We start from the raw sequence: 57,671 nt of genomic DNA on the forward strand, positions 1-57,671 counted from the left end.
CAACATTTGCAAAGTTATTTAATGCAAAGACGGTTTTTGGAGTAGAAGGTGATGGGTCTAAAGATGTTATTAATATAGGAAGTGTAATTATTGATGATGCACATGCAGCATTAAACAAAGCAAGGGAAGTATTCTCTCTATCTTTTGATAACCAAAGTGATATTTATCAGAAGCTTGTACCGATGTTTAAAGATTCTTTAGTAGCCCAGTCAAGAGGGACAGCTTTAGATGTGCTAGAAGGGCGTGACTCCTATGGTGTTTTGATGGTGCCATACTGGGCATGGATAGATAGAATAAATGAAATAACAACATTACTATCGGAGCACTCTGATGATGAATCATTAAAATTCAAGTGGCCCTTAGTAAGAGACTTCTTAGAGCATTATTTTGTATATATATCATCTCATAGAATTGAACTTTCACCTAAGTGTCTACCTATACAAAAACTCCCCTCTTTTCATAGGGCTCAAAGAAGAATTTTTATGTCAGCAACTTTGAACGATGATTCTTCTTTAATTAAGGATTTCCAGGTCAACAAAGAAACAGTGGAGGATCCTATAGAATCAGATACTTATTCAGACATCGGTGAACGAATGATTATCGCACCACAAAATATCGATAAAAATTTGAAGCCATTTGATATTGCCGGGGCTTTTTCTAAACTGAAAAATTACAATGTAGTTACACTTGTGTCTTCAGATAATAGAGCAAGTCTTTGGCAAGATAATTTCTTTAATAAGCCTGCTCCTAGTGAGATTTCTCAAATAATAAACAACTTAAAAGAATCCATAGGACATAAAGTAGTTCTTTCCAATAGATATGACGGAGTAGATCTACCTGGAGATTCATGCAGGATTTTAATTATTGATGATCTGCCATCTGCAACTACATTACATGAACAATACTCTTTATACGCAAGGCCTGACTCTAGGTTAATGAGAATGAATCAAGCTCAAAAAATAGAACAAGGGTTTGGAAGGTCAGTAAGATCTGTTAATGATTACTCAGTTGTCATTATTTTGGGTAAAGACCTAGTTTCTATAATTTCGACTAATGAATTTCAAAGACACCTTTCTCCACAGACAGTAACTCAAATAAATTTAGGTACACAAGTCGCAGCTCTTGCTAGTAGAGAAAGTGGATCCTCTATGAAGCAGTTAGGCGAAACTATTAAACAAGTATTGGATAGAGATCCTGAGTGGATTAAGTTGCACAGACAAAGAATCACCTCTTCCGGGTCACCAGAAAAAGACATTAGTTTAATTGATGTCGCTATTAAAGAAAGAGAAGCTTTTGACTTAGCTTGTTCAAATCAGTCCATTCGTGCTGCAGACACAATAAGGCAGTTTATTAATACGAAAGAAAGTTTTGTAAAAGACGATCAAGCATGGTTCTTACAATTGTCCGCGTCATACCTTTACAACGGTGATAAAAGTCGTTCTATGGAAGTCCAGCTTGCAGCACACACAAAAAACACATTCTTGTTAAAGCCTCCAAGCGGAATTAATTATAAGAAATTAACATCTAAGCAGACAAGGCAAGCATTAAAGATAAAACAGTTTATTAGTTCATTTACAGAGGCGAATTCGATTGTGCTTCACGTTACAAAACTATTGGATGATATAGCTTTCAAACCAGATTCATCTACACTATTCGAGCGCTCCTTCACTCGATTAGGAGAATGTCTAGGGTTTGATACACAACAACCAGAAGCAGAGTTTAACAATGGATGCGACATTTTATGGAATATTTATGATGATGAGTTCCTTGTGATAGAAGCTAAAAACGAGGTTAAGACAGAAAGAGACTTAATTTATAAAAGTGAGAGCGAACAGATTTCCTCCAGTGATAACTGGTTCAAGAAACATTACCCAGATAAAAATGGAACACCAGTATTAATTCATCCATCAAATAAATTACATCACGAAGCATTTACTCCTTCTAACACGGGGATTATTAATGAGAAAGGTTTAGGAGAATTGAAAGAGAATGTAAATGGATTCTTTACAACTCTCGCCCAAAGAGAACCACACTTGTGGACGCCTGAAGAAATATTGGGAATCTTGAAAACTTATATGTTGGAGAGAAGACAATTATCAACTTATTTAACGCCAGTTGAGGAGAAATGATAATAATCTACTTTCAACAATATTTTTTTGATATGTTGAATCTTTGATCCCAGATGGAAGATGGCACATGAGTTGCCATCTATCCTGGGTCCTATTTAATTTACATAGTTTTTGTTTCCTTTAATTAAAATAATTAGTTTTGTATGTGTACAAACTAATTACCTTAACAAACTTGGAGATAAACTAGAAACCTAAGGTATTCTAAGTAACCATAGAACTCAATCCTTTTTCATATGTAACCCATCCCCCTAGGGGTTTCCATAAAATCTTAATTTATGTAATATTATGAAGGGTTGTCTTTGTTTCTTATAGAAATAGAAATAGAAATAATAATATCTAGTAATTTACACTGGTCCTTTGGACGTGCTTTTTTCAAGAAAAATAATCATCAAGTTAAAGGAGTAGTTTATGAGTTATTTTATGACAACGCCTGCATACATAAGGGATAATCACCTTTTAAGGGAACCACAAATTGAAGCATATACAACAATTTATGAACATTTTAATGTAAGAAATAGTACAGAGCATGCTCTGGTAGTGCTACCAACAGGAACTGGTAAAACCGGTTTAATGGCTATTTCCCCCTACGAAATTTCAAATGGAAGAGTTCTGATCATCACTCCACAGACGGTGATAAGGGATTCAGTGCTGGGATCATTAGACTCAGCTGATGCTAAAAACTTCTGGTTATCCACGAGGGTTCTTAATAGTTATGATGAACTGCCTTCAGTAATTGAATACGACAAAAAACTTACTAATGGAATATTAGATCAATCCGATATAGTCGTATTAAATTATCATAAATTACAAGAAAGATTAGATTCCTCATTGGTTAAAAGGGTTCCATCAGATTACTTTGATTTTATAATTATTGATGAAGCACATCACGCGGAAGCAAGAACTTGGAAAAAGGCAATTGAATACTTTAATTCTGCAAAAGTTCTTAAAGTAACTGGTACACCTTTTAGAAGTGATGGGAAAAAATTAATGGTGAAGAGATATACTCATATAGCCTTGCGAGAGCAATGGAGAACGGATATGTTAAGAGTTTAGAAAAATTCGAACATATACCTGAAAGTATGTATTTTACTATAGATGAGGATGACAGTACCTATTATTCTCTGGATCAAATTAGAGATATGAATCTAAGAGAAGAAGATTGGATTAGGAGAACTGTTGCTCTTTCCAGAGCAAGTAATGAAAGGATAGTTGATTTATCAATAAAACACTTGAATCAGAAAAAAGGATTAACAGATAACCCGCATAAGATAATCGCTGTCGCTTGTAGTATAAAACATGCTTCTCAAGTCCAAGAAATTTATAAAGAAAAAGGATACGAATCAGCAATTGTTCACAGTGCCTTAGATTCTACTGAGAAAGAAAAACAATTTTCCAAAATCGATAACCATGAAGTAGATGTAGTTATTAACGTCTCGATGTTAGGAGAAGGATATGATCATAAGTACCTTTCCATAGCTGCTATTTTTAGACCTTTTAAGACTCTTCTTCCATACGCCCAATTTGTAGGAAGAGTACTAAGATCTATTCAAAATGAGGACGGTTCTTATAACGAAGAAGATAATATTGCATCTGTAATACACCATTCAGAATTAGGGTTAGAGGAGTTGTGGGATTATTACAAAAAAGAAAAGAAAAAAAGAGATGCAATACGAAAAATAAAGCTTGATCGTGAACCCATACAACCTGGAAAAAATCGCGATGTTTCTTTCGGAGATGCAAATGAATCAGAACAATCATCAACGGAGAAAGATGCATTCATAGAAACTGAATTAATGAGACAGAGAAAGAAAAAAATTGAGGAAGAAAACCAAAAAATCAAGAAGCTACAAGAAGAATTAGAAATAGATGAAGAAGTAGCAAGAAATATTTATAAACAGACCTTAAAAAGTAAAAATAAAGAAAAGTATTTACGCCCGGATAAACATTACCACAGGACTAGGCAGGACTTTGATAAACTAGTTAGAGAAGATATTGTTCCTTCAATTGCAGCTGACTTCAATTTAGAAATAGATGGTGTTGAACTGGTTAACAGGAAATTTTTACTACCTCGTAAATATGCGTTCCTATACAGATCTTCAAAAAATAATGGTGCTTTACTTGGAAACTATTTTAATTTATCATTAAAAAATCAAATAGGAGATAAACGGGACAACTGGGAGCTCGAGGATTATGATAAAGCTATAGAATTAGCCCGTGAACTTGAAGCGCATATTCGAGATATGCTAAAAAAAGAGCTTTAGGAGGAATAAGATGAATGAACTTTTGGAACAACTTTATGATGAAATGTATTCTCCAAAAATAACACCTGAGGAGTTAGTTAAAAATATTCAATTAGAGAATTATTTTGGCCTGAACATTACTAAATCTAATGGCGAAATTATTGCTGAAACTAAATGTTATTTACCTGACGAGAGAATAGCAATATACACTTACACCTTTGACGAAAAGAAGAACTTAAACTCTCTCACTTCATTGGTAGACGAATATACCGAAACCTTATATGATCGTAAAAATGCGATTAATGAAAAATATTTAGAACTTAAAAACCTTTTAAAAGAGAATACAAAAGCTGCTGTTTAGCCCCTGAAATTTTCAGGGGTATTTTTTTACTGAAACAAGAACATTAGTTCGTATAATGCTTTTTAGGAAGGTTATAGTATGAATTTACCACTATACACAACAACAGCACTAGAAGATCGGAGATTAAATTGGTACAAATCTCATAATTATACGTTTTGATACAGTCCTTTATATGATACTATAATCAATGTATTACATAAATTTACAAGGAGGGTATTCATGAAAAAGTTCGTTAGGTTAATAACTATTTTCCTACTCTCACTGTCACTAGTGTACCAAGCCCCGAACACTGCCAGTGCAGCTAGTGGTTCTGAACGAGTCAAAGGAGACACTCGATATCAAACAGCAATCGCTATCTCGAAGAAAGGATGGCCTACAGGCTTAGAAACTAGCGAAAAAGCTGTAGTCTTAGCAAGAGCCGACAACCCTGCTGATGCGCTGGCTTCCGCAAGTCTTGCAGGCGTAAAAGATGCACCCATCCTACTCTCCAGCACGAAAACTCTTCCGAGTACCGTACATAATGAGCTGAAGAGACTTGGTGCTAAGAAAATCTATGTCCTTGGTGGGACAAACGCAATCAGTAATAATGTCATTTCTGATCTAAAAAGCAAAGGATATTCCGTAGAACGAGTAAGTGGGAAAAACCGTTTTGAAACGGCTGCTGCCATTAATAAAGAAGCAGGAACAGCCAGTAAAACAGAAGCTATATTAGTAAACGGCCTTACCGTCGCAGATGCTCTTTCAGCATCCAGCTACTCCGCTATAAATGAGGTCCCTATTTATCTTTCAACAGATGATAAAATACCGGCAAGCTTACCGAGCAATATCAAAGAAGTTACAATCTACGGTGGTACTGGTGTTGTAAGTCCAAGTATCGAATCTTCTCTAAAGCAAAAAGGAATTAAAGTTAAACGTATCTCCGGAAAGAACCGTTACATTACTAACATCAACGCTGCTAAAGAACTGAGCACCTCAAATAAAGACTTCTTGCTTGTAAGGGGTACTTCTACAAGTAAGACAACAGAAGATTATCCGGACGCCGTTGCAGCTTCTGGTTTAGCTAACAAACTAGACATGCAAATTGTTCTTTCTCACCCTACTTCTACAATTTTAGAAACACGCGAATACCTTTCTACTATCGATGGTAAAGCTCTTATTCTAGGTGGCACCAACGCAATTTCTAACAAAGTAGCTTCAAACTTGTTGACCGTTGGTGATATGAAGGTTCACTTTATTTATGTCGGACAGGGAGACAGTACTTTGATACAAACTCCTAATGGCAAGAACATTCTCATCGATGCAGGTAAACGCGGCGCCGGTGATGATGTGGTTTGTTACTTAAAAGATAATGGAGTTAAGACTTTGGATCTTGTAGTAGCTACACACCCAGACGCTGATCACATTGGCGGTCTAATTGATGTACTGAACGAGTTTCCTGTTAAACAAGTTGTAGACAGTGGTAAAGCACACACGTCTCAAACTTATCTAGATTACCTTAACCTTGTTGATAAGAAGGACATTCCTTTTAAGGTTCCTAAGGTTGGTTCCTATTTGAATGTAGATCCACTTATTGATATTCAAGTTCTTAATAACGGAGAAGGTTATTCTGATAACAACAATGCTTCTGTTGCACTCAAAGTAACCTATGGCGATATGGATTATCTTTTGACTGGTGATGCGGAAGCAGAAGCTGAATCAAATATGGTAGAACGCTTCAACGTTTCATCGGAAATTTATAAAGTAGGTCATCACGGATCAAGTTCAAGCTCTACACCTAAGTTCTTGAGTGAAGTGGCCCCTGAATTTGCAGTTATCTCTGCAGGTATTGATAATCCTTATGGACACCCTGACAGTGAAGTAATTAACAGACTTAGAGGACTTGGATTAGATTATTCAACTATTTGGGAACTGAATGGTGAAGATGTAGTTGTTTCAACAAACGGTAACAATATGTCAGCAAGCTCCTCTCCATCAGCTTGCGGGTCAGAGGAGCCAGCTCCTGAACCAGACCCTGATCCAATTCCAGATCCGGAACCAACCACAGGAAAGCTTGATATTACTAACTTAGATCTAGATGCTGAAACGGTTAAGATTAAGAACATTGATAGCCGCGACATTTCTATGGATGGCTGGAAGTTAGTCAGTGTAGATGGCAACCAAACCTACTACTTCCCAAGTAACTACACGCTTAAGAAAGGCGCTACAGTTACAGTAACATCAGGAAGGAATTCATATGAAAGTCGTCCAAGTGTTTTACAGTGGTCTAAAGCATACCTCTGGGATAATAACGGGGATACAGCAAGACTCTATGACCCTCAAGGGGGATTAATTGATGAGCTCAGACGGTAAATATACGGTTGACCAATTTGAAGGCGATTATGCTGTTCTCCTCTTTCGTCCCGACGAAAGCATTGTCGTGAATGTGAAGAAACAAGAATTACCACCTACTGTTAAAGAGGGTGACATTCTTCATGTCTCTTTCAATAGTCAAAACGCAGTTACATCCGCAGTAATACTAGAAGATGAAACTAAATCAGCCAGGAAAACTGCAGAAGATCTTATAAAAAAACTTCGCAATAAATAAGCATCACCTTGGTACCTGAGAATATATCAGGTACTTTTTTATTTGCAAAATAAGAACGTTTGTTCGTATAATGTCACCAAGGATGGTGACTAGTATGAATTTCCCAAACTTTACGACAACAGACTTAGAAGACTGGGTATCCAACTGGTACATAAAATACCGAATTACCCAACCAAATGAAATCGATATCAAAAACTAGCTATGAGGTATGAGATTTTTATTCATTACAAAGACATGGATAGTAAATATGTCCGGTTTGGCCGGTATCGTGAAATTGTGCTCGATACAAAGCTAGATCCCACAACACAAAGAGAACAGTTTTTTCATGAGCTCTGTCATGCCATTCGGCATGTTGGTAAGCAAACAATGATGCCAGAGGCTTTCAGAGAGCTTCAAGAGCGTGACGCGAGACACTTCACCCTCTACGCTGCTCTTCCCTATCACATGGTCAAGAATTACGATCTGGAGGACCCTGATCTACTTGACCGGTGGGCGTATGACTTTAAAGTGTCTTATGAGTTGTGTGAAGAACGTTTGGAGCAGATTAAAAGGCGTGCATGTTGTACCAACCATTTTTAGGTCAGTAAGTAAACTGGAAGGAAGAGGTGATTCTATGGGAAACATTGAGAAGCGAGGTAAGAATTCATTTAGACTTTCTGTAATAACCGGCTATGACGCCAAAGGAAAACCTATCCGTGAAAGGAAAAACGTAAAAGTAAGGACCAAAACGTTGGCACGTCAAGAATTAGCTAAATTTGAATCAGAAGTATTGAGTGGAGATTACTCCAAACCTAATTACACAAGGTTGGAAGACTTTTATCAGGAGTGGATTAAGAAGTACGCGGAAAACAGACTTTCCCCAAGAACTCTCAGAGAATACATGAGCATTATCGAGAAGAGAATACTCCCTGATTATGGTCATCTAAAGTTGTCGGATATAAAAGCTATGCATGTCGTTAACTTTCTGGATGATTTAAAGGACACGACCAAGAGATTAGATGGTAAGGAAGAGCCTTTATCCTCTTCCACCATTAGAAACTGCTACAAGGCATTTAAGAGCCTTCTCACCGCTGCAGATGAATTTGAGCTAATAAAGGATAATCCCGCTCGAAATATTAAGCCACCAACCGTTAAGCAAAACAAGCCCCTCTCTTATTCCAGAGAGAAAATTGATCACCTCATTAGTTGTATAGGCCAGGAACCTTTCGAAAAACAGGTTATGTTTTGGATTGCATTTGTAACTGGCTGTCGTGAAGGTGAACTTGTTGCATTAGAAGAAAAACACATACTTAGTGAAAAGAGTGCTATTCGCTTTGAGCAGTCACTCTCTCAGCAACCTGGCGGAGAGTTACTTATAAAGGGTATTAAGAATGGTATGGAGGGTACTGCTTCCATTCCCCAAGAACTGCTGGATATGGTTAACCAAATAAAGAACCGGAGAAAAAAAGAGTTCATTCGAACCAGAGATATACAGTACGATCCAAATCGAGTTTTCCTTTTTGCTGACGAATTAGGTAAACCTATGAGGCCGGATAGTGTCAGTCAATGGTGGGGTAGATTTAGAAAACGTCACAATATCGACGGCTTAAGGTTTCATGATTTAAGGCACTACTCTGTCACTTATTTAATTCAGCAGAATGTTCCTACTAAGTCCATTAGCCAGCGTGTGCGTCACAGAAAGATTGGAACTACGATGGACATTTACGGCCACCACATTGAGGAAGTCGATCAAATGGCTGCTGAGCATTTTAATGTATTTTTCAAAAATGATTTTACGAAATAATTTTAGGTGCATTAATTAGAGATCCTAATTCAATTATGATCCTCTAAAAATCCTGCCCCATTTCTGCCCCAAATGGGGCTTTTTAATGAAAACAACCCCAATCAGCACACATAAAGAAAAACGCTGAATCCCTCGTCTAGCAAAGGTTCCAGCGTTTTTTCGTTAGCGTCCCAGGAGAGATTCGAACTCCCGACCCACAGCTTAGAAGGCTGTTGCTCTATCCAGCTGAGCTACTGGGACACAAGATTAAAATATGTATGGAGCGGGTGAAGGGAATCGAACCCTCATCATCAGCTTGGAAGGCTGAGGTTTTACCACTAAACTACACCCGCAGGTTATGTATTTTTTCGCCTCCATCAGAAGCGGACAAGAATTATTATATAAGGAATTTGGCTGAAAGTCAACAGGTTACAGCAAAGAAATTAATTCTTTGCTGTAAGGTCTGTTGAAAGAACCAATCCGTCCATTTTCTCCCCGTTCACATGATAGAACTGAAGGGTAGCTTCGGCCGGGTCATCCCATTCAAGGAGAGCATATGTCGGCTCTTCCCGATCTCTTGGAAGCCTTGCGCTTCCCGGGTTGATCAGGAGGACACCATCGACGACTTCCGCTCCCGCTATATGGGAGTGCCCGAAACAGGCGACCTGTGCTTCGTTTTCCTGCGCCTTGTACTTAAGAGGCATCAACGTCGTTTTTACCTGATGCAGATGGCCGTGCGTCACATAAAAAGTAACGTCTCCGACTGTTAACACTTGTTCATTTTCCATTTCCGGTTCAAAATCACAGTTTCCTTTAGCATAATAGAAGCCGTTCAACGTTTCTGATCCATAAGCGAGCTCTGAGTCGCCGCAATGGATCATCGCATCTGCGTCTTTATGCCTTGCTTTGATGACCTGAACTTCCTGTTCCAGTCCGTGGCTGTCGCTCATGATTAACACTTTAGGCACGCTGATCTCTCCCTTTTATGCCTCTTTCTCAAGCCATGCTTCCAACTGTTTGATAGCATGGTGTCTGTGGCTGATTGCGTTTTTTTCATCCGCGGTATGCTGTGCCATCGTTCGATCGGCGTTTTCCGGAATGAAAACCGGATCGTATCCGAATCCATTGGTCCCTTGTGGCGATTCCGCTATTCTACCTTCACAAGTACCGCGCTTCGTAAACGTATCTTGTCCCGGACGGGCGACTGCTACGGCACAGACGAAACGGGCTGTACGCTGATGAGATGGCGTATCGCCGAGCTCCCGGAGCAGCTTCTCCATGTTTTTTTTATCATCTTTCTCTAATCCAGCATATCTCGCTGAGTAAACCCCAGGCTCTCCGTCGAGTGCATCGACCTCAAGACCGGAGTCATCGGAGACGACGGGAATATTCCACTCTTTCATCATAGCTTCTGCCTTGATTATTGCGTTCTCTTCGAATGTCGTACCGGTCTCTTCAATATCAGGAGCATAATCAAAGTCAAGCAGAGACTTTACTGAAATGCCGTATTTCGAAAACATCTGCCTGAACTCCTGGGCTTTCCCTTCGTTCTTTGTCGCTATCAACAATTCTTTCATTATTTTGCCGCTCCGGATTTGTTACTGATAGTTTCCGCCCATTCTCCAATCGCTTCTTCCTGAAGGACGATTAAGTCAGAAACGCCTTTTTCGGCAAGAGAAAGCATCTTCTGCAGCTGCTGCATGGAGAAAGTAGCTTCTTCTCCCGTACCTTGAAGCTCCACAAATTCGCCTTTGCCTGTCATGATGACGTTCATATCGACTTGGGCTTTACTATCCTCTTCATAGCACAAATCAAGGATTTCCTTCCCGTCAGGCAGGACACCTACAGAAATCGCGGTCAGAAAGTCCGTAATCGGAAGCTCTTTCAGCGTCCCCTTCTTCACAAGTTTGCCTAAAGCAAGGACAACCGCTACAAAGGCTCCTGTGATGGAAGCTGTCCTAGTCCCGCCGTCCGCCTGGATGACATCACAGTCCACCCAAATGGTCCGCTCCCCAATCTTTTCCAAGTCGACAACGGCACGCAGGGAACGACCGATCAAACGCTGAATCTCCATCGTACGGCCGGAGACTTTACCTTTAGAAGATTCGCGGATGTTACGCTGCTCGGTAGCTCTTGGCAGCATGGCATATTCCGCTGTAATCCAGCCCTTTCCTTGACCACGTAAAAAAGGAGGTACACGATCCTCAACGCTGGCATTACAAATGACTTTCGTATCTCCAAAACTGATCAGCACCGAACCCTCCGGATGCTTCACATAGTCTGTCTCAATTGTTACGGTTCTCAATTCATTCACTTCTCGATGATCACTTCTCATCGATATCGACCTCCTTTTTCTTCACCATTATCCTTGCCCATCTTAACACATATTACCGCCGCCCGATAGTTCTAGCTAAATATAAAAAGCGCACCAAAAGTTCGAACTTTCGGAACGCTTCTTATCTTGTCGGCTTTCTACAATTCCTCTGCCCCGCTGATATCAGAACGGGAGACCGGCTCGGCAAGTGGCTGCCCGGATTCGGTCATCACCTGCTCTGCTCCATCCACGTGAACCTCAACCGATTCTACATCCTTAAGCTCTGTCAGACTCATGACGAGACTTGCCAAAGCTTCGTCGGATAAAGATGGGTTATCCTCGCCGCTCAGCAGTTTTTCATTAAAGGACACGGCGAGCACCCCGTTACTTAATTTCGAACTGACCATCTCCGCACCGTCATTAAACGGGTTCATGAGGGAAGTTCCCAGCTCAGGACCGTTCAGAAGCGCTTGTACCATTGCGGCATAATCATCATCGTTCTTCTCGATGCGCGTCGTGACCGGAACGTGGTAGACCTGATCTCCGTTTTGTGCCGGGAAGTAAACGGTGACTGCTTCGGAATTCATGATATCTGTGTTGACACCGATATGATTATTGATCCCGTCGGAACGGGAGACTCCTTCCGAAATTGGAGTCCCGTTGACAGGCATTTCTGTAAGCTCATGGCCGTTAACCCACAGCTTGATCCGATCGACACCTTCGAACTGAGTCAACGTGTACGTCATGGCTTGAAGGATCTTCTCTTCATCCTGTGCTTCATAATTCTTAAAGTCCTCGGATACGTCAACGACCAAGGTACCATCCTCCTGAGCATTTACTCCAAGTATCTCCGTCCCTGCAGGCAGGACAGCTTGGAATCCATTCGGAAGCAGGTTTGTAACCGGTCCGTCTTTAACCATATATTCCAAAGCCTGAGTCGCCACTTCCTTCGAGGCAGGAAGCTCTAACGTCTGTGGGGCGACCATGCCATTGGCATCCATCAAGTACAATTCCCTTTCTACCGTAGAAGCTGATTCCTCCTCTGTACTTTCCCCTTCTTCGGCTCCTTCTTCTTCGCCTTCTGCTGCCGGTTCTTCACTCTCAGCAGACGGCGTTGTCGTAACCGCCTCTTCCGGAGCATCCATCTTCTCCATTGATTGTTCCCCTTCAAAAAGGCAGCCGGAGAGCAGCCCTGTACACATTAATAATAGAAGCGCGATCCATAATGGTTTGTATCTGTATTTCTTCATAGCTTTCCCTCCCGAGATAGTTTGTACTACCATATATACGAGCACCTGGAGGGTTTAGACCAGATAAATTTTCATCCGAATATAAAAAAACCCCGCCCTCAATAGGCAGAGTTTTGAACATGTTCCAATTCTACAGTTTTCAGCACCTGTACCGGCTCATCAAACCAACTGTTCGCCACTACACGGAATTTCTCGATGTCACCGGTAGAGTAGAATTCGTGGACCGGCTGATGGTCCTCCGTCTCCAGCGCTTTTTGATAAGACAGGATCAGGCTTGCCTCCCGGGCGGTTTCCTCCCCAGAACTGATTACCTGGATATGGTTGCCCATCTCCCGTTGAACCAGATCCTTGATCAAAGGATAATGGGTGCAGCCGAGAATGAGCGTATCTATATGATTCATCTCCTTCAACGGCTTGAGGGTGTTGGAAACGATCCCTTCCGCTTCAGGTCCGGACAAGATACCATCTTCCACCATGGGTACAAACGGAGGGCAGGCGAGGTCATTCACGCGGATCGAGCGATCAATCGCCTTAAGAGCGTTCGGGTATGCACGGCTTTGAATGGTTCCTTCTGTCCCGATGACGCCGATCCGTTTATTCTGACTGACTTTGATAGCTGCCCGGGCGCCCGGCTCAATGACACCAAGCACAGGTATAGACAATTCTTCTTGCAGCTCCTTGAGCGTATACGCAGTCGCCGTGTTACAGGCGATCACAAGCATTTTAATGTTTTTGCTCAAAAGATAGTTGACCATCTGCCATGTGAACGCACGCACCTCTTCTTCTGAACGCGGTCCGTACGGGCAGCGCTTCGTATCCCCTAGATAGACAAACGTTTCTCTGGGCAGCTGTCTCATCAATTCCCGCGCCACCGTCAACCCGCCTACGCCGGAATCGATCACCCCTATCGGTCGTTTCATTGTTTCATCCCTCTTTTTCTCATTGTTGTCCCTCGTGCTCTGTCTCTTTCATTTCGGCATGCAGAACATGCAGCAGCCGATTCAGCGTCTCTACATCTTCTACCGGTACGTCTTTCAGTACATCTTCCAGATAGTTTTGACGTTTGGCAATTACTTCATGAATGATTTCCTCACCTTTGGACTGCACGTGAATGCGGACTACCCTGCGGTCCTTCGTGTCCCGCACCCGCTCGACAAGCCCGTTCTTCTCCATCCTGTCCACTAAATCCGTCGTCGTACTACACGCCAGATGAATATAGTTGGAGAGCTCACCGATCGTCATATCCCCCTTCTCCAACAGCCACTGCAGTGCAACAAACTGCGGGGCTGTGATCGGGTAATGATTCAGGATTTCCCGTCCTCTTTGCTTGATGATTCCGGATATGTATCTTAACTCTTTCTCTATATCTGCCACTATAGACGTCTGTTGTCTGTTAGACACAATCAGCACTCCTAACGAAAATACTTAATAAACTCCATTTTCACTCGTATTGGAGAAAAATTCAACATAAATGTTCCTTTTAAACAAAAAACCCTTTCAGGTATCAGTATAGTGACTATACCTGAAAGGACTCCGTACACCTCAAATAATCCCGCCACAACTTTCTATTATGGAGATTATAATTCCAGTTCACCCATCCGCAACAGCTCTACGACTGCCTGCGAGCGACCTTTGACCCCCAATTTCTGCATGGCATTTGAAATGTGATTCCGCACAGTCTTCTCTGAAATGAAGAGCTCTTTTGCGATCTCCCTAGTCGTTTTATCCTGCACCAGAAGCTCGAAAACTTCTCGCTCCCGCTTGGTAAGAATTTGTGTTGGCCGATAGCCGTCCTCCTTCACAAGCGTACCCCTCCTTGTTGTCTCTGAGCTGAACGAGGGGAATTATTTAGTCAATGTTATCGTATGAGGCATAAGGTTGCCCTGTGCTTCGCTTTCAAGATTTAGTCACAAGCCCGAGTTCCTGTGCTTTGAAGAGGGCTTCTGTACGGGATCTTACATTCAGTTTATTGAAAATCCCGGTAAGCGTGTATTCCACACTCCGCTGTGACATATGCAGCAGCTGGGCAATCTCACGGTTCGTTAAACCGGATGCCACTTCCTTAAGAATCGACTGTTCTTTCTCATTTAAGGAGAGGCCGTTATTCTTCTCTTTCTCCTCCGCATTTCCACTGACGCTTGCTTCTGAGCGGCGCAGCTGTTTAAAGAGATGAAGGGGAATAACGACTTCATCTCTTGCGGCGCATCGAATAGCGGTCAACAGCTGCTCACTTGTCGCGGTTTTGCTTACAAAACCGTTAATGTCTGCTTCGACCAGCATATTGAAGTGTGTGCTCAAGTCGAACCCTGTATAGATGAGAAGCTTGATGTCCGGATAGTTATTGCGTATTTTTTTCGCGAGTTCAATACCATTTATGCCGGGCATGTATAAATCCAGCAAAGCGATATCATAATCGTTTTCTTCCATAATGGAAAGAACCATTTCATTATCGTGGGTGACATCCACGACAAGATCTCCTTCTTGTTCCAGCATTGCTTTCGTCCCGGCTCCAACAGCCGGGTGGTCATCTACAATTAATACTTGCTTCATACATGGACCTCCTTGCTCGCCGTACAAGGAAAAGTAACAATTGTTTTAAATCCTTCCCCAGGCGATGTTTCTATCGATAAGTTTCCGTTTAAACCATTTACCCGCTGTTCAATTCCCGATAGGCCGATATGGGAAAATAAATCCCGTTGAACCGAGTAGTCCATCCCTCTACCGTTATCAGAATATAAAAGCATTACATGATCCTCGTTACTGGACAGCGACAGTTTTACGATCTTCGCATCGGAATGTTTCATCGCATTTGTCAACAGTTCCTGTACAATTCGGAAGATTGCCAGAATCCGCTCCTGATCCAATTCAGCGTCGAAACGCTCATGCGCAAAATACACCGTGAAATTAGAGCGGAGCTGATATTGCTGAATCAGATTTTTCAAGGATTGTACAAGTCCAAGCTCTTCTATGAAAGCAGGACGGAGCTCGTTGCATGTTTCTCTAATTAAATGAATGCTGTCAAGGAGTGACTCCTTATACATCAGCAGTTCTGAATGAAGACTCTTTGGAAGGTCTTTTCGCTGACTGATCAAATCGTCCATGCGCCGATATAAGTACAGCTGCTCCTGAAGAACCGTATCGTGCAGGTCAATGGAAAGCTGCTTCCTCTGATTTTCTGCGATCGTGAAAAGAAGTCGGGAAAGCCACGTTGGATACTTCTGTGTCTGATCGCTTCTCAGTTTGCGTAACTCCTTTACAAGATCCTCAATCAGGCTCATGTTCTGAATAGCGATGTTCGCATTATAGGAAATCGTCTGAAGGTACGTCTTCTCATCTCTGTTCAAGGATGTGTAGTCCTTCTTCCCTTTACACCACATCATCGTGACCTTATCCATGGTGTAACCTACGACGAACCCGAAGCCCTTATCCGTCTCGATAATGGAACCGATATCGTAAGAATAGTCTTGGTAATGGTTATCAAAATGATCAATGATATCCTGCGGAATGGGGTCATACACACAATAGACTTTTCTTCTATTATGTTTGGAATAGAAGTACATTTCCCGGACGTTCAGGACATTCTTTACCTCTTCGCGCATCACCCTCATCAGATCGACCGCGTTGGACTGTTCCTTCATATCCTGCGCCATCCGGTGCATACTTTCCTGGTAACTGTATCGTGCTGAGAACATATAGGGCTGCAGCCGGAAATCCAGAACTTCTTTGATGGATAAGAAAATGATAAGCACGATGTGATAAGAAAGATAAATTTGAACGTTCGTTACAATGGACATTTCCGCCTGTACAAAGAAGTTTGTTGCTGTTGTCAACAGAAGACTGGGAAGGGCCGATAACAGGGAATAGTACCGCACCCTGCTTATGACGAAATTGATATCAATCAGCCGCTCCCTCGTCACTAAGTATAGAAACGTTACAGGAAGTGCAAGCAGAAACATCGCCGCCAATTCCAACGAAATAACTTTGACGCCGAATACCAGCGCTGGAAGGAGATAAAGAGCTATATATGGACCGAAAGCGATGGTGATACCGATGGCCATGTACTTGAATATTGGTGCTTCCGGGAAGTCTCTGTGAATATAGAGCCCCCTGAAAACGATCAAGAACAGAACAATATATAGACCAAGCAGAAGATACGGCGGGACAGGATCAAACCATCCCGGGTAATCACGACGCATTAAAAAGAAACTTTCCGCAAGAGATACTGCTAAGACAAGCACGTATAAGCAGTAAACTACCTTCTTGGAAAACCAGGTTATTTTTAATTCTTTAAAGTAGTTATAAATAAATTGCATCAACATAACGGGAGCCGCCAGAAACAGGCTCGTGTTGAGAAAAAGACTGTACAAGTCATCCCGGACTGCCCCGCTGTTGCTGATGTATCCAGTGGCGATGGCCAAAAAGAACAAAATCAACTGCTTGGCTGAAAAGCGTTCCGGCACCCGTTTATGAACTAAATAAGAGATTCCTAATATAAATACAAAGAAAACAGCGGGAAGAATAATATATAAAGCCCAGTGCCACGGACTCGAGTGATCAATATGGTCGTATTGAATCTCCTCGCCTTGATATTGAACGGTGAAAGAAGAGGCCATCTCCACTTCATGGAACATGTTGACCGACCGGTGCTCTCCCGGATCCTTACCGTCAACAGAAAGCAGCTCTGCCCCTTCAGGAACCTGATGCTTGTCCCCCCAGCTGCCGCTCTGCACATCTGTCGTCACCCAGGTCCCGTCTTTAAATTCAACATCGATCCCGAGAAACGGCTGCGTGATGGATAATAAGATTAAGTAACAGGCAGATATAAGGAAGAACGCTAAGATTATCCACTGCTGCCATTTGAATTTCTGCAAGAAGACTCACCCTTTAACTAAAGTCAATCATTCCTATTATACTATCGATCTATCGACCATCAACCCCACGAACCCTCTTAGAGTCAAAAACCCCCTCCAGCCTGAGAAGACCGAAGGGGGTTTTTCCGCTTATATGCGTTTGTCACTTCCAAAGAAGCTCTTAAAGGATTCGATTGCTGTATCGCGGTTAAGTGCTGCGATGGATGTCGTCAAAGGGATCCCTTTCGGACAAGCCTGCACACAGTTCTGCGCATTACCGCAGCCCATTAAGCCTTCTTCATCCATGATCGTCTGCAGTCGCTCGCTCTTATTCAACTCTCCAGTTGGGTGGGAGTTAAATAGACGCACCTGCGATAGAGGAGCAGGACCAATGAAATCTGATTTGCTGTTAACGTTCGGACAAGCCTCCAAGCAGACACCACATGTCATACATTTGGATAGTTCGTAAGCCCATTGGCGTTTGCTTTCCGGCATCCTCGGTCCCGGACCAAGGTCGTACGTTCCATCAATAGGGATCCAGGCTTTCACTTTTTTCAGTGAGTCGAACATACGGGATCGATCGACAGCAAGGTCTCTATTGATCGGGAACGTGGACATCGGCTGCAGGCGGATCGGCTGTTCCAGCTGATCGACAAGCGCCGTACACGATTGACGCGGCGTGCCGTTGATGACCATGGAGCAGGCGCCGCAGACTTCTTCCAGGCAGCCCATATCCCAATAGACAGGCGTCGTCTTTTCGCCATCCGCATTTACGGGGTTACGACGAATTTCCATGAGAGCAGAGATGACGTTCATATTCTGACGGTATGGCACCTCAAACTTCTCTTCGTATGACGGCTCATCCGGATGATCCTGGCGGGTAATAATCAACGTAATCGTTTTATTTTCACTCATCATCCATGACCTCCTTTATTATTTACTCTTCGAATAGTCTCGTTTACGAGGTTCAATCAGGGATGTATCTACTTTGTCATAACGGAAGACCGGTTTATTGTTTTCCTTATCGTAGCTGGCGACGGTCGTCTTCAACCATTCTTCATCATTACGTTCCGGGTAATCAGGCTTGTAATGGGCGCCGCGGCTTTCGTTACGGTTATAAGCTCCCTGGGTAATAACACGGGCCAACTGCAGCATATTCCACAGCTGACGGGTAAACATAGCTCCCTGGTTACTCCACCTGGAAGTATCATTGATGTTGATCCGCTTGTATCGTTCCATCAATTCGACAATCTTCTCATCTGTTTTCAGAAGCTTGTCATTTTGACGAACCACAGTCACGTTATCCGTCATCCATTCCCCTAGTTCTTTATGAAGCTGGTAGGCGTTCTCATCGCCGTCCATCTTCAGAATTTCATCGAATTTCTCCTGTTCTTCCTTCACTTTCGCGTCAAAGAGCGTGGAAGACATATCATCAGCAAGCTTCTCCAGCCCGTCCAAATATTTCACTGCGTTCGGTCCTGCGACCATGCCGCCATAAATAGAAGAAAGCAGAGAGTTTGCCCCAAGTCGGTTTCCACCGTGCTGCGTGTAATCACATTCTCCAGCAGCAAAAATACCAGGAATGTTTGTCATTTGGTCATAGTCGACCCACATACCACCCATGGAATAGTGAACGGCAGGGAAGATCTTCATCGGTACTTTACGAGGATCTTCGCCTACGAACTTCTCATAAATTTCGATGATCCCTCCCAATTTGACATCCAATTCTTTTGGATCTTTATGGGATAGGTCCAGGTACACCATGTTTTCACCGTTAATACCAAGCTTCTGGTTGACACATACATCGAAAATTTCACGGGTTGCAATATCACGCGGCACCAAGTTTCCATAGGCCGGGTATTTCTCTTCAAGGAAATACCAAGGTTCGCCATCCTTATACGTCCAAACACGGCCGCCTTCCCCGCGGGCAGACTCACTCATCAGTCGGAGTTTATCATCGCCGGGGATCGCTGTCGGGTGAATCTGAATGAACTCACCGTTTGCATAATCGACACCCTGCTGGTAAAGAGCTGCTGCAGCTGAACCAGTATTAATGACAGAGTTCGTCGATTTACCGAAAATGATTCCAGGACCTCCGGTAGCCATGATGACAGCATCAGAAGGAAACGCCTTTATTTCATGGGAGCTGAGGTTTTGACCGATGACACCTCTGCCGACACCCGAATCATCGATAATGGCGGAAAGAAATTCCCAATTCTCATATTTTGTTACAAGGCCGTTTACTTCGTGTCTACGGACTTGTTCATCCAACGCATATAACAGCTGCTGCCCCGTTGTTGCACCGGCGAACGCTGTACGGTGGTGCTGTGTTCCCCCGAAGCGGCGGAAATCAAGCAGTCCTTCCGGTGTACGGTTGAACATGACCCCCATACGATCGAGCAGGTGGATGATCCCAGGCGCCGCTTCACACATAGCCTTAACAGGTGGTTGGTTGGCAAGGAAGTCCCCTCCGTAAACCGTATCGTCAAAGTGTTCCCAAGGAGAGTCCCCTTCTCCTTTTGTGTTAACCGCCCCGTTGATACCGCCCTGGGCACAGACAGAGTGAGAACGTTTAACAGGAACGATCGAGAGCAAATCCACGTGAACCCCTTGTTCAGCTGCTTTAATTGTTGCCATTAGGCCGGCAAGTCCTCCACCGATAACAACAATATTTTTATTAGTCATGATTGAAGCTCACTCCCTTGAATACTATAAATCGATCAAAGTTATGTTTCTATAAATCTATTATATTCCGTATGCGAATTGAATCAGTGTACGTACACCTACGTAAGAAATCGCCAGGAAGACGATGATGCTTACATAAGTCATGATCTTTTGAGAGCGTGGAGAAACAGTGATTCCCCAGCTGACAAAGAAGGACCATAGACCGTTAGAGAAGTGGAAAGTAGTTGAAACCACCCCTACTATGTAGAACCAGAAGAAGAACGGTTCAGTAAGGATACTCTCCATCAGTTGATAGTTCAGATCCGCCCAGCCAAAGCCGATGGCAATTCTTGTTTCCCATACGTGCCACGCAATGAAAATGAGCGTAATAATTCCTGTAATCCGCTGAAAGATGAACATCCAGTTTCTGAAATAACTGAAATTGGAGATGTTACTCGTAGCTGTGAATGCAATATACACCCCATAAATAGAGTGGAAAAGTAGTGGTAAAAAGATAATGAAAATCTCCAGTACATAACGATATGGCAGACTCTCCATAAAGTGAGCCGCCGCGTTGAATGCTTCTGGACCACGTGTTGCAAAATAGTTCACAGTCAAGTGTTGGATCAAAAAGATCCCGATCGGTACTACTCCTAGCAGTGAATGCAGTCTTCGATTGACGTATCCGCGTGTTCCCGCCATATTTACCCCCCTCAGATGATAACTGATTGAAAATGAACATTATTCAGACAGTTAAGCGCTTTAATAACGCTTAAAAAAATAATAGGAAAAGCCCCAAATTCCCAAGTTGTCTGACCAATGTGCAATTTGTGACAAGTTCATTGTACTTCTATCCTTTATTAGCGTCAAGAAAGCTAATCCATATATTGCTCAAAAAAACACATTTATTTCCTATTCCCTTCATATCCCTTCTTTTTGTTCACTTTTTTGCCATCGCCCCCGTAAAAATACAGAAAGGATATTGCGGACTTTTTCGTTTCGAGTGATAATGAGGGTAGAAAGGAATGAGCGTTTTGAAAGAATCTACGAAGTTAACAACGAGCAACATTTCATCGCTTGTAGGCACAGGGGCCGGATTCGACCTGATGCGGTACTACACCTTACCGGATTTCTTAGGGAAAGACGCCCCTTACCTTCTCTACTACATGGGTAAAAACATGGCAAGACAAACAGAAATGGAAACCTTTGATGAACTTTATGAGTTTTTCCAGTACATGGGATGGGGAGAACTTGTTCTCATTCACGATAAGAAGAAAGAAATGCTGTTTCATTTGAAGGGCCACATCATTGAGAAGCGCCTTCATCAAAAGCTGTTCCCCGTCGAGTTTCGTTTGGAGTGCGGCTTCTTATCAGAAATGATCCAAGCGATCGCAGGCGATACATACGAGTGTTTTGAAGAATTGGATAAAAAACAAAATTTGGTGGAAATAAAGGCGCTGAAAGGCTGAAGGTGCTTAACTCCGACCATAAAAAGAAGAACCAGCTGTCATTCAGCTGGTTCTTCTTCATTTAAATGGTCAAGAATCGTCTGCGCGACCGGTTCGGGTACACCGAGCTTCGTAATTTCAGTCGGGTCCGCTTCTTTAATGGCCTGTATAGATTTAAAATGACGGAGCAGAAGCCGTCTGCGTTTTTCCCCTACGCCGGGGATGCTGTCCAATTCCGACTGGATCGCTCCTTTTCCGCGCAGCTGTCGGTGAAAAGAAATAGCAAAACGGTGCACTTCATCCTGAATTCTTTGGACAAGGTAAAACTCCTGCGATTTCCGGTCAAGATCTATCGGGACAGGCGGTTCTCCATAAAGAAGTTCACTCGTCTTGTGTTTATCGTCCTTCGCCAACCCGCAGAGCGGGACGTCAAGACCCAGCTCATTCTCCAGGACGTCAAGAGCCGCTGTCATCTGCCCTTTCCCGCCGTCCACTACAATAAGATCCGGAAGAGGGAGATTCTCTTTAAGAACCCGCGTATATCTTCTTCGAATGACCTCCCGCATGGTCTCATAATCATCCGGCCCTTTTACGTCTCTTACCTTATACTTTCTGTATTCCTTCTTATTCGGCTTTCCATCAATAAATACGACCATCGCAGACACCGGATCCGCTCCTTGGATGTTCGAGTTATCGAAAGCTTCTATCCGGTGCGGCGTTTCGATATGCAGATGGCTGCCCAACGACTCCACGGCTTTAATTGTCCGCTCTTCATCACGCTCAATCAAGGCGAACTTCTCCTCTAAAGAAATCTGGGCGTTCTTCCTGGCGAGTTCCACCAGTTCCTTCTTACGCCCCCGCATCGGAATATGGACTTTCGTATCCAACGCTCCTTCCAGAACATTCACATCCGTAGCCACAGGGACCAACACCTGCTTCGGATACGGATGATTTTGATGGAGATAAAATCGTCCGATATAGCTGAGGAACGTCTCTTCCGGGTCGTCAAAAAATGGAAAAAGAGCGACGTCTCTTTCAATAAGCTTCCCTTGACGCACGAAGAATACCTGAACACACATCCATCCTTTATCCACAGCATAACCAAAAATGTCTCTGTCTACTTGATCGTTCATCGTCATTTTCTGCTGTTCCATGACCGATTCAATATGTTCGATTTGATCCCTTAACTCCTTCGCACGCTCAAAGTCCAGCGCTTCCGAAGCCTGAAGCATCTTGTTCTTCAGGTCTTTCTTGATCTCTTTATGTCCTCCGCTCAGGAAAGAGGTGATGCTCTGTACGATGTCTTCATTTGTTTCCTTGGAAACAGGAAATTCACAGGGGCCGAGACACTGATGCATGTGGTAATACAAACAAACACGGTCCGGCATCGTATTGCACTTCCTAAGAGGATACAGTCGATCAAGAAGCTTCTTCGTTTCACGAGCGGCAATAACGTTCGGGTACGGTCCGAAATACTTCCCTTTATCCTTCTTCACGTTTCTCGTGACAATGAGGCGAGGATGACGTTCTCCTGTTACTTTCAAGTATGGATAGGTTTTATCATCCTTCAACAGGACATTGTACTTGGGGTCGTACTTCTTAATTAAGTTCATCTCGAGAATTAGGGCTTCAATTTCAGAAGTCGTTACAATATACTCAAAGTTTACAATTTCCCGCACCAGCCTCTGGGTCTTCCCGTCATGAGCGCCGGTAAAATAAGAGCGTACGCGGTTTTTTAAAACTTTGGATTTCCCCACATAAATAACGGTATCGTTCTTATCTTTCATCAAATAGCAGCCGGGTTGGTCGGGCAGAACGGCCAGTTTCTCTTTAATAATTGAATTCATACACGTTCACCCCATCCCTTCAAGAAGTTATATATTGAAAATACCACAATGGCAGGAAATTATGCATGTTAAAAGCCGCGCTGCTGAGCAGCGCGGCTTGAAAGGAATGGTATCCCCTTATGCGTGTTTCGAAACCAATTCAGCTAGAGCTTCCTTAGGTTGGAATCCGATTACTTGATCAACGACTTGACCGTCTTTGAACAGAAGCAGTGTCGGAATACTCATAACACCGAATTTGCCGGCTGTTTCTTGGTTTTCATCCACGTCAAGTTTGACGATTTTCACTTTGTCGCTCATTTCAGCGTCCAATTCTTCAAGGACAGGAGCGATCATTTTACATGGACCGCACCATGGTGCCCAGAAGTCTGCAAGAACAAGTCCTTGACTTGTTTCTTCGGTGAAGTTTTGGTCAGTTGCTTTTACAATTGCCATACAATAATTCCTCCTCGACCTTTTAAGTCTGTTTAGAGTATATCACTATCTATTTTTAGTGACTAACAATTTGTTTATACCTTATTTAAACATGTATGAAAGCCGAAGCCAAATATTTGGCTTCGGCTTCTAAGTTCAGCTTATGCATTCACTTTTATTTGTTTCACTTCTTCAATCAATTTTGGTACGACATCAAAAAGATCTCCGACAATCCCGTAATCCGCGACGTTGAAAATATTCGCTTCCGGATCTTTGTTGATGGCGACAATGATTTTAGAGTTCGACATACCGGCAAGGTGCTGGATCGCTCCTGAAATTCCGCAGGCAATGTACAAATCAGGCGTAACGACTTTTCCGGTCTGACCGATTTGGAGGGAGTAATCACAGTATCCTGCATCACACGCTCCACGGGAAGCTCCCACTGTCCCGCCAAGGACTTCTGCAAGCTTCTCTAATGGTTCAAATCCTTCCGCACTCTTCACGCCTCTGCCTCCGGCCACAATCACTTTCGCCTCTGATAGATCGACACCGTCTGAAGATTTGCGAATAACATCTTTAATGATTGTACGAATGTTAGAGATCTCTACATCTTTCGTGGAGACGTCCCCGGTCAGAGAATCGTCACGGGTCAGAGCTGGTATGTTGTTAGGACGGATCGTTGCAAAAATGAGACCCTCCGTGATTTTTTTCTTTTCAAAAGCTTTCCCGGAATAGATGGGACGGGTGAAAATCGTTTCTCCACCTTCCACGACGACCTCCGTCGCATCAGATACAAGACCGGAACCCAGTTTGCTTGCCAGTTTCGGCGCAAGGTCTTTTCCTACTGCCGTATGACCAAGGACGATCCCGTCCGGCGATTCATCCTGAATGACTTGATGGACTGCCTGACCGTGCCCGTCAGATGTATACGTTTTCAATTCTGGGTTTGAAATAGTGATGACCCTCGCTGCACCATGATAAACCATTTCCTGTCCCATCGCTTCGAGGTTACCATCACCGCACAAAACTCCGACGACTTCTCCACCGTCGCTGATCAAATGAGCAGCCGCGATCGCTTCGAACGTGACATTACGCAGGCTTCCTTCTCTTGCTTCTCCGATTACCAGTACCTTCTTACTCATAACCATTCTCCTCTCCCTTCTCTATTTACAGTACTTTCGCTTCTGTTTTCAGTAAGGAAACAAGTTCTTTCACCTGTTCATCCACTTCACCTTCAAGAACTTTACCTGCTTCTTTCTCAGGAGGAAGGTATATTTCCACCGTCTTTGTTTTCGCCTCTACATCGTCTTCTTCCAGATCCAAGTCATCCAACTCCAGTTCCTCGAGTGGTTTTTTCTTGGCCTTCATAATACCCGGGAGAGAGGGATAACGAGGTTCGTTAAGCCCTTGCTGACAGGTGACAAGAAGTGGCAGAGACGTTTCGACTTTTTCCACATCTCCCTCAACATCGCGTTCGATTTGGACCGTCGTGCCATCGATTTCTATATTTGTAATCGTCGTTACACAAGGGATATCCAGTCTTTCCGCTAAGCGGGGACCGACTTGCCCACTGGCTTCATCGATCGCAACATTTCCACCTAAGATGATATCCACGTTTTTATCTTCAAAGAAGGCTTCTAATATCTTCACGGTCGTAAAAGCATCCCCGTCTTCCAGATCATCCTCCGTATTGATCAATACAGCTTTATCCGCTCCCATTGCAAGTGCTGTACGAAGCTGTTTCTCGGACTCTTCTTCCCCGATCGTCACGACCGTCACTTCTCCCCCGTGAGCGTCGCGGAGGGTGATCGCTTCCTCAACGGCATACTCATCATAGGGGTTGATGATAAATTCCGCACCGTCCTCCTGGATGGCTCCGTTTTTAACTGCTATTTTCTCTTCCGTATCAAACGTCCTCTTCAACAACACGTAAATATTCATCCTTCATACCCTCCAGTACTATTGATCTCGGAACGCAGGGTTCCGTTTTTCGATAAACGCTTGAATTCCCTCTTTGGCGTCCTCATTGCCGAACACGGCACCGAATGCCTCTGCTTCTGCCCTTACGCCTTCTTCCAAACGGGAGGTGTGGGCATAAGGAATCAACTTCATGACCTGATGGATGCCGGGGCCGCTCTTAGCAGCTATCTTCGCAGCAAGCTTTTCAGCCTGTGCGTGCAGCTCTTCTACAGGATAGCTGTGGTTGGCGAGACCAAGCCGGACAGCATCCTCCCCCGAAATCGGGGTCCCTGTAAGTATCATTTCATAAGCCTTTGCCACTCCTACATAACGCGGAAGACGCTGCGTCCCTGCGAAACCGGGCAGAATCCCGAGATTCATTTCAGGAAGACCAAGCTTGGCATCCGAAGAAACGACCCGGATGTGACAAGCCATGGCAAGTTCAAGCCCGCCTCCCAAGGCAGCCCCGTGAATGACGGCGATGACTGGAATGTGGAACTTCTCAATCCGGTCGAAGAGCTGCTGTCCTCTGCCGGCAAGCGCCTCATAGTCGGACGCCCCCTGTAAAGAGGTGAATTCTTTAATATCCGCGCCCGCTGAGAAGAACTTCCCTTCCCCTTTCAAGAGGATTGCTTTTACGGATTTGTCTGCTTCTATTTCGTTCAACTGTTGTTCTAAATCCTTTAAAATTGCGGATGATAAGGCGTTCGCAGGGGGACTTTCTATAGTGACCTCCGCAACATTACCTTTGACTTTACATGCCAGTGTGGACAAAGCGATTCGCTCCTTTATGATGAATGATTACGGGTCAACCCACGAATGATCAAGCTATGGACTTCTTCCGCCTGGTCTGCTATGTTATAGCGCTGCTCGTTCATTACCCAATTTGTCACCGTCTCATCCATCGTTCCGAAAATCATCTGACGAACGAGACGGCGGTCCAAATCGCTCCGGAACAGCTTTTCCTCTACACCTTCTTCCACGATCTGATCGATGACATCCAAATATCTTTTCAATACCTGGTTGATCTTCAACCGCAGGTCTTTGTTGGATTGTCTCAACTCCAATTGTGTGACGACCGCAAGATGGTGGTCCGCTGCCAGCTGCTCATAATGTGTTTCGATCAACGTTAAGAGCTTCTCTTCCGCTGACTGCTTCGAGGTTGTTTCCTGCTCGATCCTTTCGATGAATTGCCCCATCTTTTCCTGGAACAAAGAAACGAGAATATCCTCTTTGTTTTTGAAATAAAGATAGATGGTTCCATCTGCCACTCCTGCTTTTTTGGCTATCTTTGATACCTGTGAGGAATGGTAGCCATTTTCAGCAATGACTTCGACTGCTGCATCTATAATTTGTTTGAACTTTGGTTTGTCTTTCTTCATGAATATCTCCTGCCCATCTTCACTGAAAATGAATGAATCATCATTCATCTATTATTCTACATACAGGAGAATATTCTGTCAACTTTCTTCGAGAAATTTACTGGATGCTCTCTGCATCCTCATATTTCTGCCGCTCCTCTTCCACTAACGACCGCCTCAGTATTTTACCTACAGCCGTCTTGGGAAGTTCCTCCCGGAATTCATAGAGCCTCGGTACTTTATAAGCGGCAATATTTTTTCTGCAGTATTCATTTAATTCTTCTTCCGTGATGTCGCTTCCTTGTTTTTTCACGATAAAAGCTTTGACGGTCTCTCCTCTGTAAGGGTCCGGCACACCGACAACGACTGCCTCCTGAATCTCCGAATGCTCATAAAGTACCTCTTCGACTTCTCTTGGATAGATGTTATAACCTCCGGCAATGATCATATCCTTTTTCCGATCAACAATGTAGAAATATCCGTCCTCGTTCATGTACCCCATGTCACCTGTCCGGAACCAACCGTCCTCGCTCAACACCTGAGCTGTTTCCTCCGGCTTATTCCAGTACCCTTTCATCACCTGCGGTCCTTTGACGGCGATTTCTCCTATTTCACCAAAAGGAGCTTCCACATCAGACTCCATTTGAATAATTTTGGCATCTGTATCCGGCCAAGGGATTCCTACACTTCCACTCACCCGTTTGCCCCAAATCAAGTTGGAGTGTGTCGTCGGTGACGTTTCCGTCAAACCATACCCTTCGACAAGCTTACCTCCGGTAACCGCCTCGAAACGTTCCTGTACTTCCACTGGAAGCGGCGCAGACCCGCTGATACACGCTTCAATAGAAGAAAGATCATATTTCTGCAGATTCGGATGATTGAGAAGAGCGATATAGATAGTAGGCGCTCCGGGGAATAAAGTAGGCTTTCTTTTTTCAATCACTTTCAGCACGTCTTCTGCTTCAAACTTCGGCATCAGAATGATTTCATTAGCCATCATGACTGAAAGGTTCATGACAGAGGTCATCCCGTACACATGAAAAAAAGGAAGTATTGCAAGAACAGACTCTTTCCCTTCTTCACATTTATACAGCCATTTCTGTGCCATTTGAGTATTAACTACCAAATTGTAATGGGTGAGCATGACACCTTTCGGAAACCCTGTCGTTCCTCCTGTGTACTGCAGCAGCGCCAAATCTTCCACGGCATCCACGTCCACCGCTTTGAAGGAATGGTTCTTCTTCAGCACGCCGGGCCACAAATGAGTATCCATCGACTGCTCCGGCTTAACCAATACTTGATACTGCCGCTTTTGGATGAACGGATAGATTTTATTTTTCGGGAAGGGGAGATAATCCTTTATACCGGTCACAAGGATATGTTCCAGCGAAGTCTCCGCTTTTACATTTGCGGCTTTAGGGTACAGAATATCGAGGCAGATGATCATTTTCGCCCCGGAATCCTTCAATTGATATTCCAGCTCTCTTTCCATATAAAGCGGGTTTGTCTGTACTACAATTCCTCCTGCCATCAGTACCGCATAGTAAGAGATGACCGACTGTGGACAGTTGGGGAGCATGATCGAAACCCTATCCCCCTTCTCCAAACCAAGATATTGGAGATAACCGGCCACGGTGACAGCCTGTTCGTAGACTTCCTGATACGTCATTTCCTTCCCCATAAAATAAAGCGCTTTCTTTCCTCCGTGACGTTCGGCGCTTTCTTTCAAATAATCGTGGATCGGACGCTTATCGTAATCGATTTGGACAGGGACCTCCGGCGGATAATATTGATGCCAAGGACGCTGAAAGGTTGTCATACGTAAATGCCTCCCTTATTTAGGTCTTCTACTCCATTATAACTATTCAACCGGGACATTTGAAATATAATTTCTAATTTTGAAAATATTTCAAACGACATTTTTCGCACAAAACTGTAAAAAAAGCTCTTCTGTTAAGAAGAGCTTTCATAAGATGAAGAAAAGGACACCAATAAGTAAAAATAATGCAGCTACGACCAACAATATTCTCGCCAGCGTTTCCATGGCTTCCCCCTTAAATGATATTCGCACCAATGACGTAGGAAAGTCCGACAGAAATGACAAGGGAGATAAATCCTACCGCACGGTTATCCTCTTCAATTTCCCGATCGATTTTAAAAGAGGGAGTGAGAAACTCAAAGATGAAGTAGCCGAATAACAGAAGAACGAAGCCGTAAAGGCCCCACCCCATCGTCATCAGCAAGGAGTCATTATGCTGGATGGAGAAGCGGAAGATATTCGCCACTCCGAATATCTTACCCCCTGTAGCCATTGCCACGGCCATATTCCCCTTTTTTATCTCTTTCCAATTATTATAGGATGTTACTGCTTCGAATACCGCCATGGAAACGACCAGACAGAGAACGACGACGCTGTATCTGGCTGCGGTTTCCACAAGCGTAATTTCCCAAAAACCATCCATACTTCCTGCTCCTTTCTCTACTGAAGTTTAACGGAGCTCCAAGACGGTGACCCCGCTGCCTCCTTCGTTCATGCCTCCGGCACGGTGTCCGGAAATACTACGATGGTTCTTTGCGAAATTCTGAACACCGGTACGCAGCGCCCCTGTTCCTTTTCCGTGAATAATGGACACCGTCGGATATCCGGCGAGAAGCGCGTCGTCGATATACTTCTCCAGACGATTAAGAGCATCTTCATACCTTTCCCCGCGCAAATCGAGTTCAGCTTTCACATGGAAGCTCTTCCCTTTGACCGTAGCCATCGGTTTTTCTTTATACGGTTCTTTGGCTTTGACGAATTCCAAGTCTTTTTGTTTTGCTTTTACCTTCATAACGCCTACTTGTACCTGATACTCATTCTTGCCTGTCTTTTCAACGATGGTACCTTGTTGGTTGAGGGTAAGAAGTTTGACTTCATCCCCAGGCTGTAATTCCTTCTGCGTCTGCTTAGGCTTGGCAGGCTGTGCCTTAGGTTTCTTGCTTGTAAGTTCCGGTTGTGCCTCTTCGAACATCTTGCGGGCTTCAATCCATTCATGTTCTTTCATACCTGCCTGGGACTTCATGTTGCGGATTACACTAACGATTTCCTCGGCTTCTTCTTTCGCCTTCCTAATCGCCTTCTCCGCCTTCGCTTCTGCTTTCTCATAAAGCTTCTCCCGTTGTTGTTCAAACTGGTTCCACTTAACCTGAAGCTCGTTACGAAGCTTCTCTGCTTCCTCCAGCATCTGCTCTGCTTCTTCGTAATCTTTTTCTGCTCCCCGTTTGGATTCTTCCAAGGAGGCAATCATGTTCTCGACGCTCTGAGAATCGACACCGACATGCCCCTTGGCATCATCGATGATGGATTCATCCAGTCCGAGTCTTCTGGAGATCTCAAATGCATTACTGCGCCCCGGGACGCCGATCAAAAGACGGTACGTCGGTTTCAATGTTTGAATGTCAAATTCTACGGATGCATTGATGACACCAGGGCGATTATAACCATATGCTTTCAATTCCGGGTAGTGGGTCGTTGCAATAACCCGGGCATCTCTTCTTACGACTTCATCCAAAATGGACATGGCAAGAGCGGCACCTTCCTGAGGGTCCGTCCCCGCACCCAGCTCGTCAAACAGAACGAGCGAACGGTGGTCGACACGATTCAGGATGTCAACAATATTCGTCATGTGGGAAGAAAAGGTGGATAGACTTTGTTCTATGGACTGTTCATCCCCAATGTCAGCGAACACTTCATCAAACACAGCCAGCTCACAGCCATCTAAAGCCGGCACCTGTAAACCGGATTGAGCCATCAAGGTAAATAATCCGACCAGTTTAAGCGTTACGGTTTTACCACCGGTGTTTGGTCCTGTGATGACGATGGACGTATAATCTTCTCCAAGTTCTACATCGTTCGGAACGACTTCTTCGGCTGGAATGAGCGGGTGTCGGGCCTGTTTCATCTTAATGATGCCCTTATCGTTCATTTTTGGCATGGACGCTTTCATACTTGCACCGAGTTTAGCCCGGGCGAACATAAAGTCGATATCCCCCAGGATTGTCACGTTTTCATAGAGTGGACTATTGTACTCCGCGATGGTCTGGGACAACTCTTTCAAGATGCGTTCCACTTCATTCTTTTCCTGTACCCGTGCTTCCTGGAGCTGATTGTTCAAATCGACTACCGTCTGGGGTTCAATGAACAAGGTGGCTCCTGATGAAGACTGGTCGTGTACAATACCACCTATCGACCCTCTATATTCCTGCTTTACGGGCAGGACATAGCGTTCATTTCGGATGGTAATGATGGAATCGGACAACATTTTGGACTTAGACCTGGTGAAAGACTCCATTCTCTCCCGTACGCGGCTTTCATTCGTACGGATTTTAGAACGAATGGTACGGAGTTTATCCGAAGCTCCGTCCATCACCTTTCCATTTTCATCAATGCAGTGTCTGATCTCATCTTCCAATTCTTTCATCGGGTCAATACCTAGGACCATTTCCCGAAGGATCGGCATTTCCGGTTCTTCCATTTCTTCTACGAAGCGTTTGAGCTGACGGCCGCCGTAAATGGTACTGGCAATATCCAAGCACTCGGTGGCGCTGAGTATCCCACCAATCGTGGTCCGTTTCAAACTCGGTTTAATATCAAAAATTCCCCCTAAAGGAATATGTCCTTTCAAGCGCAGGACCTGTGCCGCTTCATCTGTTTCCTGCTGCTTCACCAGCACCTCTCCCAAATCGGAAGAGGGTTTAAGAGCGGCAGTCTTCTCTTTTCCAAGCGAGGAAGCCGCTTTACCGCTCAATTGATCAATAATTTTTTTGAATTCCAGTGTACGGAGAATTCGTTCATTCATGCATTACCGTCTCCTTTATTGCTACTGATGGATGTTCCATTTATCCATCAACTGTTGTTTCGTCCATGTATTCATTACTGTATCCTTCCTGAGCCAGCCCTTACGCGCCGCACCTACCCCGATCCTCATATGATCCAGCATCGGATAGCTGTGGGCATCCGTGTTGATGGCAATACTCGCACCTGCTTCCTGTGCTTTCATCAACCACTCCCAGCTTAAATCAAGCCGGTTCGGATTAGCATTTAACTCAAGAATGGTTCCGGTCTCCACCGCGCCTTTAATCAATGCATCCAAATCTACAGCATACCCATCCCGCCGGCCGATCAGCCTGCCTGTCGGGTGGGCAATCATATGAACGTTAGGGTTCTCAAGCGCTGCCCACATCCGTTTCATAATGTCATCTGCCGATTGAGAAAAGCTGGAGTGAATGGAAGCGATGACGAAATCCATTTCCTGCAAAAACTCATCCGGGAAATCCAGGCTACCATCGGGAAGGATATCCATCTCTACTCCTGCAAAAATATGAAAGTCTTCCATTTCGGCATTGATCTTATTTATTTCTTCCCTCTGCAGTCCTCAGTCTTTCCTCATCAAGGCCGTTGGCTACTTTCAAATACTTGGAGTGATCGGTGATGGAAATATACTCGTATCCTTTGGAACGGGCCTTTTCGGCCATCTCTTTGATCGATTGAGCACCATCGCTCCAAGTCGAGTGCATATGGAGATCCCCACGGATATCGGATAACTCAATAAGATCAACGGGCTCTTTAAACCGCTCTACTTCTCCGTAATTCTCTCTGACTTCCGGCGGTATGAAATGAAGACCAAAGTGACGGAAGAATTCTTCTTCGCTTTCGAACGTTTGGATTTCCCCGCTTTCAGCATTCTCTATGCCATATTCACTGATCTTTTCGTTCCTTGTTTTGGCGAGCTGTCTCATGGCCACATTATGATCCTTCGACCCTGTAAAATGATGCAGGGTCGTAACGAATTCATCAGGAGCAACAATGCGGAAATCGATGCCGATGTCATATCCTTCATGGACGACAATCGATACTTTCGTTTCGCCGGAAGCGATAACTTCTTTGATGTCCGGATAAGCGAGAAGCTCGTCTCTCGTCGCTGCAGGGTCTTCAGAAGCGATGATAAAATCAAGATCCTTAATCGTCTCTCTCATCCTCCTGAGACTGCCWGCTCTGGAATAACGATGGAAAGTATTTGCACTCGCAAGAAATGCTTCAATTTTCTCAGCCAGCGGCAGCATGACGGCAACAGGGAGACGCTCAGGTCGGGAATGAGCGTCTTCTAATGCCTTCAGCATCTTCTCGACAGATTTCTTACCGAAGCCTTCCAATGCCTCTACCTTTCCGCTTTCCAACGCTTCCTTCAGAGATTCTGCATCCGTTACGCCCAATTGTTGATAGAGCTTGGCCAGTTTCTTTCCACCGAGTCCTTGTAGGTTTAAAAGAGGGACAAGGCCTGCCGGCACTTCCGCCTGAAGCTGCTGCAGCGTTTCCGAGGTTTCAGCCGCCACATACTCATCAATAACGGCAGCTGTGCCTTTCCCGATCCCTTTCATTTTCGTAAAATCATCTATTTCACTTAAAGAGCGATCATCGCGCTCTAATGCCTGAGCGGCTTTACGGTAAGCGGAAATCTTGAAAGGGTTCTCCCCTTTCAGTTCCAGATAGACGGCAATCGTCTCCAGTAATTTGATGACTTGCTTCTTATCGACGGCCATTCCAACCACTCCTTGTTCCTATAATCTTTATTTCTGAATAAAAAAACCGCCATGATCGAAATCATAGCGGCTCCACCTGCATCTCCTCTAAACACGTCTCATCAGCCGGCTACACGGTCGATCCACAGTGTTTTCAACTGATCGGAAAACACTGGTGTATGTTCTATAATCAGCTGCCCAAGTATCGAGCTGTCCAACACGTTCTGGACACCTGCTGCGGGAACGAGTGCGGCTATATACAATACAATGAAAAGAATCACGTAGTTCTCGACAAAACCGAGGATTCCGCCTAATAACGTATTAATGGAACTCAATATCGGAAGTTCGGAGACGAAGTCCAGCATGGAAGCGATAATATGAAGAATAATCTTTGCTCCGAAGAATAGGATGGCAAAGGCTATCGCATTGTAAAATGCCTGTTCAAGGGGAAGATCGTTCAAAAACACGGCCCATGAAGAGTCCGCCGGCAGTTCCGGATAAGGAACCCATAGCGTCAGCTTAGGCGCAAGGTCATCATAGTAAATGACAGCAACAACGAAAGCTACCACAAAACCGATTAAATGAAATAATTGCAATATGAAGCCTCTCTTGAGCCCGGTTATGACTCCGATCAGCAATAGAAATAGTATAAGTAAATCAATCATTGTCCTTCTCTTCCTCTATCTTATCAATATAGTTCATGAGTTCTGTACACTCATCTTTCAGCTTTATATACTCATTCATTGTGTTGACAGCGGTCAAAACGGCCAGCTTTGCTGTATCTAGACTAGGGTTTGCTTCATGGATTTCACGCATTTTCTGGTCCACAAGACTAGATACCATACGGATATGATGGGGCTCTTCATGACCAACTATAGTGTAAGATCTCCTGTTGATCTCCACTGTAATTCTTTTTTTCTCTTGGTCTGACTGCGACACATTCATACCCCCTAGTTTCTCTCAATCCTAAACTTTATATTAACATGAAGGCTGACAATTAGGAAACCAATATACATGTTTTTCACAAATGTTCTCTTTTTCCAATCCCTTTGCTATACTGTTCCTATCCTAGAAGTAACAGAAAGGAATGCCTTATGCCCCAAGTCGTACTAAAAGTAACCTCTACCAAAATAGAAGAGATGAAAGCTCATTATAGAAGCCAGACGAAAGCGACACCTGCCAATGCCGTTTTTGCTGCTAAAACAAGCGCATGCACCATCACCGCTTATCGATCAGGAAAAGTATTATTCCAGGGAAGCAGACCTGAGGAGGAAGCTTCCAAGTGGGGATCTCCCATTACCTCAAGTGCACCTTCCAAAAAAGCCGGGGCAGGCAGACATGCGTATCACCCGGAAGAAAGCCTCTTCACCAGTTCCCATATCGGATCGGACGAAGCGGGTACCGGCGATTATTTCGGACCGATCACCGTAGCAGCTGCCTATGTCACAGCAGAGCAGGTTCCACAACTGAAGGCGATTGGAGTAAAGGACTCCAAACACTTATCCGATCCACAGATTACTGAACTGGCCAAAGACATCGTCCAGATGAAGATTCCCTACAGTCTTCTGCGACTACCAAACAAACGGTATAATCAATGGCAGCGAAGAGGTTGGAGTCAGGGCAAAATGAAAACCATGCTTCACCACCAGGCTCTGGACAAGCTCCTGAAAAAAATAGCACCGGTAAGGCCGCATGGAATTCTTATCGACCAGTTTTCTGAGCCGCATGTGTACCAAAAGCATTTGAAGAGTGAGAACTTTACGCTTCAGGATAATGTTTATTTCATGACGAAAGCAGAAAGCTATTCCATCGCCGTTGCAGCGGCATCGATCCTTGCAAGGTCCGCATTCGTTAAAGCAATGAACACTTTAGAATTCGATACCGGTCTACCGATACCGAAAGGAGCTTCTTCCAAAGTCGATCAGGCCGCCGCGGCCGTTATCGAGGCTTATGGAGAAGAAAAGCTGGAAGAATTAGCGAAGGTGCACTTCGCCAACACGCAGAAAGCGAAAAAACTAGTCCGTCCATAAATTAAAAGAGGAACCTCCGGAAAGGAGGTTCCTCTTTTCTTCTATTATATTATCCACGCAGTTCAGCCTGATGCTGATCTTTTACAGCAGCAAGGATCTTCTCGTGTGCTGTTTCTACTTCCTCGTCCTTCAACGTACGGACTGGATCAAGGTAAAGCAGATTGAAGGCAAGTGATTTCTTCCCTTCTTCCAGGTGTTCTCCCTGATATACGTCAAATACTTGAACATTCTGAACGAGAGGATATCCCGCCTGCTCAATGGTAGCTTGTATGTCACCGGCAAACACTTCTTCGTCCACGACGAGAGCAATATCCCTTGATACTGACGGATGTCTTGGAATAGCACGGAACGTCTCTTCTTTTTCATACTGCTCAAACAGTGCCTCTAAGTTAATATCGAAGACGAACGTCTCTTTTAATCCAAGCTCTTTTTGGAGCTTCGGATGAATTTGTCCTATGAAACCGACAGTATTCCCACCACAGCGGATAACAGCGGTTCTCCCTGGGTGGAGATCCTCAAGTTTTGCTTTTTCATAAGTGAAAGATATACCCAGCAGATTGCTCAACCCTTCCACCATTCCTTTTGCAACAAAGAAGTCGGCCGCTTTCTTTTCCTGCTGCCATGGATGAACCAGCCATTGGCCTGTCAAAGCTCCGGAAGCGCGGAGCACTTCATCCGGCTGTTTCGTCACTTTCTCTTCCTCAGTAACAAACACTGTCCCGACTTCATAATAAGCAATATTTTCCTGTTTTCTCGCTACGTTGTAGGAAAGAGACTCCAGTAATTCAGGAAGCAGACTTAAACGCAGGGATCCATGATCTTCACTCATCGGCATAGCCAGGTCTACGGAACCCTTCGCCTTTGCCTTAATCTCCGGACTTACCAATTGATGCACTTTATTCTTATGTGTCAGGGAGTACGTGATCGTCTCATGCAGACCGGCACCTTGCAGGTACGCTTTCACTTTACGTTTAAGCGCTTGACGAGTTGTCAATCCGCCTGCCTGAGATGCGCCTTGCGGCAGCGTGTACGGAAGGTTGTCATAACCGTAAATACGAGCAACTTCCTCAAGAATATCCTCGAAAGACGTGATGTCTCCTCGTCTTGTAGGAACAGAGATTGTAAATACTTCCTCTTTCTGCTCGTAGCCGAATTGAAGACGGCGAAGAATGTCTGCGATTTCCCCGGCGGATATTTCCGTACCTAAACGGGCGTTGATACGATCTGTTTCTATGGTTACTTGTTTCTCGGATTTGTCGAGTTCATCAAAACGGACCACTCCGTCCAGTACCGTCCCCCCAGCATATTCGGCAAGAAGTTCACATGCACGTTTCCCTGCACGTTCCACGCGGTTTGGATCGACACCTTTCTCGAAACGGCTGCTGGACTCGCTTCTTAAGCCGTGATCTTTGGATGCCTGACGCACAACAGCCGGAGCGAAGTAGGCGGCCTCCAAAAGAATCGTCGTTGTATCATCCTGGACCTCGGAATGCGCACCACCCATGACTCCTGCGATGGCATGCGGCTTGGATCCATTCGTAATGACAAGGTGGCCGGCACTCAATTCGCGCTCCTGGCCATCCAGCGTTTCTATCGTTTCTCCTTCTTCTGCACGACGAGTCACGATTTCTTTCGATCCGAAACGATCATAATCGAAGGCGTGAAGGGGCTGCCCGTATTCCATCAAGACATAGTTCGTGATATCGACAACGTTATTAATAGGACGTATGCCTGCCGCAGTCAAACGATTACGCATCCAGAGCGGGGAAGGTCCCACTGTCACATCCTTAATTACAAACGCACCGTAATACGGGTTTGCTTCCTGATCCTCTACCTTTACAGAAATGTAGTCGGATGCTTTCTCATCCGATGTCTCCACGTGCTCTTCTGCTAATTGGTATTCACCGTCAATGGCTGCTGCTACCTCGTAGGCAACACCGGCCATGCTCATTGCATCCGCCCGGTTCGGAGTCAATCCGAGTTCGATGATCAGATCGTCGAGATTTAAAAGGGAAACAGCGTCCGCTCCCACTTCTGCATCTTCTGGAAACACAAATATTCCGTCCACATACTCCTTCGGTACGTCTTTCTCATCCACACCAAGTTCCTGAAGCGAACAGATCATACCATTGGAGACTTCTCCGCGCAGTTTAGTTTTTTTGATTTTAAAATTACCCGGCAGAACAGCTCCCGGAGCAGCCACCGCTACTTTCTGACCTTCTCCAATGTTTGGAGCTCCGCAGACAATTTGAAGCGTTTCTTCTCCTACATCCACCTGACAAAGGTTAAGTTTATCCGCATTTGGATGCTGTAGGCAGGATTGCACGTGTCCGACAACCACACCGGTGACATTCTCGGCTACCGGCTCCACGCTTTCCACTTCAATTCCTGTTTTCGTTATAATTTCAGCCAGCTCTTCAGGCTTATACGCGCTGACATCAATATATTCTTGTAACCAATTTAGTGATACGAGCATGATTCAGTTCCTCCCCTTATGCTTTATGATACTGCTCAATAAATCGAATATCGTTTGTGTAGAAGTGACGGATATCGTCTACTCCGTATTTCAGCATGGCAATTCGCTCCGGTCCCATACCGAATGCAAATCCGGAATATTCTTTCGGATCGTATCCAGCCATCTCCAGAACGTTCGGGTGAACCATTCCACCTCCGAGAATTTCGATCCAGCCGGTTCCTTTACAAACGGAACAACCATTACCCCCACACACTTTACAGGAAATATCCATTTCCACAGAGGGTTCTGTGAATGGGAAGAAGCTTGGACGTAGGCGGATTTCACGGTCGGAACCGAACATCTGCTTGGCAAATGCGTTCAGGACACCCTTCAAGTCACTCATGCGCACATCTTTATCGACAAGAAGTCCTTCAATCTGAGTAAATTGGTGGGAGTGTGTCGCATCGTCCGTATCACGACGGTACACTTTCCCCGGACAGATCATTTTGACCGGTTCGTTACCGTTTTTTGCCCCCATTGTACGTGCCTGTACAGGAGAAGTGTGGGTTCGCATCAGCAGCTCTTCCGTCACATAGAAAGAATCCTGCATATCGCGTGCCGGGTGCCCCTTCGGAAGATTCAAGGCTTCGAAGTTGTAGTAATCCGTCTCCACTTCCGGACCTTCTTTAATTTCAAATCCCATCCCAATAAATAAATCCTCGATTTCTTCAACGATGCTTGTAAGCAGATGAGGACCTCCGACTTGGACAGGTCGTCCCGGAAGCGTCACATCAATACTCTCTTCTTCCAGCTGTTTCTCAAGCGCTTCGTCCTCCAGTTTCGTTTGTTTCGTTTCAATTGCCGCAGCAATGTTCTCACGGACATCATTCGCTAGCTGTCCGATGACCGGACGTTCTTCTTTGGATAGTTTCCCCATTCCCCGCAGCACTTCTGTGATCGGGCCTTTCTTACCTAAGTACTCGACACGGATATCTTTCAACCCTTGGACAGCTTCTGCAGCATCTACTTTCTGCAAAGCTTCCTGCTTCAACTGTTCTAAACGTTCCTTCATGACTCCAACTCCTCCTTATGAATAAAAATAAAAAAGCCTCCTCCCTGTAAAAAGGGACGAGACTTGTATGGTTGTTTCGCGGTACCACCCTTGTTGACACATTCTATGTGCCCACTTCGATTACAATAACGGACTTGGCATCCGGACCATTAAAGGTCAAGCTCCAGAGTGAAATTTCAATGAATGACACGTTGGGAACACTTACAGTCCAGGGCGTTCCCTCCCTCTTAACGATTTACATTCACCTACTAGGCTCTTTCTACGCTTATTAAACATATTTCATTCAACTGAATATATTATAGTCAAAGATGAGCGTTCATGCAAGTTCAGCTTTGCAGGTGATACATCAAAACAGCACCGGCTACGGCTACATTTAATGACTCAGCCCGGCCGTAAATTGGAATGTAGACTTTCTTCTCGGACTGCTCCAGTAAGTGCTCTGCAATTCCCTGGCCCTCGTTTCCGACCAGCAGCGCCACTCGATCCGGGTTCTTCATATCCTTATAGGGCTTTGCTTCCTGCAGAGCCGCTGCCCAGATCTCGACACCTCCCGCTTTTAATTCATCCATAAACTCTGTAAGTTCACCAGTCAGGATGGGAAGATGAAAAATAGATCCCTGCGTTGCACGGATGACCTTATCGTTGAACGGATCCACTGATCCTGTTCCTAACAAAACCTGATCAAACCCGGCCGCGTCTGCCGTTCGAATCAACGTTCCGATATTACCCGGGTCCTGGACTGCATCAATCATGAGGGTCCTTTTCGCTGGAAGGAATTCGTACGTTTTTTGTTCGACAACCGCCGCAATGCCTTGTGGTGTTTCCGTTTCCGCAACCGCAGCAAATACCTGTGCGTCTACTTCTGTCACCTTGATTTCGGGCGGTGCTGTAAAGTCTGTTCCTTCACGTCTTATGAGTTCAAGGACTGTCCAATCACTTGCAAGGACTTCCTCCACCAGGTGATGTCCTTCCACCAGGAATTGACCTGTCTGTTTTCTATATTTACGCTTATGCAGCTTTTTCCATTCTTTCACTTTGGTGTTTTGTACCGAAGTCAGCATGTTATTCCCTCATTTACATGTTATTTCTCAACTATCATACATAGCAAAGGCCGGGTTGGTCAAACTAAGGTGGAATATTACGCATAAGCAAGGAGGATGTTACGATGAATTTGGATTTGAGAAGAGCTATTCTGTCCAATGTGACCGGCCACAGTGCAGAGCAGCTGGAAGCGACGATCGATGATGCTATGCAAAAAGGCGAAGAGAAGACGTTACCAGGCCTTGGCGTTTTCTTCGAGACGCTTTGGAGAGAGTCTGATGAACAGGAAAGACAGGAAATTCTGGACACGCTTGAGCAAGGGTTAAGACAGACGAATTAATAAGAAAGCCAACCTGAAAATCAGGTTGGCTTTCTTCCCTTTACTGGAAGGTAATTTCTTTTACTTTATCTGCATCTAATCCTTTGATCACTTCCACGATTAAACGCACAGCATTCTCGAAGTCATCTCTATGGAGCATAGCAGCATGAGAATGGATATAACGTGTCGCAATCGTGATGGACAACGCAGGTACACCGTTGTGGCTCAAGTGAATGGAACCGGAATCCGTCCCCCCGCCGGGCATAGAGTCAAATTGATACGGGATGTTGTGTGCGTCTGCAGTATCTGTCACGAAGTCACGCAAACCTTTATGAGAAACCATGGAGGCATCATAAAGAATGATCTGTGGGCCGTCTCCCATTTTACTTGCAGCTTCTTTATCTGATACACCTGGTGTATCGCCGGCAATACCGACATCGACACCGAAAGCAATATCAGGATTGATCATATTGGCAGAAGTACGGGCGCCTCGAAGACCTACTTCCTCCTGAACTGTCCCGACACCATAGACGATGTTCGGATGCTTTTGCCCTTTCAACTGCTTAAGTACGTCAATCGCTATGGCACATCCGATACGGTTGTCCCATGCTTTAGCAAGGAGCATCTTCTCGTTCTTCATTTGGGTGAATTCAAAATATGGAACAACAGAATCCCCCGGCTTGACACCGAACTCTTCTGCTTCCTCCCTGCTGGATGCACCGATATCAATGAACATATCCTTCAAATCAACAGCTTTCTTACGCTGTTCTGCAGGAAGAATATGAGGCGGCTTGGAGCCGATGATCCCCGTCAGGTCGCCTTTACGAGTCATGATTGTCACACGCTGTGCGAGCATAACCTGACTCCACCAGCCTCCCACAGTCTGAAAATAGATATATCCATGATCGTCAATCCGGGTGACCATAAAGCCCACTTCATCCAAGTGACCAGCCACCATGATACTCGGGCCTTTTTTATTTCCGACTTTCTTGGCAACGAGGCTGCCAAGATTGTCCGTGAATACTTCGTCTGCGTATGGTGTGATATAACGTTTCATCACATCGCGAGCTTCACGTTCGTTTCCGGGCACACCTTTGGCATCTGTCAAATCCTTAAGCATATTCAACGTTTCATCTCTTTTAGACATATGTACTGCATCCTCCTTTACTCATTCCAACCATATTATAACCTCTTTGAAGCGATTTCACAAAAAATTGCGTCTATTATTCCTTTAATATCCTTCGTCTTGACGTTGGTAATTCACTTCATTTTTTGATAGATAGGCGTGAAACCATTCTTCCTCCGTCAAGCCGATGGTCGCTGCCAGCTGTAAATACCCAAGGAACAGTGCGTGATAGGATTGTTTGTCCTTCTGTTCCCGAAACGCTTCCACCGCTTTATATACATTAAGAAACGCCTCGGTTTCCGTTTCCCGGCAAATATAGGCACCCGGCTCAAAATGAAAGCCTGAATCGAGGCCGAGCGACAGCAGAAAATGTATTCCGTCTACATACTCTTCCAAAATGACCTCTTTTTCACTAGGTCCTTTACTACTCCAGAATTTGAAGCACCTGGTTTCATTCGCGAGTTCCCCGATTTCCACTAGCAGGGCAAGGATTTTTTCCTCTGTTTTTGTCCCTTGTTTAATGTCGTGCTGGTCTTCAATATATTGATCCAACGCTCGCTGCATGTCATACAATCGATTCCATTCCATTAAAATTCTCCTCTACTCAAAAATTGTCTTCAATAAATGTATCATTTTTTGAAACAAAAGGACATGCACAATCGTATGGTAGCTATGATGCTATATATAGGGAGTCGATACACATGATTATCATCCTGTTCCGCTTGTTATTATTGGTCGCTATCGCCTTCATCCTTTATACAGCCTACAAGTTCCTCATCAACCCACGAAGGAAACTAGACACCGCTAAAGATAAAAAACAGTTCTACTTCCATGACAATAAAGAAAATTCCAAGGAAAATTTTCTACTTACATGGAAAGGGTTGGTTTTCGAAGGTGAAAAGTACTTGGGGGCAACCGAAGATGCATTTGAAGTCGTCAACATCAGCGTCAGCGCACATCATCCGGAACGGCTGCAAGGACTCGACCGGGAGGATATCTATTTCATGGAGAAGGAAATCCTCATACGGTACCCGTACGCCACTATTGAATGGAAGTATCCGATGAACCGCCTTATTCTAAGCCGTTGGAACGATGACGAACAGCTCTAAGAGCTCGATACAGCGTCTCCAACCAAAAGAATCCGACCAGGAATGGTCGGATTTTTCACATGGGAGAGAAAGAACTTCCTGCATGCTGATATTCCATGAATTCTTAAGGTGCCGGCTGAAAGAAGTCACGCCAGAGCACCACTTCGTATTTCTTCCTGATCAAGAAAGTGAGGCCGATCAGGGCGCCGGAAAAAATAATCATCATTGGAAGAGACAACAAAGTGATCCATTGACCTACCGATGTATAAACCACTGCCAGCGGAAAATTTGCAAACAGCGAGGATTTCGTATATTCCTTGAAATCCGAACTGATTTCCAAGAGACAGTAGGATAGTAGATGAAAATGAATAAACGGGACAAGTCGAAGAACCGCCACCTGCTTTACCGAAAGGTTGGTTTGTTTCTTCAGCCATTTCTCCTTCACACGTTTAAGTTTCTTCAATCCTGATGGTAAGATGCGGATCATTTTGTAAAAAACCAGACTGGATAACATTGTCCCGATCACGGAATAAGCGGTGCCGGCAATTGGTCCGAATAGTACCCCGCCTGTGATGCATACAAGCATAACAGGCAGAAATAAGAATGGACGCAGTAAATGAATACCGATGAATAAGAGCGGTGCCCAAGCTTCCTGCTGTTCCAACCATGCCAATACGGATGTTGTTATCTCGCCCATTTCATCCCCCTGTCTACATATTATGACAGGAGAATCAAAGGTAGAACTTACCGATGAGATAGCCCGCTCCCGCAATGTGAAGAAGGGACAGGAAAGGAAGGCCGAACGCGAATGCCCGGTGTTTCGTCTTATGTCTGAACACGTTCATTCCTGCCCAGCCGCCAAGTGCACCGCCAAGGACTGCTAGTAACCAAATGGTACGCTCCCGGGTCCTCCATGCCTGCTTCACTGCTCTCTTCTTATCCGACCCCATTAAGAGAAACAGCCAGATACTCATGCTCCCCCAAACGATAAATAAAGCACCCAGAAAACCCATAGAATGTACCCCCTTTATCTTTTTATATAAAAAAGTCATTTCCTACCGAACGGAAATGACTCTTCTGCAATCTTTTTTATTTAAGTGCTGCTTTTGCCTGCTCTGCAAGTGCAGAGAAAGCTTGAGCATCGTTGATAGCTAGGTCTGCAAGCATCTTACGGTTCATTTCGATACCCGCAAGTTTCAAACCGTGCATTAGACGGCTGTAAGAAATATCGTTCAAACGAGCCGCAGCGTTAATACGTGCGATCCAAAGCTTACGGAAGTCGCGTTTCTTCTGACGACGGTCACGGTAAGCGTACTGACCGGATTTCATTACTTGTTGCTTAGCTGTTTTGAATAGTGCGTGTTTAGAACCATAATAACCTTTTGCTAGTTTAAGGACACGGTTACGACGTTGACGTGTCACTGTTCCACCTTTAACTCGTGGCATAATAATCCCTCCTGATTAAATCGATATCGTTATTAGTCTTTTGGAAGCATGTGCTTGATGCGGCGATAATCTCCAGCAGAAACCAATGCATCTTTACGTAGCTTACGCTTTTGTTTCGTAGATTTGTTTGCGAACAAGTGGCTAGTGTAAGCGTGAGAACGTTTCACCTTACCTGTTCCGGTTTTTTTGAAGCGTTTTTGAGAACCTTTATGGGTTTTCATTTTTGGCATGTGAATTTCCTCCTTTTACTTGATACACATACTTACTTCTCGCCTAGAGGAGCAAGCATTAAGAACATACTGCGACCTTCCATTTTAGGCTTGGTCTCAACTTGGGCAATATCTTTGCACTCTTCGGCAAGGCGTTCGAGTACTTTCTGTCCAAGTTCTTTGTGTGTGATTGCACGACCGCGGAAACGGACAGATGCTTTCACTTTGTCACCTTTTTCGAGGAACTTGCGTGCGTTACGCAGTTTCGTGTTAAAGTCATGGTCTTCGATCCCAGGGCTGAGACTGAACTTCCTTGACTTTGATGACGGTTTGTTTCTTACGAGCTTCTTTTTCTTTCTTCTGCTGCTCGAAGCGATACTTTCCGTAGTCCATCACTCGGCAAACCGGAGGCTTCGCATTTGGCGCCACCATAACGAGATCAAGATTTGCATTTGCAGCAATATCCAGGGCTTCGTTACGGGATTTAACTCCAAGCTGCTCCCCATTCACATCGATCAGACGAACTTCACGGGCACGGATTTTTTCATTAACGTTCATGTTATCCTTGCTAATATCGAGCCACCTCCAACATATTTTAGAAAACTTGTATGAGATCTGTCATCGACAAGAGATTTCCTGTTGCAAATAAAAAAAGTGTCGGCACATACTGCACCCACACGTCTCCTAATAAATCAAAGGAATAGTGACCTGCCAACTGCTTACGCGTCGATCAGGTGAGAAGCGGGTGCTTCTACTTGTCTCTAGATCCGTTCATTCAGTTACCTAAATAATAATAGCATGCCTGATGGTACATGTCAACACCTAACGAGGTGTCTTCATGACTACCTTTCCTAGGATAAGGGAAAGACGAAGAAAAATCAAGAGCTTTTTCCCATCTGGAAAGGAAGAAGAGACCGGAAGCAGACACTTCCGATCTCTTTGGCATTACTTACGGAGCAGCTTTTGATCGATTTCGTTACGAATTTCAGATTTGAACTGCTCCAGTGGTTTCGTTTCTGAATTCTGTTGGCCGTATCGGCGGACGTTCACTGCATTCTCTTCCATCTCACGGTCTCCGACAACAAGCTGGAACGGAATTTTCTGCATTTGTGCTTCTCTTATCTTATATCCGATCTTCTCATTGCGCTCATCCACCTCGACACGAATGCCGGCTTCACGGAGTTCATCCTCAAGCTTCTTAGAATATTCCAGATGCGCATCTGCAGAAACCGGAATGATTTTCGCCTGAACAGGAGCAAGCCAGGTTGGGAAGACACCTTTGTATTCCTCAATAAGGAAAGCAACGAAGCGCTCCATCGTGGATACGACTCCACGGTGAATAACGACAGGACGGTGATCCGCTCCATCTTCCCCTACATACGTAAGGTCAAAGCGCTCAGGGAGGTGGAAGTCCAGCTGAACTGTTGACAGCGTCTCATCCTTGCCGAGAGCCGTTTTCACTTGAACATCAAGCTTCGGACCATAGAAAGCAGCTTCTCCTTCTGCTTCCACATACTCAAGTTCCATGTCTTCCATTGTTTCTTTCAGCATCGCCTGTGCTTTTTCCCACATAGCGTCGTTGTCAACATACTTCTCTTTGTCTTCTGGATCTCTATAGGACAAGCGGAAGTAATAATCTTCAATACCGAAATCGCGGTACACTTCCTGGACGAGTCGAACGACACGCATGAATTCATCTTTCAACTGGTCAGGTCTTGCAAAGATATGGGCATCATTCAACGTCATCGCACGAACACGTTGAAGGCCGGCAAGAGCTCCAGACATCTCATAGCGGTGCATCGTACCAAGCTCCGCAATACGTACCGGCAGATTCCGGTAACTATGAAGCTGATTCTTGTAAACCATCATATGGTGCGGACAGTTCATCGGGCGGAGAACGAGGTCTTCATTGTCCATTTCCATTGTCGGGAACATATCGTCCTGATAGTGGTCCCAGTGACCGCTCGTTTTATACAAATCTACACTTCCAAGCACCGGCGTATAGACGTGATCGTAACCGAGTCGTTCTTCAGTATCCACGATATAACGTTCGATTGTGCGACGAATGGTGGAACCTTTAGGCAGCCACATCGGCAAACCTTGTCCGACTTTCTGATTGATTGTGAAAATCTCCAGCTCTTTCCCCAACTTACGGTGGTCACGCTCTTTCGCTTCCTCAAGCATCTTTAAGTGCTCATCGAGGTGCGCCTTTTTCTCAAAAGCAGTCCCGTAAATACGCTGGAGCATCTGGTTATCACTGTTCCCGCGCCAGTAAGCTCCTGAAATGCTCAACAGCTTAAACACTTTGATTTTGCTCGTCTGTGGAACGTGAACCCCGCGGCACAAATCGAAGAATTCCCCTTGCTGATAAAGGGTAACCTGCTCTCCTTCCGGAATAGCGTCGATCAGTTCCAATTTAAGGTCATCACCAATCTCTTTAAACTTCTCGATTGCTTCTTCTCTGGATACCTCAATGCGCTCAATTTCCAGGTTCTCATCAATGATTTTTGTCATTTCTTTCTCAATCTTAGGCAGATCTTCCGGCGTCAGCGATTCTTCCATATCGATATCATAGTAAAAACCGTTCTCAATCACAGGGCCTACACCGAACTTCACATCCCCATAAATGCGCTTGATCGCCTGCGCCATCAAGTGAGCTGTGGAGTGACGCATGATTTCAATGCCTTCCTGGTTTTTATAAGTCAGAATCTCAATGGATCCATCCTGATTTATCGGACGTCGCAGATCATAAGGTTCTCCATCTAATTTGACAGCCAGCGCCTGTTTCTTCAACCCCGGTGAAATAGACTGGGCAATTGCTTCCCCTGTAGTTCCTTGTTCAAATTCCTTTACGTTACCATCTGGAAATTTCATTTGAATTGTTGCCATTTCCCAACACTCCTTCTATACTTTCTTCCTTGCAGACAAATCAAAAAACGCTTATCCCTCGGCAAAATAAGCCAAGGGACAAGCGTTAGCACTCGTGGTTCCACCCTAGTTTCCGCTTCCGTCCAGGACGTACGCGGCTCGTTCGTCATCCTTAACGCGGATCAAACGCTGCCCATTACTAAAAACTGTTCACAGGCAGAGCTCGGAGGTGGTAAACAATGTAGCCGTCAGGAAGGAGCTTCCAGCCTATAGGCCCCTCTCTCTGGTCATGCGTCACTAATCGCTCGTGTCCTCTTCCATGCTGATTTATTAATATGTAGGTATTATATCCGTTAACAAAGAGGAAATCAAGCGTTGTCGAATGGAAAGTTCGATTTCGGTTTCCAAGATGCTTTTTCTTCAAAAATATTCATCAAGAGCTCCAGGTTGGAATCCTGCGATCGATCTGAATATATGATCAACTGTTCAGGGGCATGAACAAGAGCGGTCGTGACCGGCCACTTGATTGGGAGTTCTGAAATGGATGCATCCGGATATTGTTTCTTGTATAGCGTTGTTTCCGAATCCCGGACAGGATTTCCTTCATCATGGTAATAAACCAGTCCGCCATCATCCAGGAGATGAAGCAGTTGGACACCGGTATCTTTATGGTGGACACGCTGCCGCCAGGAATCGAGCATCAACTGATAGGACTCCTCCTGCTTGTACTCGTCAATGATTTTACCCGTGTATTCAATAACAGACTCATGAACGTTTTCTAAACAGGCAGCAGCCATCTCATCAAATTCCACGTACGTCCGCCCGGCCAAATAATCCTGGATGAAGGCGCGCAGATAGTGATAAACGGGCGGAAGCTTTACACCTGCCGGGGGATGCGCTTCAAAGTCCTGTCCGATCTCGAGCATGCGGTGTATCTCTTCCATATCTTCGTAATGGTAACGATGCTTCAGGACTCCTTCCATCCAACCAAGCATCTTCCTTTTCCTTATGACCTGAAGAAAAGAACGGATTGCCTCGACGTAAGCCTTGCCGTTCAGAGAGGCGTTGACCAACTCGACTTCATAGAATTCATTGTACTCCTTGAACAACCACAACCTCTGCTCCGTGACAATTGCATTATAAAAGATAACCGCTTCCGCGCGATTAGAAAAGTGAATGCCAAACACCAAGATTCCCCCTCATCCCGACTTTCCGATACGGTATTAGAAGGCGCCTGCGACGCCGTCTATTCCTTGTTATGTTTATGTCAGTCCAGAAGAAATCATGCCATTTCCATCTTCATCTTTCCTCATCGTTACCCTCTTCGGTTCCGGCCGGTCACTAACACACTCTCGCTGAGCTGGCGAATTCGTTCGGTAATCCGCTTCGCCTTCACTTGATCTACATCGCCGCGATTGGATGTCATCAAGACTTTCTCCAACTCATCGATCGTGTAGTTCGATGTGAAGAACACAGGAAGTCTCTCCATCATTCGGTAATGAAGAATACTCCCCAATACTTCGTCCCGGAACCATGCTGATTGTGATTCTGCACCAATGTCATCTAACATTAATACGGGGGTTTCTTTAAACGCATTGATTTTATCATTGATGGAATCGTCCTTTATAGACGCTTTCATCTCTCTGACGAATTCCGGCATGTAGATGACCATGGATGGAATATGCTTTTCGCTCAATTCATTGGCTATAGCTCCGAGAAAATACGTTTTCCCGACACCGAAAGGTCCATGAAAATACAACCCTTTGCTCGGAAGCTCTTCAGAAAGACTTTCAATATAACGGACCGTTTGTTCCACTGCCGCACTGCGGTCGGGGTCTTGAAGATCCAGTCTTGAAAGAGAGGCTTCCAAGATCTCCCTCGGCATGTGAAGACTCCGGACAAGTGACTTTTGCTGTTCATGCTCTTCCCGCTTCCTTTGTCGGCTGCACTTATCGTAAGCAAGCTTCACTTCCTGCCCATCTACTTCCACACGCGGCACGTATCCCGGGAGAATATTAATACACGCTTCACGTGACGGACACTTTTCACAGTTTTTCGATTGGGACTGGTACTCATAGAGCTTAATGAGATTCTTCTCCATGCTCTTCTCCGTTAACTCCGGATGGTGTTCTATCAGCTGCCGTACATCTTCCGACTGGAGCACTTCTTCTTTCATTTTGTTCATTCGATCTTGAAAGGTTTTATTGTTTCTCATCCATTTCTTCAATGATTTCTGGATCGGTTCCATTCTGCCACCTCCTCATTCATCCGTTCTCTCTGCTTGTCAACTTCCTTATACGTGCAGCGATATCATCCGTATCCACGTTAACCGAAGCAGAAACTTTCTCACCGGATCCTGCATCCTTGTTGAACCAAGCCGGAATGACTTCTTCTTTCGTATTCACACGTCTCTGTGACTTCTGCTGACCCCACTGCTGATACTTCTGATGCTCAGCCTTAGCAAGATTCATCGCCTGACGCACAGTAGTCACGTTTTTCCGTGCCCAGTGCCCGGCTATTTTCTGCAAATAAGACTTGGACAATTTCATATCTGTTTTCAAAAGCACGTAGTGAACAAGAACATTCATGACCCCGGGGTTGATTCCCTGCTCTGTCATGACGTCCCGAATCAGCTTCAAATCCTGGTCAGATGCCCTGTTGCCCTGAGAAAGGTCTTCAAGAAGTTCCCTTGGTGATTTCCTTTCAAGCATGGCAATAAACTGATCTTCTTTACTCACACTTTCTTCCGCTCCTGTGTCCTGTGTTTTTTCTCGAGCATCTATATTAGACTGCTTCTTCGGGACAGGCTTTTCCTTCAGAAAATCATGACAGGCGGCTTTAAATTCTTCTTCTACGAGATAATGATTTTCATCAATCGCCCACGTCACGGCTTTTTCAATGTCGATCGTTGATAAATCATACAGCGTGGCTAGCTGAAGAATTAACTTTCTATTCCGTCCTGTAAGAATCTGTTCACTCGGATACATCCGTTTCTTTAGAGCATGATGGAGCCAGTCGAAATCCACTTTCGTTTGGGACGTCACAGGCCCTCGGCTCTCTTTCTGATTCTGCTTATCCGCAAGGGAGGTGGTCTCGGCCTGTACGGTCTCGAGCATTTTCGCATGAAATACCTGATCGAAAGTTGCAGTGACCTCTCCAAAACCTTCCAGAACGTACTCTTTGCAGATGAGCCGTTCTTTTAAGTTTTCATATTTGCGCTGTCCGATTTCATGGTAAAGCAGAAGGGAGAGCATATCATCCATGAAGAATTCCTCCGCAGAGAAGGGAGGATACAGGTAATACATGTATTCGGCATGAGCCCCTTCTGCCTGGAAAGAACGCAGAAGGCCGATTGCCTCCAGCTTCTTCCTGGCTTCATAGATCTTATCCAATGGCGCAGACAGATAGCCCATCAACGTGTGGTGGGTCTGTACTTGTTCTGCAGCATTCATTTCAGACTCCGATAATAAAATCTGATATAAAGAAATCGCCAGACGACCGACGATCGGTTGATACAAATGGGATAACGAACGATGAAAATTCCTCGGCAGCTCCCCCCGCTTCACAACTCGAAAACCATCTACCGGGAGTAACTTCCCTATCGAATGATTCATCTTCCGCACCTCCTTCTTCCTTTCATATTACCCGGTTTCCCTTGAAAAAGAAAATGAGCCAATGCCGGCTCATTTGTCATCTTCGTGTTTTATTAAATCCTTCAGTTCATCAATAAAAACATTGATGTCCTTAAATTGTCGATACACGGATGCGAAACGGACATAAGAGACTTCGTCAATTCCAGAAAGACGCCCCATGACCATTTCTCCTATATCTTTACTCAACACTTCCGAGACGCCGCGGTTCCTGAGTTCTTTCTCGATGTCCAGTGTCACACCTTCCAGTTCCTCGACCGCAACCGGGCGCTTCTCACAAGCTCTGATCAAGCCCCGCATCAATTTCTCTCTACTGAATTCTTCTCTTGTGCCTTCTTTTTTCACTACAATCAAAGGAACTTCTTCAATTCGTTCAAACGTGGTAAAGCGGAAGTCACACTGTTCACATTCTCTCCGCCTGCGTATGGCCTGGCCATCCTCAATCGGCCGCGAATCAAGCACCTTCGTACTCTTGTAGTGGCAATTAGGGCATTTCAAAATTGATCAACTCCACATCGTCTTCGTTTCCACATCGCTTATGATGGATCGACAGGCTGAAATTGGCTGTCCAACTGCTTATACAACGAAACAATGGTGTTCCGACTGTATCCGAAATCAACGGGTCCACCGGAATCCGTTGTTACGGAAAAATCAACAGCGGTACGGAAAGGACGGACCATAATGATAGTCACAACAATGAAAGCACGCCTTTTCCCTTTATATTTAATCGTAAGTTCGCCGCGTTCCTTCGAGGATGCTACAATCTGTGAGGGTGCGGGAAACAGTTCTTCCACGGCACGGAAAACGTCATCACGCTTTGCTTTATAATAGTGTGTGACAAGTTCTTCATCCTTATGCTGTTCACTGGTTTCTGAGTGATTACTGATATATCTTGATATAAATGCTTTCACTTATCTGGCCCCTTCAATCCATTCGACATGATCTTCCATCATTTTAACATGATTCTTCAAAATAAGAAATAACAGTTACCAAAGGAGAGTTGACCCCATACAAAAAAACCGCACAGACTTCTCTGCGCGGCTTGATTTACTGCGTTTCTCTTTTTAAAGGGCACGAGATTCCTGTACTTCCACAGGTCCCATCCCTCTCGGCACTTCCACGGTTTCATTCTTCCCTGCTTCCAGTGCTTCAACGATGTAGTGGGCTGCAACGTTCGGATCAATACGGTCGCCGCACGTGTAGACATCGATACTTGCATATCCATGCTCCGGAAAACTGTGAATCGTCAAGTGCGATTCGGAAATGATGACCACTCCGCTCACCCCGTGTGGAGCGAACTTATGAAAAGCGACCTCTCTTACTTCTGCTCCCGCTTTCAAAGCAGCATCAACAAAAACCTGCTCTATATACGACATATCATTCAATTTCTCTTCATTACAATCCCATAGTTCAGCAATTACGTGTCTTCCCATTGTATCCATATTAAGGATCCCCCTTTGTACATTAACTTCTTCCCCTCTGAAATAACAGTCATGCACTACCATGGGGGAAAGTTAGTCCTGAGAGGTCCTAACCCTTTGAGTAGACATGAAAACATAAGAAATTCAGAAGTTCAAAAGAAAGTATATATGGTTTACCCGTAATTTGCAAGATTTATTTCAAATACAGCAAACCATAGTCACCGGGTCCTAGTATACGATACATTCGGGATGCTTTCTAGTGCTTTCTCAAGACACGCGGACCGCTTTCTCCTGCTGCATCATATTCCCGACATATTTAGCAAGGTCAACAACCCGGCAGGAGTATCCCCACTCATTGTCATACCAAGCCAGCACCTTCACTTTACGCTCTTCGATCACCTGGGTGGACAATCCATCGATGATCGCAGAAGAAGGGGACGTCGTATAATCTATGGAAACGAGCGGCTCCTCATTAAATTCCAAGATTCCTTTCATTTCATACCTTGCCATACCAGCAAACGCCTCATTCACTTCTTCTCTCGTCACATCGCGTTTCACATCAACGACGAGATCAACAAGGGATACATTTGGAGTAGGCACCCGCAGCGCCATTCCGTTCAGTTTCCCCCGCATGCTCGGGATCACTTCTCCCAATGCTTTTGCAGCCCCTGTCGAAGTCGGGATAATTGACTGTGTACAGCCCCGGGCGCGGCGGAGGTCCTTATGTGGATTATCCAGGTTCTTCTGATCGTTTGTAAAAGAGTGAACAGTAGTCATCAAGCCGTTGACGATACCAAATTGGTCTTCCAATACTTTTACAACAGGAGCAAGACAGTTGGTCGTACAAGAAGCATTGGACAGGACGTGATGCTGTTCCGGTACATAACTATCTTCATTTACTCCCATAACAATCGTAGCATCTACTTCTTTACCGGGAGCTGTTATGATGACTTTTTTTGCTCCTGCTTCGATATGTTGGGACGCTTCATCCTTCGTTTTGAATTTGCCGGTAGCCTCAATGACAATATCGACACCCAGTTCATCCCACGGCAGCTCATGCGGATCTCGTGTTGAACACAAGCGAATGACCTTCCCATCGACGACAAGATTCCCTTCCGCCGCTTGGATTTTGCCTTCAAATCGACCGTGAACACTATCATATTTCAGCATATGAGCAATGGTTTCAGCTGGATAACAGGCGTTTACAGCCACCAATTCTACAGAATTATCGATGACAGCCTTTCTAAAAACCATACGGCCAATTCTTCCCAACCCATTAATGGCAATCTTTGTTTTTCCCATGTTCCAGCCCCCTATATATGATATACTTTTTAACCCTTTTCACAGAAACAGTATAACATATTGCAAGCGCTTTTACATAAAAGAGTGCATTTTTTCACAAAAAAATAACACGTCGGAATCCCGACGTGTTATTATACGATGTTCCACCTTTGAAGTATGTCTTTTAATTGGTCGAAGCTTTGCTCGACAGATCCATTATTATCAATGACCGCATCGGCAAGAGCCGCTTTTTTCTTTACCGGGATTTGGGAAGCAATTCTTGCTTCTGCATCCTCACTGGTCGACTGATCACGTTCCATCAAACGTCGGAGCTGCGTTTCTTCCTCTACATAAACGACTAACGTCTTCTCGACATAATCCGTCAGCTTGCTTTCAAAAAGTAACGGGATGTCCAATACAACAGCACGGTGTCCTTCTTCCTTATAGCATTCCCGTTGACGAACCATTTCTTTTCTCACTTCAGGGTGAACGATGCCGTTTAATTCCTTACGCTTTTCTTCATTGGAGAAGACAACGCCCCCGAGTTTCTTACGGTCAATCGTCCTGTCCTCCAACAAAATATCAGAGCCGAATGCTTCAACAATACGTGTGTATGCAGCTTCACCAGGTTCCACCACTTTCCTCGATATCACATCGGCATCTACAACCGGGATACCCAATTCTTTAAACATAGCAGAGATAGTGCTTTTACCGCTGGCTATACTGCCGGTTAATCCGATGACAACAGTCATGACACGACCCCCTTTATGTATAGAGAAGAGACATGGCTCTCCTCTTATTCCAACACTCATGAAAGTTTAATTAAGCCGATGATAATGAGCAGGACGCCCGGCAGGATGGATATACTCTCCACTTTCTCACTTAAATGTCTGCCGCTCCATATACCGCCTGCCAGCATGAGAAACGTAGCCAGTGTAATAAACAACGACGTCATTAGTGTAGGCATCCCGATCATAGCTCCGCTTACTCCCGCTCCGATAGAGTCCAGGGACAAGGCGATACCCAAGAGAAACACTTCTTTCCCCCGGATACCCCCGGAATGATCCACATCTGCCGCGACGGGATCATTCAGTACCTCCGCCGGCTTAAACCATGAATCATCTTCCTTCTGCGGCTTCCTCTTCTTAAAAAACTGCCAAAGAAAGAATATACCTATGAAAATCAGGGCTGATGCTCCCGTTTTCTCCGCCACTTCCGGTGAGACATAAGCGATCAGCAAATGCCCGAAATAGGAGGAAAGCAGAAACACAACACCGGACAAACAAGCGATCGATAGGACAGCTCTCTTTGCAATGGTTACTTTCTTCAAACCTAATACACAGCCGATTCCAAAGCTGTCGATGCTGACTGCTGTCACAAACAAAAAAATGAACAAACCGATACTCAAGGTCGATCACCCTCCTGCTACACAGGATATGGGTTCACAGACCTGAGGTTACTCGGAGACAACCAGCCGCTGGCAATTTGGGCATATATGGGTGCCGCGACCGCTCACCTTCCGCTTCTCAATAGGCGTCCCGCACTCCACACAATCCTCGTCCTGTTTTCCATAGACACGCAGCTTCTGTTGGAACATACCGATCTCCCCCTGGCTGTTCAAGTAGGAGCGAATGGTGGTACCCCCCTGTTCGATCGCCTCGAGAATAACAGCAATACTCGCCTCGCGTACTTTTGCAGCTTCCTCTCGTGTCAACGTGTTCGCTATTCTCTCCGGATGGACCTTGGCGCGGAAGAGTGCCTCATCCACATAAATGTTGCCGAGCCCCGCTACGATGGATTGATCCAAGAGAACGGCCTTCATGTTACGGGACGTCTTCATAAGTTTCATATAGAAGTAATCCAAAGTGAATGCTTCCTCAAATGGATCAGGTCCAAGCTGTACTAACGGCTTCACCGAAGACTCTTCCCCTTTTCGAAACGCATGCATCGTGCCAAACTTCCTCACATCGTTATAACGGAGTTCCGTGCCGTCCGTGAAGTGGAAAATGACGTGCGTATGTTTAGGCTTCTCCATCGAGGATTCATAGACACCGAATTTCCCTTCCATTCTCAGGTGGGAAACGAGAGAGAGGTCATCCAGTTGAAAAATCAAAAACTTCCCCTTTCGCTCGATATCCCTGATCGTCTGCCCTCTCAGAAGACGATCAAATTCCTTTGGATCCTGCGGATGTTTGATGATGTTCCCCCAATAGACGGATACGGAGGCGATTTCTTTTCCAATGGCGAGATGGTGGAGCGTTCTCCTGACCGTCTCAACTTCCGGTAGTTCTGGCATTCTTTCATTCTCCTCACTTACTTTGCATCGTACCAAGTATCTCCGTAAGAGGAATCCACCTTCAAAGGTACATCCAGTTCCACGGTGCTTTCCATGACGGAGGCTACTAAATCCTGCAGTTTCTCAATTTCTTCTTTCGGTGCTTCAATGATCAATTCATCATGTACCTGTAATAACACTTTCGCCTCCAGTTTTTCTTCCACGAGGCGTTTTTCCAAATCGACCATCGCCTTCTTGATGATATCGGCTGCGCTCCCCTGGATCGGGGTGTTCATAGCAGTCCGCTCGGCAAACCCGCGTTTATTGAAGTTACGACTCTTAATGTCAGGAAGGTAACGTCTCCGGTTCATGAACGTCTTCACGTACCCGGTATCCTTAGCCTCACGAACCGATTCATCCATATAGGATTTGACGCCTGGATAGGATTCGAAATACTTATCAATAAACGCCTGAGCATCCTTCCTCGTGATGCCAAGGCTCTGAGACAAGCCGTAATCACTGATTCCATAAACGATTCCGAAATTGACCGCTTTCGCCTGTCTCCTCATATTACTCGTAACTTCTTCCGGCGCAACTCCAAACACTTCACTAGCCGTTTGTGTATGAATATCCTCGCCTCCACGGAACGCCTCAATTAACTTTTCGTCCTGGGCAATATGAGCAAGAACACGCAGTTCAATTTGGGAATAGTCACTTGCGAACATCACCCATCCTTCTTCTGAAGGGATGAAGGCCTGACGGATTTTCCGTCCTTCTTCCAGGCGGATTGGAATGTTCTGAAGGTTTGGATCCGTCGAGCTCAACCGACCTGTTTGTGTGAGAGCTTGATTAAAGCGGGTATGAATTTTGTGTGTATCCTTGTGAACAACCTTCAGAAGGCCTTCGATATAGGTCGATTTCAACTTCCTTAATTGACGATTCAACAATATTTTCGTAATGATTGGATGCTTGTCTTCCAACTGCTCCAATACATCCGCCGAAGTGGAATACCCCGTTTTCGTTTTCTTAATGACGGGAAGTTCGAGCTTTTCGAACAGAATAGGGCCGAGCTGTTTAGGCGAATTGAGGTTAAACGGCTCACCGGCAAGTTCATAAATTTCTTCCTCCACCTTGTTTAAGCGTGCCTCCAGTTCTTCTCCCATCTCTTCCAAACGACCAACATCCACACGGACACCCCTGTGTTCCATTCTGCCAAGGATCAGCGCAAGCGGCATTTCCAAATCATTGTAGAGGTTAAACTGTTCATTTTGGACGAGCTGCTCCTCCATTTTACTCTTCATATGGTATAGGGCAGATGCTTTCCTGCTGATATGTTCGTAGAACGTACGATCTTCATCCGGACGCTTCAGCTTCGCACCCTTTCCGTACACTTCTTCATCATAGTTCACTTCCGCCTCCCCAAGTCTGTGTGCGACAGCCGGGATGTCGTGATTGTTCTCAGAAGGATTGATCAAATAAGAAGCTAAAAGTAAATCGAAGGTAATTCCTTTCAATTCAATTCCATACCGAAGCATCGCTACAAGCGTTCTCTTGGCATCGAACACCCATTTCTCCCGTGTGTCATCCTCAGCCCATTTTTTGAAGACCGGGGATTTAACCGCCTGCTCGAGAGTCAGGACATATTTCTTCTC

Annotated in this window: 55 protein-coding genes, 2 tRNA genes, 3 pseudogenes and 1 other annotated feature (2 of these 61 running past the window's edge); of the genes and pseudogenes, 12 read left to right on the forward strand and 48 right to left on the reverse strand. The window is 44.9% G+C overall.

From position 1 onward, the window contains the following. From D479_RS06990 to D479_RS07020, 8 genes are all read left to right on the forward strand, one after another. A protein-coding gene (locus tag D479_RS06990; RefSeq protein ID WP_008635190.1) for a DEAD/DEAH box helicase family protein crosses the window boundary here: on the forward strand, window positions 1-2,129 show its 3' portion. It extends 385 nt beyond the left edge of the window; 2,129 of the gene's 2,514 nt are visible here — the last part of the coding sequence; its start codon lies off the left edge, out of view; it ends in the stop codon at window positions 2,127-2,129. A gap of 408 nt (window positions 2,130-2,537) precedes the next feature. Beyond that, window positions 2,538-3,182, forward strand: coding sequence for a DEAD/DEAH box helicase family protein (locus D479_RS19875; protein WP_051989384.1), 645 nt, complete (start codon window positions 2,538-2,540; stop codon window positions 3,180-3,182). Next, window positions 3,155-4,390 carry a helicase-related protein gene (locus D479_RS06995; protein ID WP_051989385.1) on the forward strand — a complete coding sequence of 412 codons (1,236 nt, stop codon included), beginning with the start codon at window positions 3,155-3,157 and terminating at the stop codon, window positions 4,388-4,390. The genes D479_RS19875 and D479_RS06995 overlap by 28 nt, the downstream gene beginning before the upstream one ends. 10 nt (window positions 4,391-4,400) lie before the next feature. Beyond that, complete coding sequence (locus D479_RS07000) at window positions 4,401-4,730, forward strand: hypothetical protein (RefSeq protein WP_008635192.1); 330 nt, start codon at window positions 4,401-4,403, stop codon at window positions 4,728-4,730. 219 nt (window positions 4,731-4,949) lie between these two features. Further along, window positions 4,950-7,079: a cell wall-binding repeat-containing protein gene (locus tag D479_RS19880; protein WP_008635194.1), complete on the forward strand. Its 2,130-nt coding sequence runs from the start codon at window positions 4,950-4,952 to the stop codon at window positions 7,077-7,079. Continuing rightward, window positions 7,063-7,314, forward strand: coding sequence for a DUF3006 domain-containing protein (locus tag D479_RS07010; RefSeq protein ID WP_008635196.1), 252 nt, complete (start codon window positions 7,063-7,065; stop codon window positions 7,312-7,314). The genes D479_RS19880 and D479_RS07010 overlap by 17 nt, the downstream gene beginning before the upstream one ends. A 234-nt stretch (window positions 7,315-7,548) precedes the next feature. Continuing rightward, a complete protein-coding gene (locus D479_RS07015; RefSeq protein ID WP_008635198.1) occupies window positions 7,549-7,893 on the forward strand; it encodes an ImmA/IrrE family metallo-endopeptidase in 345 nt (114 codons plus the stop codon). 34 nt (window positions 7,894-7,927) lie between these two features. Then, window positions 7,928-9,097: a site-specific integrase gene (locus tag D479_RS07020; RefSeq protein ID WP_008635200.1), complete on the forward strand. Its 1,170-nt coding sequence runs from the start codon at window positions 7,928-7,930 to the stop codon at window positions 9,095-9,097. Between the two features lie 166 nt (window positions 9,098-9,263). Here D479_RS07020 and D479_RS07025 read toward each other — a convergent pair. The 14 genes from D479_RS07025 to D479_RS07090 form a co-directional block, all read right to left on the reverse strand. Further along, window positions 9,264-9,337, reverse strand: a tRNA-Arg gene (locus tag D479_RS07025). Window positions 9,338-9,355: 18 nt separating this feature from the next. Further along, window positions 9,356-9,429, reverse strand: a tRNA-Gly gene (locus tag D479_RS07030). A gap of 90 nt (window positions 9,430-9,519) precedes the next feature. After that, window positions 9,520-10,044 carry a metallophosphoesterase gene (locus D479_RS07035; RefSeq protein WP_008635203.1) on the reverse strand — a complete coding sequence of 175 codons (525 nt, stop codon included), beginning with the start codon at window positions 10,042-10,044 and terminating at the stop codon, window positions 9,520-9,522. Between the two features lie 15 nt (window positions 10,045-10,059). Further along, on the reverse strand, window positions 10,060-10,653 hold the full coding sequence (locus tag D479_RS07040; RefSeq protein WP_008635206.1) for an XTP/dITP diphosphatase: 594 nt from the start codon (window positions 10,651-10,653) through the stop codon (window positions 10,060-10,062). Further along, window positions 10,653-11,411 carry a ribonuclease PH gene (gene rph, locus D479_RS07045; RefSeq protein WP_008635207.1) on the reverse strand — a complete coding sequence of 253 codons (759 nt, stop codon included), beginning with the start codon at window positions 11,409-11,411 and terminating at the stop codon, window positions 10,653-10,655. Before rph ends, D479_RS07040 begins: the two co-directional genes overlap by 1 nt. Before the next feature lie 137 nt (window positions 11,412-11,548). Next, entirely contained in the window at window positions 11,549-12,640 is a 1,092-nt protein-coding gene (locus D479_RS07050) for a GerMN domain-containing protein (protein ID WP_008635208.1), read from the reverse strand. 98 nt (window positions 12,641-12,738) lie between these two features. Beyond that, on the reverse strand, window positions 12,739-13,560 hold the full coding sequence (racE, locus tag D479_RS07055) for a glutamate racemase (protein ID WP_008635209.1): 822 nt from the start codon (window positions 13,558-13,560) through the stop codon (window positions 12,739-12,741). Between the two features lie 19 nt (window positions 13,561-13,579). After that, window positions 13,580-14,041, reverse strand: coding sequence for a MarR family transcriptional regulator (locus tag D479_RS07060; protein ID WP_008635210.1), 462 nt, complete (start codon window positions 14,039-14,041; stop codon window positions 13,580-13,582). A 176-nt stretch (window positions 14,042-14,217) separates the two neighbouring features. After that, the gene (locus tag D479_RS07065; protein WP_008635211.1) at window positions 14,218-14,442 is read right to left on the reverse strand and encodes a response regulator transcription factor; all 225 of its coding nucleotides are present in this window, start codon (window positions 14,440-14,442) and stop codon (window positions 14,218-14,220) included. Between the two features lie 94 nt (window positions 14,443-14,536). Further along, window positions 14,537-15,190 carry a response regulator transcription factor gene (locus D479_RS07070; protein ID WP_008635212.1) on the reverse strand — a complete coding sequence of 218 codons (654 nt, stop codon included), beginning with the start codon at window positions 15,188-15,190 and terminating at the stop codon, window positions 14,537-14,539. Continuing rightward, on the reverse strand, window positions 15,187-17,511 hold the full coding sequence (locus tag D479_RS07075; protein WP_008635213.1) for a sensor histidine kinase: 2,325 nt from the start codon (window positions 17,509-17,511) through the stop codon (window positions 15,187-15,189). Before D479_RS07075 ends, D479_RS07070 begins: the two co-directional genes overlap by 4 nt. A gap of 129 nt (window positions 17,512-17,640) precedes the next feature. Continuing rightward, window positions 17,641-18,405 (reverse strand): succinate dehydrogenase iron-sulfur subunit, encoded by a 765-nt coding sequence (sdhB, locus tag D479_RS07080; protein ID WP_008635214.1) that lies wholly within the window; start codon window positions 18,403-18,405, stop codon window positions 17,641-17,643. Between the two features lie 18 nt (window positions 18,406-18,423). Then, window positions 18,424-20,175: a succinate dehydrogenase flavoprotein subunit gene (gene sdhA, locus D479_RS07085; protein ID WP_008635223.1), complete on the reverse strand. Its 1,752-nt coding sequence runs from the start codon at window positions 20,173-20,175 to the stop codon at window positions 18,424-18,426. A gap of 60 nt (window positions 20,176-20,235) precedes the next feature. Beyond that, window positions 20,236-20,856 (reverse strand): succinate dehydrogenase cytochrome b558 subunit, encoded by a 621-nt coding sequence (locus tag D479_RS07090; RefSeq protein WP_008635225.1) that lies wholly within the window; start codon window positions 20,854-20,856, stop codon window positions 20,236-20,238. Window positions 20,857-21,179: 323 nt separating this feature from the next. On the opposite strand from D479_RS07090, the gene D479_RS07095 reads away from it, so the two are divergent. Further along, window positions 21,180-21,623: a YslB family protein gene (locus D479_RS07095; RefSeq protein ID WP_008635227.1), complete on the forward strand. Its 444-nt coding sequence runs from the start codon at window positions 21,180-21,182 to the stop codon at window positions 21,621-21,623. 38 nt (window positions 21,624-21,661) lie between these two features. On the opposite strand, the gene uvrC is transcribed toward D479_RS07095, so the two are convergent. The 12 genes and pseudogenes from uvrC to zapA form a co-directional block, all read right to left on the reverse strand. Beyond that, a complete protein-coding gene (gene uvrC, locus D479_RS07100; protein WP_008635229.1) occupies window positions 21,662-23,449 on the reverse strand; it encodes an excinuclease ABC subunit UvrC in 1,788 nt (595 codons plus the stop codon). A gap of 117 nt (window positions 23,450-23,566) precedes the next feature. After that, window positions 23,567-23,890: pseudogene (gene trxA / locus D479_RS07105) on the reverse strand (thioredoxin); the annotation flags it as partial. A 131-nt stretch (window positions 23,891-24,021) separates the two neighbouring features. Next, entirely contained in the window at window positions 24,022-25,002 is a 981-nt protein-coding gene (locus D479_RS07110) for an electron transfer flavoprotein subunit alpha/FixB family protein (protein WP_008635233.1), read from the reverse strand. A gap of 25 nt (window positions 25,003-25,027) precedes the next feature. Further along, the gene (locus D479_RS07115; protein WP_008635234.1) at window positions 25,028-25,801 is read right to left on the reverse strand and encodes an electron transfer flavoprotein subunit beta/FixA family protein; all 774 of its coding nucleotides are present in this window, start codon (window positions 25,799-25,801) and stop codon (window positions 25,028-25,030) included. Between the two features lie 18 nt (window positions 25,802-25,819). Then, on the reverse strand, window positions 25,820-26,593 hold the full coding sequence (locus D479_RS07120) for an enoyl-CoA hydratase (RefSeq protein ID WP_008635238.1): 774 nt from the start codon (window positions 26,591-26,593) through the stop codon (window positions 25,820-25,822). Between the two features lie 14 nt (window positions 26,594-26,607). Further along, a complete protein-coding gene (locus D479_RS07125) occupies window positions 26,608-27,201 on the reverse strand; it encodes a TetR/AcrR family transcriptional regulator (RefSeq protein WP_026577123.1) in 594 nt (197 codons plus the stop codon). Between the two features lie 97 nt (window positions 27,202-27,298). Beyond that, complete coding sequence (locus tag D479_RS07130; RefSeq protein ID WP_008635242.1) at window positions 27,299-28,999, reverse strand: long-chain-fatty-acid--CoA ligase; 1,701 nt, start codon at window positions 28,997-28,999, stop codon at window positions 27,299-27,301. 235 nt (window positions 29,000-29,234) lie between these two features. Further along, window positions 29,235-29,642 carry a DUF350 domain-containing protein gene (locus tag D479_RS07135; RefSeq protein ID WP_008635244.1) on the reverse strand — a complete coding sequence of 136 codons (408 nt, stop codon included), beginning with the start codon at window positions 29,640-29,642 and terminating at the stop codon, window positions 29,235-29,237. Between the two features lie 27 nt (window positions 29,643-29,669). Then, window positions 29,670-32,018, reverse strand: coding sequence for an endonuclease MutS2 (locus D479_RS07140; protein WP_008635249.1), 2,349 nt, complete (start codon window positions 32,016-32,018; stop codon window positions 29,670-29,672). A 21-nt stretch (window positions 32,019-32,039) separates the two neighbouring features. Continuing rightward, window positions 32,040-33,759 (reverse strand): annotated as a pseudogene (gene polX, locus D479_RS07145) (DNA polymerase/3'-5' exonuclease PolX). A 101-nt stretch (window positions 33,760-33,860) separates the two neighbouring features. Then, a complete protein-coding gene (locus D479_RS07150; RefSeq protein WP_008635250.1) occupies window positions 33,861-34,403 on the reverse strand; it encodes a CvpA family protein in 543 nt (180 codons plus the stop codon). Next, entirely contained in the window at window positions 34,396-34,683 is a 288-nt protein-coding gene (gene zapA, locus D479_RS07155) for a cell division protein ZapA (protein ID WP_008635251.1), read from the reverse strand. Before zapA ends, D479_RS07150 begins: the two co-directional genes overlap by 8 nt. A gap of 149 nt (window positions 34,684-34,832) precedes the next feature. Between zapA and rnhC the strand changes: the two genes are divergently transcribed. After that, a complete protein-coding gene (gene rnhC / locus D479_RS07160; protein ID WP_008635252.1) occupies window positions 34,833-35,768 on the forward strand; it encodes a ribonuclease HIII in 936 nt (311 codons plus the stop codon). Window positions 35,769-35,817: 49 nt separating this feature from the next. Here the strand turns inward: rnhC and pheT are convergent, their stop codons facing one another. The 3 genes from pheT to D479_RS07175 all read right to left on the reverse strand — a co-directional run bounded on the left by pheT (window position 35,818) and on the right by D479_RS07175 (window position 40,356). Then, window positions 35,818-38,244: a phenylalanine--tRNA ligase subunit beta gene (gene pheT, locus D479_RS07165; protein WP_008635254.1), complete on the reverse strand. Its 2,427-nt coding sequence runs from the start codon at window positions 38,242-38,244 to the stop codon at window positions 35,818-35,820. Between the two features lie 16 nt (window positions 38,245-38,260). Further along, the gene (gene pheS, locus D479_RS07170) at window positions 38,261-39,295 is read right to left on the reverse strand and encodes a phenylalanine--tRNA ligase subunit alpha (RefSeq protein ID WP_008635255.1); all 1,035 of its coding nucleotides are present in this window, start codon (window positions 39,293-39,295) and stop codon (window positions 38,261-38,263) included. A gap of 326 nt (window positions 39,296-39,621) precedes the next feature. After that, window positions 39,622-40,356, reverse strand: coding sequence for an RNA methyltransferase (locus D479_RS07175; RefSeq protein WP_008635256.1), 735 nt, complete (start codon window positions 40,354-40,356; stop codon window positions 39,622-39,624). A gap of 104 nt (window positions 40,357-40,460) precedes the next feature. Here D479_RS07175 and sspI point away from each other — a divergent pair, with 104 nt between their 5' ends. After that, window positions 40,461-40,676, forward strand: a complete 216-nt coding sequence (gene sspI / locus D479_RS07180) for a small acid-soluble spore protein SspI (RefSeq protein WP_008635257.1) — start codon at window positions 40,461-40,463, stop codon at window positions 40,674-40,676. Window positions 40,677-40,716: 40 nt separating this feature from the next. Here sspI and D479_RS07185 read toward each other — a convergent pair whose 3' ends face one another. Together D479_RS07185 and D479_RS07190 are read right to left on the reverse strand one after the other, a co-directional pair. Then, entirely contained in the window at window positions 40,717-41,802 is a 1,086-nt protein-coding gene (locus D479_RS07185) for a M42 family metallopeptidase (RefSeq protein ID WP_008635258.1), read from the reverse strand. 84 nt (window positions 41,803-41,886) lie between these two features. Beyond that, on the reverse strand, window positions 41,887-42,369 hold the full coding sequence (locus D479_RS07190) for a dUTP diphosphatase (RefSeq protein WP_008635259.1): 483 nt from the start codon (window positions 42,367-42,369) through the stop codon (window positions 41,887-41,889). Window positions 42,370-42,482: 113 nt separating this feature from the next. Between D479_RS07190 and D479_RS07195 the strand changes: the two genes are divergently transcribed. Next, window positions 42,483-42,890: a hypothetical protein gene (locus D479_RS07195; RefSeq protein WP_008635260.1), complete on the forward strand. Its 408-nt coding sequence runs from the start codon at window positions 42,483-42,485 to the stop codon at window positions 42,888-42,890. A gap of 103 nt (window positions 42,891-42,993) precedes the next feature. Here the strand turns inward: D479_RS07195 and D479_RS07200 are convergent, their stop codons facing one another. The 17 genes and pseudogenes from D479_RS07200 to polA form a co-directional block, all read right to left on the reverse strand. Beyond that, window positions 42,994-43,566, reverse strand: a complete 573-nt coding sequence (locus D479_RS07200) for a VTT domain-containing protein (RefSeq protein ID WP_008635262.1) — start codon at window positions 43,564-43,566, stop codon at window positions 42,994-42,996. Window positions 43,567-43,600: 34 nt separating this feature from the next. Then, window positions 43,601-43,882, reverse strand: coding sequence for a DUF1294 domain-containing protein (locus D479_RS07205; protein WP_008635263.1), 282 nt, complete (start codon window positions 43,880-43,882; stop codon window positions 43,601-43,603). Window positions 43,883-43,958: 76 nt separating this feature from the next. Next, window positions 43,959-44,315: a 50S ribosomal protein L20 gene (gene rplT, locus D479_RS07210; RefSeq protein WP_008635265.1), complete on the reverse strand. Its 357-nt coding sequence runs from the start codon at window positions 44,313-44,315 to the stop codon at window positions 43,959-43,961. Window positions 44,316-44,347: 32 nt separating this feature from the next. Next, window positions 44,348-44,545: a 50S ribosomal protein L35 gene (gene rpmI, locus D479_RS07215; protein ID WP_008635267.1), complete on the reverse strand. Its 198-nt coding sequence runs from the start codon at window positions 44,543-44,545 to the stop codon at window positions 44,348-44,350. Between the two features lie 32 nt (window positions 44,546-44,577). Next, window positions 44,578-45,082: pseudogene (gene infC / locus D479_RS07220) on the reverse strand (translation initiation factor IF-3). 84 nt (window positions 45,083-45,166) lie between these two features. Beyond that, window positions 45,167-45,287 (reverse strand) — a sequence feature (ribosomal protein L20 leader region). A gap of 182 nt (window positions 45,288-45,469) precedes the next feature. Continuing rightward, window positions 45,470-47,413, reverse strand: coding sequence for a threonine--tRNA ligase (thrS, locus tag D479_RS07225; protein WP_008635270.1), 1,944 nt, complete (start codon window positions 47,411-47,413; stop codon window positions 45,470-45,472). Between the two features lie 347 nt (window positions 47,414-47,760). Further along, window positions 47,761-48,579 (reverse strand): sporulation protein YtxC, encoded by an 819-nt coding sequence (gene ytxC, locus D479_RS07230; RefSeq protein ID WP_008635272.1) that lies wholly within the window; start codon window positions 48,577-48,579, stop codon window positions 47,761-47,763. A 128-nt stretch (window positions 48,580-48,707) separates the two neighbouring features. Beyond that, complete coding sequence (gene dnaI / locus D479_RS07235; protein ID WP_008635274.1) at window positions 48,708-49,640, reverse strand: primosomal protein DnaI; 933 nt, start codon at window positions 49,638-49,640, stop codon at window positions 48,708-48,710. A gap of 16 nt (window positions 49,641-49,656) precedes the next feature. After that, the gene (locus D479_RS07240; protein WP_008635279.1) at window positions 49,657-51,006 is read right to left on the reverse strand and encodes a DnaD domain protein; all 1,350 of its coding nucleotides are present in this window, start codon (window positions 51,004-51,006) and stop codon (window positions 49,657-49,659) included. Between the two features lie 69 nt (window positions 51,007-51,075). Beyond that, window positions 51,076-51,540: a transcriptional regulator NrdR gene (gene nrdR / locus D479_RS07245; protein WP_008635281.1), complete on the reverse strand. Its 465-nt coding sequence runs from the start codon at window positions 51,538-51,540 to the stop codon at window positions 51,076-51,078. 38 nt (window positions 51,541-51,578) lie between these two features. Continuing rightward, entirely contained in the window at window positions 51,579-51,953 is a 375-nt protein-coding gene (locus tag D479_RS07250; protein WP_008635282.1) for a hypothetical protein, read from the reverse strand. Between the two features lie 153 nt (window positions 51,954-52,106). Beyond that, window positions 52,107-52,484, reverse strand: a complete 378-nt coding sequence (gene speD, locus D479_RS07255) for an adenosylmethionine decarboxylase (protein ID WP_008635283.1) — start codon at window positions 52,482-52,484, stop codon at window positions 52,107-52,109. A 246-nt stretch (window positions 52,485-52,730) separates the two neighbouring features. Continuing rightward, window positions 52,731-53,765: a glyceraldehyde-3-phosphate dehydrogenase gene (locus tag D479_RS07260; RefSeq protein ID WP_008635284.1), complete on the reverse strand. Its 1,035-nt coding sequence runs from the start codon at window positions 53,763-53,765 to the stop codon at window positions 52,731-52,733. Window positions 53,766-53,896: 131 nt separating this feature from the next. Continuing rightward, the gene (gene coaE, locus D479_RS07265) at window positions 53,897-54,496 is read right to left on the reverse strand and encodes a dephospho-CoA kinase (RefSeq protein ID WP_008635285.1); all 600 of its coding nucleotides are present in this window, start codon (window positions 54,494-54,496) and stop codon (window positions 53,897-53,899) included. A 56-nt stretch (window positions 54,497-54,552) separates the two neighbouring features. Continuing rightward, a complete protein-coding gene (ytaF, locus tag D479_RS07270; protein WP_008635295.1) occupies window positions 54,553-55,152 on the reverse strand; it encodes a sporulation membrane protein YtaF in 600 nt (199 codons plus the stop codon). 48 nt (window positions 55,153-55,200) lie between these two features. Further along, window positions 55,201-56,040: a DNA-formamidopyrimidine glycosylase gene (mutM, locus tag D479_RS07275; protein WP_008635297.1), complete on the reverse strand. Its 840-nt coding sequence runs from the start codon at window positions 56,038-56,040 to the stop codon at window positions 55,201-55,203. Between the two features lie 17 nt (window positions 56,041-56,057). Then, window positions 56,058-57,671, reverse strand: the 3' portion of a protein-coding gene (polA, locus tag D479_RS07280; protein WP_008635298.1) for a DNA polymerase I. The gene runs 1,026 nt beyond the window's last position; 1,614 of the gene's 2,640 nt are visible here — the last part of the coding sequence; the start codon falls outside the window, past its right edge; its stop codon occupies window positions 56,058-56,060.

The organism is Halobacillus sp. BAB-2008 (assembly GCF_000328325.1).
GTDB lineage: Bacteria > Bacillota > Bacilli > Bacillales > Halobacillaceae > Halobacillus.

What these genes read in the sequence shown, in the direction of transcription:
- pheT (WP_008635254.1), bottom strand. Translation starts at nt 38,244, where the DNA reads ATGCTCGTATCACTAAATTGGTTACAAGAATATATTGATGTCAGCGCG.
- thrS (WP_008635270.1), bottom strand. Translation starts at nt 47,413, where the DNA reads ATGGCAACAATTCAAATGAAATTTCCAGATGGTAACGTAAAGGAATTT.
- D479_RS19875 (WP_051989384.1), top strand. Translation starts at nt 2,538, where the DNA reads ATGAGTTATTTTATGACAACGCCTGCATACATAAGGGATAATCACCTT.
- D479_RS07115 (WP_008635234.1), bottom strand. Translation starts at nt 25,801, where the DNA reads ATGAATATTTACGTGTTGTTGAAGAGGACGTTTGATACGGAAGAGAAA.
- D479_RS07240 (WP_008635279.1), bottom strand. Translation starts at nt 51,006, where the DNA reads ATGAATCATTCGATAGGGAAGTTACTCCCGGTAGATGGTTTTCGAGTT.
- D479_RS07200 (WP_008635262.1), bottom strand. Translation starts at nt 43,566, where the DNA reads ATGGGCGAGATAACAACATCCGTATTGGCATGGTTGGAACAGCAGGAA.
- D479_RS07185 (WP_008635258.1), bottom strand. Translation starts at nt 41,802, where the DNA reads ATGTCTAAAAGAGATGAAACGTTGAATATGCTTAAGGATTTGACAGAT.
- D479_RS07095 (WP_008635227.1), top strand. Translation starts at nt 21,180, where the DNA reads ATGAGCGTTTTGAAAGAATCTACGAAGTTAACAACGAGCAACATTTCA.
- D479_RS07205 (WP_008635263.1), bottom strand. Translation starts at nt 43,882, where the DNA reads ATGGGTTTTCTGGGTGCTTTATTTATCGTTTGGGGGAGCATGAGTATC.
- D479_RS07150 (WP_008635250.1), bottom strand. Translation starts at nt 34,403, where the DNA reads ATGATTGATTTACTTATACTATTTCTATTGCTGATCGGAGTCATAACC.
- D479_RS07090 (WP_008635225.1), bottom strand. Translation starts at nt 20,856, where the DNA reads ATGGCGGGAACACGCGGATACGTCAATCGAAGACTGCATTCACTGCTA.
- coaE (WP_008635285.1), bottom strand. Translation starts at nt 54,496, where the DNA reads ATGACTGTTGTCATCGGATTAACCGGCAGTATAGCCAGCGGTAAAAGC.
- rnhC (WP_008635252.1), top strand. Translation starts at nt 34,833, where the DNA reads ATGCCCCAAGTCGTACTAAAAGTAACCTCTACCAAAATAGAAGAGATG.
- D479_RS07010 (WP_008635196.1), top strand. Translation starts at nt 7,063, where the DNA reads ATGAGCTCAGACGGTAAATATACGGTTGACCAATTTGAAGGCGATTAT.
- uvrC (WP_008635229.1), bottom strand. Translation starts at nt 23,449, where the DNA reads ATGAATTCAATTATTAAAGAGAAACTGGCCGTTCTGCCCGACCAACCC.
- D479_RS19880 (WP_008635194.1), top strand. Translation starts at nt 4,950, where the DNA reads ATGAAAAAGTTCGTTAGGTTAATAACTATTTTCCTACTCTCACTGTCA.
- D479_RS07190 (WP_008635259.1), bottom strand. Translation starts at nt 42,369, where the DNA reads ATGGAATGGAATCGATTGTATGACATGCAGCGAGCGTTGGATCAATAT.
- pheS (WP_008635255.1), bottom strand. Translation starts at nt 39,295, where the DNA reads ATGAAGGAACGTTTAGAACAGTTGAAGCAGGAAGCTTTGCAGAAAGTA.
- rplT (WP_008635265.1), bottom strand. Translation starts at nt 44,315, where the DNA reads ATGCCACGAGTTAAAGGTGGAACAGTGACACGTCAACGTCGTAACCGT.
- D479_RS07015 (WP_008635198.1), top strand. Translation starts at nt 7,549, where the DNA reads ATGGATAGTAAATATGTCCGGTTTGGCCGGTATCGTGAAATTGTGCTC.
- zapA (WP_008635251.1), bottom strand. Translation starts at nt 34,683, where the DNA reads ATGAATGTGTCGCAGTCAGACCAAGAGAAAAAAAGAATTACAGTGGAG.
- D479_RS07175 (WP_008635256.1), bottom strand. Translation starts at nt 40,356, where the DNA reads ATGCTGACTTCGGTACAAAACACCAAAGTGAAAGAATGGAAAAAGCTG.
- D479_RS06995 (WP_051989385.1), top strand. Translation starts at nt 3,155, where the DNA reads ATGGAGAACGGATATGTTAAGAGTTTAGAAAAATTCGAACATATACCT.
- sdhA (WP_008635223.1), bottom strand. Translation starts at nt 20,175, where the DNA reads ATGACTAATAAAAATATTGTTGTTATCGGTGGAGGACTTGCCGGCCTA.
- D479_RS07140 (WP_008635249.1), bottom strand. Translation starts at nt 32,018, where the DNA reads ATGAATGAACGAATTCTCCGTACACTGGAATTCAAAAAAATTATTGAT.
- D479_RS07110 (WP_008635233.1), bottom strand. Translation starts at nt 25,002, where the DNA reads ATGAGTAAGAAGGTACTGGTAATCGGAGAAGCAAGAGAAGGAAGCCTG.
- sspI (WP_008635257.1), top strand. Translation starts at nt 40,461, where the DNA reads ATGAATTTGGATTTGAGAAGAGCTATTCTGTCCAATGTGACCGGCCAC.
- mutM (WP_008635297.1), bottom strand. Translation starts at nt 56,040, where the DNA reads ATGCCAGAACTACCGGAAGTTGAGACGGTCAGGAGAACGCTCCACCAT.
- D479_RS07040 (WP_008635206.1), bottom strand. Translation starts at nt 10,653, where the DNA reads ATGAAAGAATTGTTGATAGCGACAAAGAACGAAGGGAAAGCCCAGGAG.
- D479_RS07020 (WP_008635200.1), top strand. Translation starts at nt 7,928, where the DNA reads ATGGGAAACATTGAGAAGCGAGGTAAGAATTCATTTAGACTTTCTGTA.
- racE (WP_008635209.1), bottom strand. Translation starts at nt 13,560, where the DNA reads ATGAAACGACCGATAGGGGTGATCGATTCCGGCGTAGGCGGGTTGACG.
- speD (WP_008635283.1), bottom strand. Translation starts at nt 52,484, where the DNA reads ATGGATACAATGGGAAGACACGTAATTGCTGAACTATGGGATTGTAAT.
- D479_RS07260 (WP_008635284.1), bottom strand. Translation starts at nt 53,765, where the DNA reads ATGGGAAAAACAAAGATTGCCATTAATGGGTTGGGAAGAATTGGCCGT.
- rph (WP_008635207.1), bottom strand. Translation starts at nt 11,411, where the DNA reads ATGAGAAGTGATCATCGAGAAGTGAATGAATTGAGAACCGTAACAATT.
- D479_RS07135 (WP_008635244.1), bottom strand. Translation starts at nt 29,642, where the DNA reads ATGGATGGTTTTTGGGAAATTACGCTTGTGGAAACCGCAGCCAGATAC.
- D479_RS07130 (WP_008635242.1), bottom strand. Translation starts at nt 28,999, where the DNA reads ATGACAACCTTTCAGCGTCCTTGGCATCAATATTATCCGCCGGAGGTC.
- dnaI (WP_008635274.1), bottom strand. Translation starts at nt 49,640, where the DNA reads ATGGAACCGATCCAGAAATCATTGAAGAAATGGATGAGAAACAATAAA.
- D479_RS07070 (WP_008635212.1), bottom strand. Translation starts at nt 15,190, where the DNA reads ATGAAGCAAGTATTAATTGTAGATGACCACCCGGCTGTTGGAGCCGGG.
- sdhB (WP_008635214.1), bottom strand. Translation starts at nt 18,405, where the DNA reads ATGAGTGAAAATAAAACGATTACGTTGATTATTACCCGCCAGGATCAT.
- D479_RS07050 (WP_008635208.1), bottom strand. Translation starts at nt 12,640, where the DNA reads ATGAAGAAATACAGATACAAACCATTATGGATCGCGCTTCTATTATTA.
- D479_RS07195 (WP_008635260.1), top strand. Translation starts at nt 42,483, where the DNA reads ATGATTATCATCCTGTTCCGCTTGTTATTATTGGTCGCTATCGCCTTC.
- D479_RS07125 (WP_026577123.1), bottom strand. Translation starts at nt 27,201, where the DNA reads ATGAAGAAAGACAAACCAAAGTTCAAACAAATTATAGATGCAGCAGTC.
- rpmI (WP_008635267.1), bottom strand. Translation starts at nt 44,545, where the DNA reads ATGCCAAAAATGAAAACCCATAAAGGTTCTCAAAAACGCTTCAAAAAA.
- D479_RS07000 (WP_008635192.1), top strand. Translation starts at nt 4,401, where the DNA reads ATGAATGAACTTTTGGAACAACTTTATGATGAAATGTATTCTCCAAAA.